Source organism: Nocardia sputorum, assembly GCF_027924405.1.
GTDB classification, from domain to species: Bacteria; Actinomycetota; Actinomycetes; order Mycobacteriales; family Mycobacteriaceae; genus Nocardia; species Nocardia sputorum.
The window spans coordinates 2,851,530-2,907,529 of record NZ_AP026978.1; the positions used below are offsets into that span (position 1 = coordinate 2,851,530).

The 56,000-nt window shown below is 69.0% G+C and carries 57 protein-coding genes (2 of these 57 cut by a window edge); 23 read left to right on the forward strand and 34 right to left on the reverse strand.

Annotation, left to right across the window (positions count from 1 at the left end):
• Positions 1-109, forward strand: the 3' end of a protein-coding gene (locus tag QMG86_RS13110; protein ID WP_281879783.1) for a TetR/AcrR family transcriptional regulator. It extends 584 nt beyond the left edge of the window; only the last 109 of its 693 coding nucleotides appear in the window; its start codon lies beyond the left edge, outside the window; its stop codon occupies positions 107-109.
• Positions 110-122: 13 nt separating this feature from the next.
• Here the strand turns inward: QMG86_RS13110 and QMG86_RS13115 are convergent, their stop codons facing one another.
• The 8 genes from QMG86_RS13115 to QMG86_RS13150 all read right to left on the reverse strand — a co-directional run bounded on the left by QMG86_RS13115 (position 123) and on the right by QMG86_RS13150 (position 7,632).
• Positions 123-278: a hypothetical protein gene (locus QMG86_RS13115; RefSeq protein WP_281879784.1), complete on the reverse strand. Its 156-nt coding sequence runs from the start codon at positions 276-278 to the stop codon at positions 123-125.
• Between the two features lie 25 nt (positions 279-303).
• Positions 304-1,203, reverse strand: a complete 900-nt coding sequence (locus tag QMG86_RS13120) for an AraC family transcriptional regulator (RefSeq protein WP_281879786.1) — start codon at positions 1,201-1,203, stop codon at positions 304-306.
• Between the two features lie 59 nt (positions 1,204-1,262).
• A complete protein-coding gene (locus QMG86_RS13125; protein WP_281879788.1) occupies positions 1,263-1,625 on the reverse strand; it encodes a hypothetical protein in 363 nt (120 codons plus the stop codon).
• 34 nt (positions 1,626-1,659) lie between these two features.
• A complete protein-coding gene (locus tag QMG86_RS13130) occupies positions 1,660-2,421 on the reverse strand; it encodes an SDR family NAD(P)-dependent oxidoreductase (protein WP_281879789.1) in 762 nt (253 codons plus the stop codon).
• Between the two features lie 381 nt (positions 2,422-2,802).
• On the reverse strand, positions 2,803-3,744 hold the full coding sequence (gene ligD, locus QMG86_RS13135) for a non-homologous end-joining DNA ligase (protein WP_281880938.1): 942 nt from the start codon (positions 3,742-3,744) through the stop codon (positions 2,803-2,805).
• A gap of 78 nt (positions 3,745-3,822) precedes the next feature.
• Positions 3,823-5,028 (reverse strand): site-specific integrase, encoded by a 1,206-nt coding sequence (locus QMG86_RS13140; RefSeq protein ID WP_281879790.1) that lies wholly within the window; start codon positions 5,026-5,028, stop codon positions 3,823-3,825.
• A 461-nt stretch (positions 5,029-5,489) separates the two neighbouring features.
• Positions 5,490-6,431, reverse strand: coding sequence for a sigma-70 family RNA polymerase sigma factor (locus tag QMG86_RS13145; RefSeq protein ID WP_281879791.1), 942 nt, complete (start codon positions 6,429-6,431; stop codon positions 5,490-5,492).
• Between the two features lie 10 nt (positions 6,432-6,441).
• The gene (locus tag QMG86_RS13150) at positions 6,442-7,632 is read right to left on the reverse strand and encodes an NAD(P)/FAD-dependent oxidoreductase (RefSeq protein ID WP_281879792.1); all 1,191 of its coding nucleotides are present in this window, start codon (positions 7,630-7,632) and stop codon (positions 6,442-6,444) included.
• Positions 7,633-8,239: 607 nt separating this feature from the next.
• Between QMG86_RS13150 and QMG86_RS13155 the strand changes: the two genes are divergently transcribed.
• From QMG86_RS13155 to QMG86_RS13170, 4 genes are all read left to right on the forward strand, one after another.
• A complete protein-coding gene (locus QMG86_RS13155; protein ID WP_281879793.1) occupies positions 8,240-9,175 on the forward strand; it encodes a hypothetical protein in 936 nt (311 codons plus the stop codon).
• 67 nt (positions 9,176-9,242) lie between these two features.
• Entirely contained in the window at positions 9,243-9,866 is a 624-nt protein-coding gene (locus tag QMG86_RS13160) for a maltokinase N-terminal cap-like domain-containing protein (protein ID WP_281879794.1), read from the forward strand.
• A gap of 103 nt (positions 9,867-9,969) precedes the next feature.
• Entirely contained in the window at positions 9,970-10,566 is a 597-nt protein-coding gene (locus QMG86_RS13165; RefSeq protein ID WP_281879795.1) for a DUF308 domain-containing protein, read from the forward strand.
• A gap of 54 nt (positions 10,567-10,620) precedes the next feature.
• Positions 10,621-12,051 carry a S8 family serine peptidase gene (locus QMG86_RS13170; RefSeq protein ID WP_281879797.1) on the forward strand — a complete coding sequence of 477 codons (1,431 nt, stop codon included), beginning with the start codon at positions 10,621-10,623 and terminating at the stop codon, positions 12,049-12,051.
• 265 nt (positions 12,052-12,316) lie between these two features.
• Here the strand turns inward: QMG86_RS13170 and QMG86_RS13175 are convergent, their stop codons facing one another.
• From QMG86_RS13175 to QMG86_RS13185, 3 genes are all read right to left on the reverse strand, one after another.
• Positions 12,317-13,153, reverse strand: a complete 837-nt coding sequence (locus QMG86_RS13175) for an alpha/beta fold hydrolase (RefSeq protein ID WP_281879799.1) — start codon at positions 13,151-13,153, stop codon at positions 12,317-12,319.
• The gene (locus tag QMG86_RS13180; protein ID WP_350356385.1) at positions 13,150-13,737 is read right to left on the reverse strand and encodes a TetR/AcrR family transcriptional regulator; all 588 of its coding nucleotides are present in this window, start codon (positions 13,735-13,737) and stop codon (positions 13,150-13,152) included. Before QMG86_RS13180 ends, QMG86_RS13175 begins: the two co-directional genes overlap by 4 nt.
• A 345-nt stretch (positions 13,738-14,082) precedes the next feature.
• Positions 14,083-14,322 carry a GntR family transcriptional regulator gene (locus QMG86_RS13185; protein WP_281879800.1) on the reverse strand — a complete coding sequence of 80 codons (240 nt, stop codon included), beginning with the start codon at positions 14,320-14,322 and terminating at the stop codon, positions 14,083-14,085.
• A 203-nt stretch (positions 14,323-14,525) separates the two neighbouring features.
• Between QMG86_RS13185 and QMG86_RS13190 the strand changes: the two genes are divergently transcribed.
• Genes QMG86_RS13190 through QMG86_RS13200 form a run of 3 tightly spaced genes read left to right on the forward strand, consistent with a single transcriptional unit; the run spans position 14,526 to position 16,191 of the window.
• The gene (locus QMG86_RS13190) at positions 14,526-14,810 is read left to right on the forward strand and encodes a hypothetical protein (RefSeq protein ID WP_159840714.1); all 285 of its coding nucleotides are present in this window, start codon (positions 14,526-14,528) and stop codon (positions 14,808-14,810) included.
• Positions 14,810-15,358: a DUF6879 family protein gene (locus tag QMG86_RS13195; protein WP_281879801.1), complete on the forward strand. Its 549-nt coding sequence runs from the start codon at positions 14,810-14,812 to the stop codon at positions 15,356-15,358. Before QMG86_RS13190 ends, QMG86_RS13195 begins: the two co-directional genes overlap by 1 nt.
• Before the next feature lie 5 nt (positions 15,359-15,363).
• Complete coding sequence (locus QMG86_RS13200; RefSeq protein ID WP_245663650.1) at positions 15,364-16,191, forward strand: helix-turn-helix domain-containing protein; 828 nt, start codon at positions 15,364-15,366, stop codon at positions 16,189-16,191.
• 65 nt (positions 16,192-16,256) lie between these two features.
• Here the strand turns inward: QMG86_RS13200 and nuoN are convergent, their stop codons facing one another.
• The 14 genes from nuoN to QMG86_RS13275 form a co-directional block, all read right to left on the reverse strand.
• Complete coding sequence (gene nuoN / locus QMG86_RS13205) at positions 16,257-17,882, reverse strand: NADH-quinone oxidoreductase subunit NuoN (protein WP_281879802.1); 1,626 nt, start codon at positions 17,880-17,882, stop codon at positions 16,257-16,259.
• Positions 17,879-19,504, reverse strand: a complete 1,626-nt coding sequence (locus QMG86_RS13210; protein ID WP_281879803.1) for an NADH-quinone oxidoreductase subunit M — start codon at positions 19,502-19,504, stop codon at positions 17,879-17,881. Before QMG86_RS13210 ends, nuoN begins: the two co-directional genes overlap by 4 nt.
• Complete coding sequence (gene nuoL / locus QMG86_RS13215; RefSeq protein WP_281879804.1) at positions 19,501-21,387, reverse strand: NADH-quinone oxidoreductase subunit L; 1,887 nt, start codon at positions 21,385-21,387, stop codon at positions 19,501-19,503. Before nuoL ends, QMG86_RS13210 begins: the two co-directional genes overlap by 4 nt.
• Position 21,388: 1 nt before the next feature.
• Positions 21,389-21,688 carry an NADH-quinone oxidoreductase subunit NuoK gene (nuoK, locus tag QMG86_RS13220; protein ID WP_159840702.1) on the reverse strand — a complete coding sequence of 100 codons (300 nt, stop codon included), beginning with the start codon at positions 21,686-21,688 and terminating at the stop codon, positions 21,389-21,391.
• Positions 21,685-22,515, reverse strand: a complete 831-nt coding sequence (locus QMG86_RS13225) for an NADH-quinone oxidoreductase subunit J (protein WP_195085403.1) — start codon at positions 22,513-22,515, stop codon at positions 21,685-21,687. The genes nuoK and QMG86_RS13225 overlap by 4 nt, the downstream gene beginning before the upstream one ends.
• Positions 22,512-24,410, reverse strand: a complete 1,899-nt coding sequence (nuoH, locus tag QMG86_RS13235) for an NADH-quinone oxidoreductase subunit NuoH (protein ID WP_434086176.1) — start codon at positions 24,408-24,410, stop codon at positions 22,512-22,514. Before nuoH ends, QMG86_RS13225 begins: the two co-directional genes overlap by 4 nt.
• On the reverse strand, positions 24,403-26,835 hold the full coding sequence (locus tag QMG86_RS13240) for an NADH-quinone oxidoreductase subunit G (RefSeq protein ID WP_281880942.1): 2,433 nt from the start codon (positions 26,833-26,835) through the stop codon (positions 24,403-24,405). The genes nuoH and QMG86_RS13240 overlap by 8 nt, the downstream gene beginning before the upstream one ends.
• A gap of 101 nt (positions 26,836-26,936) precedes the next feature.
• Positions 26,937-28,259 carry an NADH-quinone oxidoreductase subunit NuoF gene (gene nuoF, locus QMG86_RS13245; RefSeq protein ID WP_281879805.1) on the reverse strand — a complete coding sequence of 441 codons (1,323 nt, stop codon included), beginning with the start codon at positions 28,257-28,259 and terminating at the stop codon, positions 26,937-26,939.
• A complete protein-coding gene (nuoE, locus tag QMG86_RS13250; protein WP_281879807.1) occupies positions 28,256-29,026 on the reverse strand; it encodes an NADH-quinone oxidoreductase subunit NuoE in 771 nt (256 codons plus the stop codon). The genes nuoF and nuoE overlap by 4 nt, the downstream gene beginning before the upstream one ends.
• Positions 29,023-30,342: an NADH dehydrogenase (quinone) subunit D gene (gene nuoD / locus QMG86_RS13255; protein ID WP_281879809.1), complete on the reverse strand. Its 1,320-nt coding sequence runs from the start codon at positions 30,340-30,342 to the stop codon at positions 29,023-29,025. The genes nuoE and nuoD overlap by 4 nt, the downstream gene beginning before the upstream one ends.
• Complete coding sequence (locus QMG86_RS13260; RefSeq protein WP_281879810.1) at positions 30,342-31,118, reverse strand: NADH-quinone oxidoreductase subunit C; 777 nt, start codon at positions 31,116-31,118, stop codon at positions 30,342-30,344. Before QMG86_RS13260 ends, nuoD begins: the two co-directional genes overlap by 1 nt.
• On the reverse strand, positions 31,115-31,669 hold the full coding sequence (locus QMG86_RS13265; RefSeq protein WP_043691073.1) for a NuoB/complex I 20 kDa subunit family protein: 555 nt from the start codon (positions 31,667-31,669) through the stop codon (positions 31,115-31,117). Before QMG86_RS13265 ends, QMG86_RS13260 begins: the two co-directional genes overlap by 4 nt.
• 51 nt (positions 31,670-31,720) lie before the next feature.
• Entirely contained in the window at positions 31,721-32,101 is a 381-nt protein-coding gene (locus tag QMG86_RS13270) for an NADH-quinone oxidoreductase subunit A (protein ID WP_063020669.1), read from the reverse strand.
• A gap of 487 nt (positions 32,102-32,588) precedes the next feature.
• Entirely contained in the window at positions 32,589-33,008 is a 420-nt protein-coding gene (locus QMG86_RS13275; RefSeq protein WP_434085580.1) for an Rv3143 family two-component system response regulator, read from the reverse strand.
• 141 nt (positions 33,009-33,149) lie between these two features.
• Between QMG86_RS13275 and QMG86_RS13280 the strand changes: the two genes are divergently transcribed.
• From QMG86_RS13280 to QMG86_RS13290, 3 genes are read left to right on the forward strand one after another with little or no spacing between them, the layout of a single operon-like run.
• Positions 33,150-34,691 carry a hypothetical protein gene (locus QMG86_RS13280; RefSeq protein WP_281879811.1) on the forward strand — a complete coding sequence of 514 codons (1,542 nt, stop codon included), beginning with the start codon at positions 33,150-33,152 and terminating at the stop codon, positions 34,689-34,691.
• A 3-nt stretch (positions 34,692-34,694) separates the two neighbouring features.
• Positions 34,695-35,138: a hypothetical protein gene (locus QMG86_RS13285; RefSeq protein ID WP_281879813.1), complete on the forward strand. Its 444-nt coding sequence runs from the start codon at positions 34,695-34,697 to the stop codon at positions 35,136-35,138.
• On the forward strand, positions 35,135-36,703 hold the full coding sequence (locus QMG86_RS13290; protein WP_281879816.1) for an FHA domain-containing protein: 1,569 nt from the start codon (positions 35,135-35,137) through the stop codon (positions 36,701-36,703). The genes QMG86_RS13285 and QMG86_RS13290 overlap by 4 nt, the downstream gene beginning before the upstream one ends.
• Positions 36,704-36,894: 191 nt before the next feature.
• Here the strand turns inward: QMG86_RS13290 and QMG86_RS13295 are convergent, their stop codons facing one another.
• Together QMG86_RS13295 and QMG86_RS13300 are read right to left on the reverse strand one after the other, a co-directional pair.
• Positions 36,895-37,749 (reverse strand): class I SAM-dependent methyltransferase, encoded by an 855-nt coding sequence (locus QMG86_RS13295; RefSeq protein WP_281879817.1) that lies wholly within the window; start codon positions 37,747-37,749, stop codon positions 36,895-36,897.
• Between the two features lie 65 nt (positions 37,750-37,814).
• Positions 37,815-38,684, reverse strand: coding sequence for a LysR family transcriptional regulator (locus QMG86_RS13300; protein ID WP_281879818.1), 870 nt, complete (start codon positions 38,682-38,684; stop codon positions 37,815-37,817).
• 150 nt (positions 38,685-38,834) lie between these two features.
• Between QMG86_RS13300 and QMG86_RS13305 the strand changes: the two genes are divergently transcribed.
• The 5 genes from QMG86_RS13305 to QMG86_RS13325 are packed head-to-tail and all read left to right on the forward strand — an operon-like array spanning position 38,835 to position 43,697.
• Entirely contained in the window at positions 38,835-40,277 is a 1,443-nt protein-coding gene (locus tag QMG86_RS13305; RefSeq protein ID WP_281879819.1) for a form I ribulose bisphosphate carboxylase large subunit, read from the forward strand.
• A gap of 21 nt (positions 40,278-40,298) precedes the next feature.
• Positions 40,299-40,721, forward strand: coding sequence for a ribulose bisphosphate carboxylase small subunit (locus QMG86_RS13310; protein ID WP_281879820.1), 423 nt, complete (start codon positions 40,299-40,301; stop codon positions 40,719-40,721).
• Complete coding sequence (locus QMG86_RS13315) at positions 40,711-41,715, forward strand: AAA family ATPase (RefSeq protein ID WP_281879821.1); 1,005 nt, start codon at positions 40,711-40,713, stop codon at positions 41,713-41,715. The genes QMG86_RS13310 and QMG86_RS13315 overlap by 11 nt, the downstream gene beginning before the upstream one ends.
• Positions 41,716-41,730: 15 nt before the next feature.
• Positions 41,731-42,807 (forward strand): class 1 fructose-bisphosphatase, encoded by a 1,077-nt coding sequence (locus QMG86_RS13320; protein ID WP_281879822.1) that lies wholly within the window; start codon positions 41,731-41,733, stop codon positions 42,805-42,807.
• An 11-nt stretch (positions 42,808-42,818) separates the two neighbouring features.
• Positions 42,819-43,697 carry a phosphoribulokinase gene (locus tag QMG86_RS13325; protein WP_281879824.1) on the forward strand — a complete coding sequence of 293 codons (879 nt, stop codon included), beginning with the start codon at positions 42,819-42,821 and terminating at the stop codon, positions 43,695-43,697.
• Positions 43,698-43,738: 41 nt separating this feature from the next.
• Here QMG86_RS13325 and dinB read toward each other — a convergent pair whose 3' ends face one another.
• Positions 43,739-44,980 carry a DNA polymerase IV gene (gene dinB, locus QMG86_RS13330; protein WP_281879825.1) on the reverse strand — a complete coding sequence of 414 codons (1,242 nt, stop codon included), beginning with the start codon at positions 44,978-44,980 and terminating at the stop codon, positions 43,739-43,741.
• A 160-nt stretch (positions 44,981-45,140) separates the two neighbouring features.
• Here dinB and QMG86_RS13335 point away from each other — a divergent pair, with 160 nt between their 5' ends.
• The 3 genes from QMG86_RS13335 to QMG86_RS13345 are packed head-to-tail and all read left to right on the forward strand — an operon-like array spanning position 45,141 to position 47,563.
• A complete protein-coding gene (locus QMG86_RS13335) occupies positions 45,141-45,488 on the forward strand; it encodes a BlaI/MecI/CopY family transcriptional regulator (protein ID WP_051046519.1) in 348 nt (115 codons plus the stop codon).
• Positions 45,485-46,435 (forward strand): M56 family metallopeptidase, encoded by a 951-nt coding sequence (locus QMG86_RS13340; RefSeq protein ID WP_281879827.1) that lies wholly within the window; start codon positions 45,485-45,487, stop codon positions 46,433-46,435. The genes QMG86_RS13335 and QMG86_RS13340 overlap by 4 nt, the downstream gene beginning before the upstream one ends.
• An 18-nt stretch (positions 46,436-46,453) precedes the next feature.
• Positions 46,454-47,563, forward strand: coding sequence for a DNA glycosylase AlkZ-like family protein (locus QMG86_RS13345; protein WP_281879829.1), 1,110 nt, complete (start codon positions 46,454-46,456; stop codon positions 47,561-47,563).
• A gap of 199 nt (positions 47,564-47,762) precedes the next feature.
• On the opposite strand, the gene QMG86_RS13350 is transcribed toward QMG86_RS13345, so the two are convergent.
• Positions 47,763-49,193, reverse strand: a complete 1,431-nt coding sequence (locus QMG86_RS13350) for an MFS transporter (protein WP_281879831.1) — start codon at positions 49,191-49,193, stop codon at positions 47,763-47,765.
• A gap of 13 nt (positions 49,194-49,206) precedes the next feature.
• The gene (locus QMG86_RS13355; RefSeq protein WP_281879832.1) at positions 49,207-50,007 is read right to left on the reverse strand and encodes an acyl-CoA thioesterase; all 801 of its coding nucleotides are present in this window, start codon (positions 50,005-50,007) and stop codon (positions 49,207-49,209) included.
• A gap of 54 nt (positions 50,008-50,061) precedes the next feature.
• Here QMG86_RS13355 and QMG86_RS13360 point away from each other — a divergent pair, with 54 nt between their 5' ends.
• The 3 genes from QMG86_RS13360 to QMG86_RS13370 are packed head-to-tail and all read left to right on the forward strand — an operon-like array spanning position 50,062 to position 51,531.
• Positions 50,062-50,535 (forward strand): winged helix-turn-helix transcriptional regulator, encoded by a 474-nt coding sequence (locus QMG86_RS13360; RefSeq protein ID WP_281879833.1) that lies wholly within the window; start codon positions 50,062-50,064, stop codon positions 50,533-50,535.
• A gap of 52 nt (positions 50,536-50,587) precedes the next feature.
• Positions 50,588-51,001, forward strand: coding sequence for an NUDIX hydrolase (locus QMG86_RS13365; RefSeq protein ID WP_281879835.1), 414 nt, complete (start codon positions 50,588-50,590; stop codon positions 50,999-51,001).
• 32 nt (positions 51,002-51,033) lie between these two features.
• Positions 51,034-51,531 carry a hypothetical protein gene (locus tag QMG86_RS13370; RefSeq protein ID WP_281879836.1) on the forward strand — a complete coding sequence of 166 codons (498 nt, stop codon included), beginning with the start codon at positions 51,034-51,036 and terminating at the stop codon, positions 51,529-51,531.
• 41 nt (positions 51,532-51,572) lie between these two features.
• Here the strand turns inward: QMG86_RS13370 and QMG86_RS13375 are convergent, their stop codons facing one another.
• From QMG86_RS13375 to QMG86_RS13390, 4 genes are read right to left on the reverse strand one after another with little or no spacing between them, the layout of a single operon-like run.
• Complete coding sequence (locus tag QMG86_RS13375; protein WP_281880946.1) at positions 51,573-52,172, reverse strand: GTP-binding protein; 600 nt, start codon at positions 52,170-52,172, stop codon at positions 51,573-51,575.
• Positions 52,153-52,527, reverse strand: coding sequence for a DUF742 domain-containing protein (locus QMG86_RS13380; RefSeq protein WP_195085380.1), 375 nt, complete (start codon positions 52,525-52,527; stop codon positions 52,153-52,155). Before QMG86_RS13380 ends, QMG86_RS13375 begins: the two co-directional genes overlap by 20 nt.
• Positions 52,528-52,535: 8 nt before the next feature.
• Positions 52,536-52,949, reverse strand: a complete 414-nt coding sequence (locus QMG86_RS13385) for a roadblock/LC7 domain-containing protein (RefSeq protein WP_063018307.1) — start codon at positions 52,947-52,949, stop codon at positions 52,536-52,538.
• A gap of 2 nt (positions 52,950-52,951) precedes the next feature.
• Positions 52,952-55,300, reverse strand: coding sequence for a sensor histidine kinase (locus QMG86_RS13390; protein WP_281879837.1), 2,349 nt, complete (start codon positions 55,298-55,300; stop codon positions 52,952-52,954).
• A 275-nt stretch (positions 55,301-55,575) separates the two neighbouring features.
• Here QMG86_RS13390 and QMG86_RS13395 point away from each other — a divergent pair, with 275 nt between their 5' ends.
• Positions 55,576-56,000, forward strand: partial view of a succinic semialdehyde dehydrogenase gene (locus QMG86_RS13395; protein WP_281879838.1) — the 5' portion only. Its footprint extends 1,129 nt past the window's final position; 425 of the gene's 1,554 nt are visible here — the first part of the coding sequence; the start codon lies at positions 55,576-55,578; the stop codon falls past the right edge of the window.

Sequence of the window (56,000 nt, forward strand, 5' to 3'; positions counted from 1 at the left end):
TGCTCCGTACTTGGCCCGGTTCGACAGCCAGGCGGAATTCGACTACGCGATGGATCTGGCGCTCGATGCGATCGTCGCGCGTGTCAGCGGTTCGGCACGAAACGGCTGAGCCGCCGACGCACTCACGCGCGTGTGAGACCACACCCGACCCGGAACACCAAGCGCTGCTCGCCGACGCGGTGGGCCTGGCGCTGTTGCGCGCCGACGCCGGCGAAACGATGCGCGCCTTCCGCGGCGCCGCCGCCGTCGCCGGACGAGCCGAGACCTTTCCAGCGCATGGCGACCCTTTGCAATGTCGGTGGCCTATCCGGTGCGGTTTTCGTCGGTGACGCGTGTCGTGAAGGTGATGGCGTCCTGGCTGGGGGGTGCGCCGAAAAGGCGGCGATACTCACGGCTGAACTGGGACGGGCTGTCGTATCCGACGAGGTAGCCGATGTTGGCGACATCCCTGGGGTTCGCCGCGAGGAGAAGCCGGGCCTGGTTGAGTCTGATCTGCTTCTGGTATTGGATGGGGGTCGTGCGGGTCACGGCCTGAAAATGCCGATGGAACGCGGAGGTGCTCATGCCGGTGAGCCGGGCCAGGTCCGGCACTTGGAACGGCTCTCGATAGTTTTCCCGGATCCATTGCAGGGCTTCGGCGATCGGTGAGAGTCTGGGGTCGGTGAGACCGATCTGGCGGACGATCGCGCCGTGCTCGCTGGTGAGCAATCGCCATAGGATCTCCCGCTTGATCAGCGGTGTGAGCACATCCCGGTCACGCGGCTGGTCGAGTAGGCGAACCAGTCGCATGGCGGCGTCGAGCAGTTCCTTCGACGCCTCTGCGAAGCCGACGGCAGGTGGCGCGATCGTGTCGTCGGCGAAGGCGCCGCGACCTGCCTGCAGCAGCAGCTCAGCGACCTGCGAGGGCTGTAGCAACAGACACAGACCCAATACCGGTCGTTCCGGGGTGGCTTCGAGGAAACGGCATTTGAGCGGTACGGCGGTGGAGGCCACCAGGTAGTGCCCGGCACGGTGGTCGTATACCTGCTCGCCGTACGCGAGACGTTTCGCGCCCTGGGCGATCAGCGTCATGCGTGTACCGGCCATGGACGGTGGCGGGGGCAGGATCGACACCTCCCGGCCGACCAGCAGGTCCTGGATTGCCGTTGCCCCGTCGTCTCGCGCATGGCGGGCCAACAGCGTGCAGAGCTCATCGAGCGGCATGCACCGGAGTTTAGTGCTCCGGGATGAACAATCCGCAGGTAGACTGCGCTTTCTGGGGTTCATCCCAGCGCGTGTGCGATGACGATGACGCAGCCGAGGACGAATTCCAGGGCGGCGAAGGAAAGAAATTCCACCGGCCGGATCGGAAGACCCTTCAGGACGATGGACAGCATCCGCCCGGCGAACCCAAGGAAGATCGGCACGGCCAACAGGAACATCGGCGCCCAGCCGATGTATACCCCTGCCATGAAACGGTGGATGTGGTCTGCGGTCGCCTCACCCCCGCGGGCTCCCTGCACCAGTTGAAGACCGGCGCCCGCAACGATGACAGCCGCCGTCAGCAGCAGACAGGCCATGACTGTCATGTCGGCGCCGGTGAAGGAGCTGTGCGCGGCAGCCGGCAGCAATCCTTGGGTTTCCATAGTGATGTCGTGTTCCTCTGGTGGCAGTCGGCGGTCAGGCTTGTTGGGTGGGGCGTACGAGCAGTTCGGCGACGGCCACATGCCGGGGGCGGGTGACGATGTATCCGACCGCGTCGGCGATGTCGCGGCTTTGCAGTCGCTCGATGTCGCCGAGTGCGGCGGCGATCTGCTGCTGGACGACGGCGGGATTGTGATCGCGCAGTTCGGTGTCGACGCTGCCCGGCTCGACGACGGACACGCGGACGTGTTGGCGGGCGAGTTCCTGGCGCAGCGCCTCGCTGAAGGCGCCGACACCGAATTTGGTGGCGCAGTACACCGCGGACATGGCGAATGCGCTGCGGCCTGCGAGCGAGCCGATGTTGACGATGTCGGCGACCCGGCGCGGCTGCTGGCCGGCGGCCTCGACCAGATGGGGTATGGCGGCGTGGGTGCAGTACATCAGGCCCATGAGATTGACGTCGATCATGCGCCGCCAATCGTCGATATCCGCTCCTGGCGCGGGGCCGAGCAGCATGAGCCCCGCGTTGTTGACCACAGTGTCCAGGCGGCCCAGGCCCTCGACGGTCCGCTCGACCGCTTCCGCGGCAGCGACGGAGTCGGTGACGTCGGCGGGCACGACCAACGCCTGTCCGCCTGCGTCGGAGATTTCCGTGGCGAGGTCGGTGAGCCGATCTTCGCGCCGCCCGACCACGGCCACCGACGCGCCCTCACGGGCAAGCTCCAAGGCGGTGGCGCGGCCGATACCGCTGGAGGCTCCGGTGACCAGCGCGACGGTTCCCTCGAGAGAGTGAGTCATGGCTAGTGCCTTTCGATAAGCCCCTGGTGCGGGGATCGCGCGACACTGCGTTCAAGCCGGCAATCAGGGGGCATGGTCGGCCGGGCGTTCCGGTGCCGGACCTCGGGGCGGCGCCATTGCCGCCCGCGACGATCACGGGTTTTCCGGACGTGGCGGACAGGGACGACTGATTCAACCACTCTGACCTGCGGAAACCATAGAACGATCCTCGCCTGTGGTTGCACGATCCTCGCATGGACGTCCTGCAGAACCGGCAGCCAGAATTGCCCGACGTTCAATCCGGATGACCCATTCCAGCCGCGATCGTTTCTGGTAATCGCCCTCCAAAATGTCCTAGCGACGATATGGCGATCAACGCGCAATACAGTGTTGCATCCCATGCTATTCCGGCAATTTCACCTCGCGCGGCGTCTTGTCCGGACGCAAGCCGCGCCAGCTGGGGTGGCGCAGGCCCTCCGGGGTGGCTTCGCGATATTCGATGTCGGCGACCAAAACGGGCTCCACCCAATGCGCCGCGGCCGCGATCGCGCGCGGCGGCGGGACATCGAACGGAGTGTCCGGCCGGGACAGCTCGTTCAGGCGGGCTTGCAAGGAGCGGCGATCGGGCATCGTCCATCCGGTGCCGACATTGCCGATATGCACCAGCTGGTCACGGTCGTTGTAGGCGCCGAGCGCGAGCGAACCGAACGTCGCGGAGAACCGCCCCGTACCCGGCAGCCAGCCCGCGACGACGACCTCCGTGGTCTTACGCAGCGGCGTCTTGATCCATACCGGCGAGCGGCGACCGGGGTAGTACGCGGAATCGAGACGCTTGGCGACGATCCCTTCCAGACCGTGCTCGCGGGCGACATCCATCAGAACCATGGGGTCGATATCGGCGTAGTAGGGCGGGGTGCGGGCGAGAGGGCGATCGAGCGCGAGTTCCGCCAGGCGCTCACGTCGTTCGGTGTAGGGCAACGACAGGAGGGAGACTTCGCCGACGGTCAGCAAATCAAAGGCCAAGTATTGCGCGGGAAATGCGCGCAGCAATTCCGCACTCGGCGAGACCACGTGCATCCGCCGTTGCAGGCGGCCGAAAGACGGCGCCCCCGTCGCGGGATCGGGGGCGACGATCTCCCCGTCGAGAATCAGCCCGCCGCGCTCGCCCAGATCCGCGAGCACCGCGCTGAGCTCGGGAAACGAGCCGCTGAGATCGCGATTGTTGCGACTGTAGAGCCGGCACTCCCCGTCCCGGCACCGCGCGATGGCGCGAATGCCGTCCCACTTCATCTCGAAGGCCCACCGGCCATGGTCCCGCGGCGGCCGTCCGGAGACGGCCAGCATCGGCGCCGGCGCTGACAGCACACCATCAGCATATCTTCAGCAAACAAGCGCGCGGCATGCTCGGGCGTCGGCCCGGAGTCACAATCCGAGCTTGGTGACCGCGTTGTCTTCCAGGGGGTTGGCGGTGCGGATGTAGCCGTGGACGGTGCGCGGGTTGGTCCAGCGGCCCTGACGCATGATCTCCCGGTCGCTGGCGCCGCCGAGCGCGGCCTGGGTGGCGAACCCGGCGCGCAGCGAATGGCCGGAGAACAGGTCGGGGTCGAGTCCGGCCCGGGCGGCATAACGCTTGACCAGTTCGGCGACCGCGCGGCCGGACATGGCGTGGTCGCCGATCCCGCCGTGCCGGTTGATGGTGGGGAAGACCGGCAGATCCGCGTCGGTGAGGGTGGTGCCGGTGAAGCCGTGGCAACGGTGGATGTCGGCCGACCTCGCGGGACTGTCGGCGAGCCAGGCGCGCACGCCGGAAGTTCCTGCGGCGGCGTGTATTTCGCGCAGTCGCAGCCAATCGGCGAAGGCGCAGACCGGACAGGTCGCGGGGCGGCGGCCGCGGGGGAGGGCCACGCGTTGTTCGGCCGCACCGGTGGGGTCGGTCTTCGTCGCGGGCAGCCGGATCAGCAGGAGCGGTTCGCCGGTCGTGTGGTCGACTCCGACCTCGACGTCGCCGATACGCAGCCCGGCCAGTTCACTGCGGCGCAGGGCGCCCGCGAAACCGATGAGCAGCGCGAGCGCATCCCGCCGCCGGGCGGGTTCGGCGGGCCAGCCCGGTTCGGGCAGCCCGCCGAGCAGTTGGTCGAGAGTGTGCAGCAGGACAGGGCGTTTGCGTTTGGGTTTGGTCCGCCGGGTGCGGCGGATGCCGCGCAGGGTCAGCCGCACGACATCCGATCGAGTCGGTGACGGCAGGCCATTCGCCGCGTGCACCGCCGCGATGGCCGCCGACTTTCGCTCCAGAGTCGCGGGGCTGAAGGCCCATTCGCCGCCGGCGCGGCGCGCGTCGGCGGCCGCGGCGAGATAGACGGCCACGTCCAGCGCGTCGGCGGGCAAAGCCTGGCGCCCTTCGGTGGCGCACCACGCCGACCACGCCACCCAATCCGCCCGATAGGCGCGCAGTGTGTTCGCCGATTGCGACGCCTCGAGATACCGGCGCAGCGAACCGGCTTGATCGTCGTCGAAGCGGTCGCGCACCAACCGCAGTGCCGCTGCGTCGACCAGCACGCTGCGCACACCACGGCGTAACTCGGTGCGCACCGAGTCCGGGACCGCCACAACGCTGGATCGATCGTCCACGACTCGGCTCCCGCGTTCCTATCGGTGACTGACTTTCGCCCTTCGGCATTCGGCGCAGGAAGTCAGCCTACGGCACTGCGGTGCGGCCTCAGCGCGGATCCTCTCGGTGAGCGCCCCTTCGAAGCGTTTGGCACGGCTCCATGCTCGCCGACTCGCCAGAGCAGATGAGAACCGACAGCCGACTCGTGGCGAGGGGGTACCCAGTTTTTCACCCGTTTCGTTGATATTTCGTTTCGTCGCAACCAACGCTACTAAACGAAATAGAATCCGTGGCAGAAGAACGAATCGGGGAATCTGACCGCCGATAAGGTTCACTTATCGGAGGTCAGATCTAGCGGTCTCAGCCGACCGGAATTGCTGCCGTATCCACGCTCGGTGAAGTCCACAACGTCGACCACGGCCGAGCGGCGGTGTTCGACGGGTGCAATGGACGAACGTGAGATCGAATGCCGGACGGTCGATTACCACGATTCGATCAGCGGGACATCGTGCTCCTGCCGCTGCCATTGCGTGGTGAGGCGACGGAGTCGGTCCGGGGCGGCGATGCCGCGCACGCGTGCGATCTTGTCGTCACGGATCTCCAGGATCGTGACGCCCACGACCCGGTCGCCGAGTGTGGCGAGCATGGCCGGGCAGCCGTTGACCACGGCGGCATGGATCGAGGGCGAGCCACCGGCGAGTCTGCGCTTGGCCGGCGACGGTTTGAAACCGGCCCGCACCGCGCCGGCGATCCGCTCCGGCGTCGAGTACCGGATCAGTTTCTCGGCCGTCCCCAGCCCGGCGCCGTCGGAAATGCCGGTCGCGTCGTCGGTCAAAAGCGCCACCAGCCGTTCGGTCCGGCCCGAGGAAGCGGCATCGACAAAGGCTTCGACGATTCGGCGCGCGGCGGCGTGGTCGATGTCGGCGCCGTTGCGGGCGGCGGATATTCGACGCTTGGCTCGGTGGGCGTGTTGCTGGCTTGCGGACTCGGTGATGCCGAGAATGTCGGCTATCTCGGCGTGGCTGTACGCGAAAGCCTCGCGCAGCACGTAGACGGCCCGTTCGACCGGCGACAGACGCTCCATGAGCGTCAGCACCGCCAAGGTCACCGATTCGCGCTGCTCGACGGTGTCGGCCGGGCCCAGCATCGGGTCACCGTCCAGGAGCGGTTCGGGCATCCAGGCGCCGACCGCGCGTTCGCGCCGAACCTTCGCCGAACGGAGCCGGTCGAGCGCCAGGTTGGTGACGATCTTGGTCAGCCAGGCCTCGGGCACCTCGACGTGCTCCTGGTCGGCCGCCTGCCACCGCAGGAACGCGTCCTGCACCGTGTCCTCGGCGTCGGCGGCCGAGCCGAGCAGGCGGTAGGCGAGCGAGGCCAGCCGATTCCGGCTGGCCTCGAAACGCGCCACGGTGGCCGTGTCCATGAGCACGACTCTATGCGGCGACCACGTCGTGCGAGTGCTCTCGGGCGGGGGCCGAGCGGTACCGGTGACTCGGCATTCCGAAGGTCGGGTGACTCAGGGCCCAGGCGGCGGTGTCGAGGATCGCCGACTTGACGCGCGCGGCCGTCCGGCCACGAAGGGCCCACGACTTCGATCGCGCGGCACCGTCGACCGGCTGGTAGATCGCGTCTTTGCGGCCGAGGCTGATGTGGTTGCCGACATACGACATCGCGAACGTCGGGATATCGCGCCCGGTCCGGTCCCCGATGATCGCGGCCGTCGCCTGCTTGCTCGTGGGTCCCGCGGAAGCGCAGGACATCGGCAACGGCCGACCGTTGTCACCGATGACGAAGACGCTGTCACCGGCGACATAGATATCCGGGTGCGAGACCGACCGCATGTGCCGGTCGACGGTGATCTGGCCGTTGGGTTCCACCGCGAGGCCGCTGGCGGCGGCGATCGGGTGGACGGCGAAGCCTGCGGCCCACACGGTCGCGTCGGAGGCGAAAGCGGTGCCGTCGGCGGCGAGCGCCGCCGCCTGTTCGACGCGCACGATGCTGGTGTGCTCGTGGACGGTGATACCGAACCGGTCGAAGGAACGCAGCAGGTGACGACGGGCCTTCGTGCCCAGCCAGCCGCCCAGTTCGCCGCTGGTGGCGAGGCCGACCCGAAGTCCTGGACGGGATTCGGCGATCTCGGTGGCGGCCTCGATCGCGGTCAGGTTGCCGCCGACCACCAGCACCTTCCCGTCCGCGCCCAGCTCGTCCAGGCGTGCGCGCAGGCGCAGCGCGGCCGGTCGCGCAGCCACGTGGAAGGCATGGCCATCGACGCCGGGAACGCCGTGGTCGGCGGCGGTGCTGCCGAGCGTGTAGAGGAGGGTGTCGTATTCGAGCCGGTCGATGCCGTTGCCATCGGCGACGGTGACGGTCCGGTGCTCGGCGTCGATGGTGGTTACCCGCGCGACTCGTAGCCGGATACCGGTGCCCGCGAATATCTCCGCCAGCGGCCGGTGGCGGAGATCCTGGCCGGCGGCGAGCTGATGCAGGCGCAGCCGCTCGATGAAATCGGGTTCGGCGTTGACGACGGTGATCTCGAAGTCCTCGGGGTGAAGTCGGCGCGCCAGGTATCCGGCGGAGAAGGCTCCGGCGTATCCGGCCCCGAGGACGACGATGCGGTGCTTCATGGTTCGCTCCTGTCTGGGTTCGCGTGCTCCCTGAACGAGACAGCCCCCGAATTCCTGACAGCATCAACCGGTGACGTGGGTCACCGCTGAGGCTTCGGCAGACGAATGACGTCGGCCGAGGGATACGGCGCTGCGATGACGCCCTGATCCGGCGAGCCCGCGGATGCGCGCCTTCTATGGGTGCCGGCCACATCGAGATCGGCCGGGCATGGGAGTGTGGCCTGCCCGGTGGGCAACCCACGCGAGGACGTGCAGGCCGGAGTGCGCTCGAGCGCGTTCTGCGGTCGTAGTGAAAGCACCTGCTCACCGCGCCTGCCGCGCAGGGCAGCATCCTGGCAGCTGGACATTTCCGCTGCCGACCGCGATTCACCGAGCGGCCGAGCTCGGGCTCGGGCGGTGAGACAGACGCTACGATCTGGCCGTGTCGAAGGTGTGCAACTATCCGGGCTGCTCCCGTCCCATCACGAGTGCAGCGGGGCCCGGCCGTCCCTCCGAGTACTGTGATCGGCCGGATCACACGCGATGGCGCGCGTGGCGGGAACGGCAACGGCAGCAACAGGAATCCGAGGCGGCAGCTGCTCCCGTCACTGTGACGCAACCGGGGCCGGTGACTGTCGCGCGGTTGCGCGCCGATGAACTGCTCACCCAATTCCGCGGGCTCGCCGAGCAGTTGAACACCACGCTCAGCGCCGCCGTCGCAGAGTTGTCCACGCTCGCCGACCCGGCGATCGCCGAAGCCCAGGTGCAAGCAGTACAGGTCGACGCCGCACGGCGGATCGCCGAGGCGGAGGGCGCGGCCGTGGCGGCCGAGCAGGCCCGGCGGGAGGCGCACGAGGCCAGGGAACTCGCCGAGTCCGCCGCCGACGACGCGGCGAGCGCTGCCGAGCAGGCCGAAGCACGGATCGCGGAGGCCGATGCGGCGCGCGACGACGCGCTGCGCGAAGTCGAACGAGTCACCAAGCAGGCAGCAGACGAGGTGTTCGCGGCCCGCAGCGCCGCGGAAGCCGAGATACGCACCGTGCGCCGTGAGTCCGCCGAGCAGGCCGAACGCCTCGAACAGCAAGCCGCGGAAAAGGTTCAGCGAGCCGAACGCCGCGCCGAGGCCGACATCGCGCAGGCCCGGCGGGAAGCGGCGGCACAGATCGCGGCCGCCCACTCCGAACGCGATCTCGCCGCCCAGCGCGCAGCCGACGCCGAACGAGCGGCCGAGCGAGCCGAACGCACCGCCGCCGAACGTGCCGAAGCCGCCGACGAGGCACGAGCCGAATGGCGGCGAGTACGCGCTGAACTCGACGCCACCCGCAGCGAGCTCGCCGACACCCGTCGCGCCACGGCGGCCGAACTCGCCTCCGTCCGCGCCGAGGCCGCAGCCGCCGTCGAGAAGGTGCGTGTGGAAGCCGCGCAACGTCTGGAAGCGCTGGACGAAGCCCGCGCCCAGACCCTCGCGCGCGCCGAACGCGCCGAAGCCCAACTGGACGAACTCCTCGCCGAAACTCGCCGCAAGCCGCCCGCTACCGAACCGGAACGGCGCAGTGACGCGTGATCGGCCCGCTGCGGTGCCGACCACATTCTCGGTACAGCAGTGTGGCCTAGAGAAAGGATGATCCGGCATGTCCGTCGTTCACCGGACCACCATGGTCCCCACCAAGATGGAACTGCTTGCCTCGTGGTTGCCCAGTCGTGCCTGGTATCGCGGGGCGAACCAGGCGGATCTCCGGAAAGCCGGTGGATTCCGGCTCGACGACCCGGAGGGGGAAGTCGGGATCGAATTCCTGGCGGTCACAGATCACTCCGGAGCGCGGCCGTGCACCTATCACGTTCCGCTGACTTACCGGGGCTCGCCCCTACCGCAGGCCGCCGACGCGCTCGTGGGCACTTCCGAACACGGTGTGCTCGGCACCCGGTGGGTGTACGACGCCACCCGTGACCCGGTGGCGGTGGCCCAGATCGTCGCCTTGCTCACCGGAAAGGCGCGACCGCAGGCCCAGAACGAAAGCAACGCGCCGGATTCCTCGGTCACCGTCCGCAGTGACGACACGCTCTCGCTCACACAAGGATTCGGTGTCGCCCGAGACGAATCGGTGTGCACCGATATCCCGGTGGGCGAGCGGACCGTGCGAGTCCACCGCCTTCTGCAGGTAGCGGAACCGGCCGTCGCCGGTCATGTCATCGCCCCTTGGCTACTACATGACGGCACTACCGTCACCGGCGTATTCATCGAGCTGGCTGCGTAATTCGAGGATGTCCGGCAGACCTACCGGACACCCGCGCGTGGATGACGGTGCCGTGGTGAGGCAAACGAGCCGCTAACCGTAACTCCGGTCATATCATGTAGCTATGCCCGAAACCGAAGTTCGAGGGCGTACGGAACCACTGGCCGGCGCGGTCCGGCAGACGGTACTGGTGGCCGGTGCCTGCTCGATGATCATGGGTGTGGCTCTAGCGGTGTGGCCGCACAAGTCGCTGCCGGCAGCGGAACTGCTGTCCGGCTGCTATTTACTGCTCAACAGCGTCCTGCAATCGGTCGTGGCGGTCGGTGCCCGCTTCGCCACGCCGTTACGAGTGCTCGTGCTGGTCAGTGGCATAGTGTCGGCTCTGCTGGCGGCGTTGTGCTTCGCGGGCGGGAATTCCACTCCGCTGCTGTCGTTCTGGATCGGATTGGCCTGGGCGATCCGCGGGATCTGCCACGCCACGGTCGCGGTCTGGGTCGACGACCTGACCCGGCGCGGATGGCACGAGCTGTTCGGACTGGTCACGCTGGCGTTCGGCGTGCTGGTGAGCGCGGTGCTGTTCGAGTCGCCGGACGCGCTCGGCTGGGTGGCCGGGCCGTGCCTGGTCGCGATCGGGACGATGGAAGCTCTGTTCGCCACGGGTTCCCGGCGTGACGTGGTCACGATGCCGGGCGTGGTGCCGAGCTTGCGCCTGGATGGCTGAGCACGAGAACACATCCGGTGGCGAGCCGTGTCCTGTCCAGGTTGACTGGGCGTTATGGCATCCCAGCACTTCGCGCTCCGGTCACCCGCGGAGCTGATCGTGATCACCCACGGCGTCGACACCGCAATCACGCCGATCGCTCTGAACGACAGTCGCGGCGCGCAATCACGTCTGGCGGAACTGCTCCCGCCCGGTGGTGAACTCGTGCGGATCTTCGGACCGGCCAACCGTTTGGAGCGCAGACTCACCGGCACCCCGCACCTGGAGACGGGCGGGGCATACCTCAACTACTTCTTCGTCCGCGGTGTCACCGGCGAACTCGACGAGCTGGCCGCGCGCCTGCGAGCCGCCGACGAGGTGGCGGCGGCATATGTGAAGCCGCCCGCCGAACCGCCTCTCGCGCCGGAAGGCGCGCGAGCGATCACCGGCCGCTCCGCTGCCGAGGCGCCGCCGGTGACGCCGGATTTCGCGGTGCGGCAGGGGTACTTGGACGCGGCTCCGCAGGGCATCGATGCCCGGTGGGCCTGGACGGTACCCGGGGGCCGCGGGACCGGCGTTCGCGTGGTGGATATCGAGGGCGCGTGGCGGTTCACCCACGAGGACTTGCAGGTCAACCAAGGCGGGGTGATCGGCGGCAGTCCCTCACCGCAGCAGGGCTGGCGCGACCACGGCACCGCGGTCGCCGGGGTGATCAGCGGCGACGTGAATGCCTACGGGATCACCGGGATCGTTCCCGAGGCCTACATCCGTGCGGTGTCGATCTTCGGATCCGGTTCGGCCGCCGCGATCCGCTCCGCTGCGGATGCGCTGAACACCGGCGATGTGATGCTGCTCGAACTGCACCGTCCCGGCCCCCGATTCGCCTACGCCAACCGGCCGGATCAACGGGGCTACATCGCGATCGAATGGTGGCCCGACGACGCCGCGGCGATCCGCTACGCGGTCGGCAAAGGCGTCATCGTGGTGGAGGCGGGCGGTAACGGCGGCGAGGATCTCGACGACGCGATCTACGACACCCGCCCGGCGGAGTTCCCGGATACTTGGCGCAATCCGTTCCGCGGCGGCGCGGCCGACTCCGGCGCGATCGTCGTCGGAGCCGGTGCACCCCCACCCGGCTTCCACGGCCGCGACCACGGCCCGGCCCGATCCCGCCTCTCCTTCTCCAATTACGGGGAACGGGTCGACGTGCAAGGCTGGGGACTGGAAGTCACCACCACCGGGTACGGCGACCTGCAAGGCGGACCCGACGAGGACCTCTGGTACACCGACGTATTCGCCGGAACGTCGAGCGCGTCGCCGATCGTGGTCGGCGCGGTCACGAGCTTCCAGGGAATGAGCGCGGCCGCGGCCGGACGCAAGACGCCCGCGGAGGTGCGTGCGCGGCTGCGGGACACCGGCTCGCCGCAGACCGATGCGCCGGAACGTCCCGCGACCCAGCGCATCGGCAATCTGCCGGATCTGAAGTCGATGATCCTGCCGCGATAGGCCGTCGGGGGACCATCCCACCGGGGACGAAGTACTCGGACTCAGTCGAGTGACCAGTGCTGGTTCAGTCGATTACGCCAAGTGAAATCCGGTCGGTGATTAGTTGACAGGAATGGAATCCAGCTCAGGCAGCAGCTGATGGCCTACCGGCAGCGACTCACTCGGCAACGGTGCTCGATCGCGTCGGCGGGGAGGAGCTACAGCTCGGGCCCGGTCGGCACTTCAGCGATGGTCGACCGGGCCGTGCCCTGACCGGTCACGATGATCACTCCACGCGCGCGGCCAGCAGCAATTCGAGCAGCACCTGGGCGAATTCGGCGGGTGCGTCGGTGAATCCGCTGTGGCCGCCGGGAAACTCGGTGAGCGGAATGTTCAGCTGCGCGGCGAGTGTCTGCGCGGGACGGTAGGGGAGCTTGCCCTTGCTTTCCCGGCCCGCGCCCAGCACGAGGCGATCGATGACCGGCCTCAAGGCCGCCACATCGGGCAGATGCGAGGTGATCGTGCGCAATTCGTGTTCCATGTTGCGCGGTGCGTTGGCGTGCAGACGTTCGATCATCGCCGCGGCGCGCGGCGAGAGCTGGGCGGTGTCGGGCATGTTTACGCCTCCGCCGATGCCTTCGAGGAAGCGGGCGCCCGCCGCGGCGAGACCGTCGGTGACGAACAGTTCGTACACCTCGTCGACGAACGCCTTGTGTTCGGCGGCGTCGGGCAGCACGCCGAAAGACGGTGGCTCGTGTGCGATCACCAGCCGTAACCGCTGGGGATGGCGGGCGAGCAGATCGAGCGCGACCACCGCGCCGCCGCTGCCGCCGAACACGTAGGCGTCTTCACCCGCAGGCGTGAGGCGCTCCAGCAGGAGGTGGGCGTCCTCGCTCTGCACGTGGACCTCGATATCGGCCGGTGGGCCGGGGTCGAGCACGCTGCGGGAGTAGCCGCGCGGGTCGATGGTGACCACGGTGAAGTGTCGCGCGAGCGGTTCGAGGATGGGGTCGAAGACCGCCGCGTCGCCTCCGCTTCCCGGTAGCAACAGCAGCACCGGCCCGGCGCCGCTCACCTCGTAGTACAGCGTGGCTCCCGGTACGCGCAGAGTGCCGGATCTCATTGTTTCTCCTTGTTCTCGGCCGGCCACTGCTCGAGGGTGACGTGCAGGGCATCGATGATGCGTTCCCAGGAGTCGGCCGTGGAGCGCGTGTGTCCGAATCCGCCGGTCGCCTCGAGAACGCTGTAGCCGTGAAAGGTGCTGCGCAGCAATCGCACGGCGTCCGTCTGGTCGGGTTCGGCCAAACCGTAGGCGCGCAGCATGCTGTAGGTCAGTTCGACGGCGCGCAGCGCGCCGGTCGCGGTGCGCGCGACTTCCGGATCGAACGGGAGTTGCGTCGCGGCGTACCGGCCGGGGTAGCGCAGGGCGTAGTCCCGCCAAGCGTGGGCGTAAGCGGCGAGTGCGTGGCGTCCGGCGCGACCGGCCACCGCGGCCGCGATCAGCTCGGTCTTCTCCGTGGCCGCCAGCACGGCGACGCGCGCGCGGAGGTCGCGCAGATTCTTGACGTGGGAATACAGGCTCGCGTCCTGCACGCCGAACTTCTTGGCCACCGCCGACATGGTGACGTTGTCCAGTCCGATGTCGTCGGCGAGATCTGCCGCGGCGCGGGTGATTCGCTCCGCGGTCAGCCCGGCTCGAGCCATCATGCGCGCCTCCATTCCTAGTTCTACTAGTTTATAACCTAGGAGCCTTAGGTTTGCAAAGTCGAGGAGGTGCTTCGGCAGGCACACCGGTATTCGGGCTACGAACCGCTGCCTTGCCCAACGGACCTTTGGAAGCGTCCGTCGTCGAGGCGTGGCAAACCGATCAGCTGGCCCGGCGAACCGTCGCAGCTTGTTCCGGAAGTGGATTCGGCCTGACGTTGGCCACGGAGCGCCGCGACGATCGAACGTTCGCGAACCGCATGGCCGACCGATGTCACCGAGTCGGCATTCCGCCGGCAAGTCCATCCGGACAACCTCGGCGCCCCGACCGAAGCCGCACGAATCGGCTCACAAAGTGAATCGCCGTCCCTTCGCGGCCCATTCGCCCCGGCCCCGCGGGGTGATGGACCAGCGGCCGCGATGCTGACAATCCATGATCAGACCGCGCGACTGCAGGCGCAGCAATGCGCTGCGGACCGTCCATGAGGTCAGTCGCGCCTGCTGAGCCAGTTGCTCGACGGTGAGCAATCCTCCTGGCGCCAGCACACCCAGCACCGCGAAATCGGCGGCAGTCCTGGGTCGTCTCATCATATCGCAGCCCTTTCCCTCGGGGAGAAGGCAACCCAGGAATCGACTGAGGCTCGGCGGCCGGAGTTGCCGAATCGACGGTAGAAGCCACACCGACACCCTCGCCATGACTTTGCGCGACTTTGCGAATCGCGTTGACCGGCAGCGCCTCCGGTGGGGACGATTGCACGACATCGTCCGTCAGCTCTCGCAAAGGATCAGCTATGAACCTGCGACTTCTCGGATCCGGATCCGATCATGGAGCTTGTCCCGCCGTGTACGCCACCGACACCGGCGTGCTCGTGGTGCAGGGCGATGCCACCGACCGCACCGGGACGGTCCTCGTGCCGCACCAGTTGCTGGACTGGCTGGAACCGGGCATGTGGCTACGGGTGGAGGCGAGCGGAACGTGCGGTTCGGTGCTGGTAGCCGGTGAACCGGTCACCGATCCGGAACTGCTCGCCCAGCTGACCCTCGACTGTCACGAAACCGCCGTGGTGGTGCGCTGATGTTGCACGTCGTCGGCGACCGCTGTTTCGAGCCGCTCTTCCGGGCGGCTCGATTCCGTGCCTTCCATCTGGAGGTTCGAGACCACTACGTGATGGAGGACGAGCAGGAAGCCTTGCGCCGCTTCGATGCCGGAGTAGCGTACGAGCGAGAGGAACAGCCCGAGTCGTGGAAAGCCTGGGACGCTCTGATGGTCGAGTCAGCCACGCGCGGGGTCACGCTCGAGCGGCTGCGCGTCGTGACCGTCCCGCACACCGGCTACACCCGATGGCTGGTGTCGGCGACCGACGACAACATCGCCACCGGCGAGACCGTGCGCTGGCTGCCGCGGCATCTGATCGACCCACTCGATCTGCCCTCCGACGATTACTGGCTGTTCGACACGAACCTCCTCGCCTTCAACACCTTCGCGGAGAACGGGGCGTTCATGGGGCTGTCGATCACCACCGACCCGGCGCTGATCGCCCGCTACCTGCAGGTGCGGGAACGACTGTGGCCCAAGGGCATCGATCATCAACGATATTCCGAGAGTGAGCACGTACCCGAGTGAACGGTGTGTCGGACGCACGCGAGGTGCTGGGCGCGCGCCTGCGTGAACTACGTCGTGCCGCCCACCTGACCGGCCTGGAGCTGGCCGCGAGATGCGGCTGGCATTCCAGCAAGGTGTCGCGGATCGAGGGCGGCAAGCAGACGCCTTCGGAGGCGGATCTCGCCGCGTGGTGCGAGGCGTGCGGCAATACCGCCGTGCTGGACGATTTGGTCGCCAACGCGCGCAATCTGCAGTCTATGTACCTGGAATGGCAGCGCACCGTCGCCTCCGGGCACGCGCGCAGGCAACGGCAGTCGATCGATCTGGAGGCGCAGACCACGCAGATCCGCTGGTACGCCCCGGACACCTTGCCGGGACTGCTGCAAACCGAGGGCTACGCGCGCGCGATCCTGACCGCCTGCATCGCGGTCACCGGTGGACGCGACGACCTGGAGGACGCGGTGGCCGCGCGCATGGCCCGCAAGCAAGTGCTCTTCCGGGCCAAGCACCGGTTCCATTTCGTGGTCAACCAGGCCGCGCTGTGGCGCACGGTCGGCGACGCCGCCACCATGGCCGAACAACTCGCGCACCTGCTGGCCGTGATGGCCAACCCCAGGGTGCGGCTGGGCATCATCCCGATTTGCGCCGACTACCGCGCCCCCGCGACGAACTTCGTCATCTACGACCGCGCGCAGGTGCTCACCGAGACGGTCTCGGCCGAGCTCACCATCACGCGTCCGTCGGAAATCGCTCTGCACGAGCGGACCTTCGCGATCCTCGCCGACCAAGCCGAGTACGGCGATCGCGCCCGCGCGCTGATCGCTAAGGCGCTGGAACGCCGCCGCGGCAGCTGAGTGCACGCGACGGCGCGACGGCGATGCCGCCACTGTCGTCCAGCGGCGGCACCGCCGCCTCGGGGTCAGCGCACGAAGGTCGCCGCCTGGCCGGCGAGGTCGAGCAGCGGCTGTGGGAAGACGCCGAGCGCGAAGGTCACCGCCGCGGTGATCGCCACGATCGTTGTCGTCACCGGCGGGGACACCAGCACCGGAGCGTCGGCGGGCGGGTCGGTGAAGAACATCAGCACGATGACCCGCAGATAGAAGAACGCCGCGACGGCGCTGCAGATCACGCCGATGACGACCAGCGGTGCCGCACCGCCGGAGGCGGCGGCCTCGAAGACGGCGAACTTGCTGACGAAGCCGCTGGTGAGCGGCAGTCCGGCGAAAGAGAGCAGGAACAGCGCGAAAACCGTGGCCAGCCAAGGGGAGCGGCGGCCGAGCCCGGCCCATCGCGGCAGGCCGGTCGCTTCGTCGCCGTCCGGTTCGCGGACCAGGCTGACCACCGCGAACGCGCCGAGCGTGCCGATACCGTAGGCGGCCAGATAGAACAGCACCGCCGCGACACCGCGGTCGTTGGCCGCCACCGGACCGGTGAGCAGGAAACCGGCGTGCGCCACCGAGGAATACGCGAGCATTCGTTTGACGTCGGTCTGCGTGATCGCCATGACCGCGCCGACGGCCATGGTGGCGATCGCGACGGCCGCGAGGATGGGCCGCCAGTCGTCGCGCAGGCCGGGCACCGCGACCTGGAGCACGCGCACCAGCGCGCCGACCGCCGCGATCTTGGTGGCTGCTGCCATAAAAGCGGTGATCGCGGTCGGAGCGCCCTGGTAAACGTCGGGCACCCAGGACTGGAACGGCACCGCGCCGATCTTGAACAGCAGGCCGACCGCGAGCATCGCGATCCCGAGCACCGCCAGCGTCGCGTTGTCCGGATGCTGCGCGATCGCGTCGGCGATGCCGCCGAGCCGCACCGTACCCGCCTGGCCGTACAGCAGCGCGACGCCGTAGAGGAAGAACGCCGAGGAGAACGCGCCGAGCAGGAAGTATTTCAGCGCCGCTTCCTGGGACAGCAACCGCTTGCGCCGGGCCAGTCCGCACAGCAGGTACAGCGGAAGCGACAGCACTTCGAGGGCGACGAACATGGTCAGCAGGTCGTTGGACGCCGGGAACAGCAGCAGGCCGCCGACGGCGAGCAGCGTCAGCGGGAACACCTCGGTGGTCGCCACGCCCGCGCGCAGCGCCGCCGCTTCGGCCGCGCTGCCTGGTACCGCCGATGCCTGCGGCGTGAACGCGTCCACGCCCCGTTCCCGAACAGCGGCGGCGCGGCTCCAGGTTCCCGGACCCGACCGCGCCTGCGTACGGGGCTCGGCTCCGCGCTCGGCGATGAACAACACTCCCAGGATCGATACGACAAGGATGGTGCCTTGCAGGAACAGCGTCACACCGTCGATCGCGACCGCACCGGCGACGGCGGCGGTCTCGGTGCCCGCCAACGCCACCACGGCGATCAACGCCGCCGCCAGCCCGGCCACGCTCAGCACCAAGTGGGTGGCATAGCGGTAGCGCCGGGCGACGAACGCTTCGGCCAGGACGCCGAGGACGGCGGCGCCGAACACGATGAGCATCGGGGACAGGGCGCCGTATTCGATGCTCGGCGCGGGGACGCTCGCGGCGAGCGTCGTAGCGGAGGCCGGGACGTTCACTTGTGGGCACCTCCGGACTGGTGGGCCGATCCCGCTTCCGGCAGTGGTGGTGTCGAGGGCGCGGGATCGTTGCGGCCGATGGTGGTGAGCGTCTGGCTCACCGCGGGATTGATGAAGTCGGTCAGGACCTTCGGATAGATGCCGAGGAACAGCAGCGCGACGATCAGCGGCACCACCACGGCGACTTCGCGCGGCGCGAGATCATAGATGCGCTCGTTGCCCTTCTTCACCGGCCCGGTCATCATCTGCTGGTAGAGCCACAGAATGTAGAGAGCCGCGAGCACCAGCGCGCTGGCGGCGACCACGGCAGCGAACTGGTAGCGGGTGAATGTCCCGATCAGCACCAGGAATTCACTGACGAAGGGGGCGAGCCCCGGCAGCGACAGCGTCGCCAGACCGGCGATGAAGAAGGTGCCTGCCAGCACGGGAGCCACCTTCTGCACGCCACCGTACTCGGCGATGAGCCGGGTACCGCGCCGCGAGACCAGGAATCCGGCCACCAGGAACAGCGCGGCGGTGGAGATGCCGTGGTTGACCATGTACAGCGTCGCGCCGGTTTGGCCCTGGCTGGTCATGGCGAAGACGCCGAGGATGATGAAGCCGAAGTGGGAGATCGAGGTGTAGGCGATCAGGCGCATCACGTCGGTCTGCCCGATGGCCAGCAGGGCGCCGTACACGATGCCGATCACCGCGAGCGTGATCACCAGCGGCGCATAGGTGTCCGACGCGCCGGGGAAAAGGAGCAGGCAGTAGCGCAGCATGCCGAAGGTGCCCACTTTGTCGACCACCGCCATCATCAGCACGGCGCTGGACGGCGTCGCCGCGACGGCGGCGTCGGGCAGCCAGGTGTGCAGCGGCCACAGCGGGGCCTTGACCGCGAAGGCGAACATGAAGCCGAGGAACAGGGCATTGAGCACCGCGGGCCCGGCGCCGAGCTGCCCGGTGTTGGCGGCGGCGACCACCGTGCGGAAATCGAACGTGCCCGCGGATCCCTCGCCCAGCCCTTCGCGCGCGGTGAGGACGTACAACCCGATCACCGCCGCCAGCATGATCAACCCGCCGAACAAGTTGTAGAGCAGGAATTTCACCGCCGCACGGGAACGCTGCCTGCGCAGCAGGGCATCCCCGGTGCGCGGCCCGAACCCGCCGATGAGGAAGTACATCGGGATGAGCATCGCCTCGAAGAACACGTAGAACAGCAAGATGTCCAGGGCGACGAAGGAGACCAGCACCATCGCCTCGACGAGCAGAGTGAGCGCGACGTAGGTGTGGGCCACCCGTTTGCCGCTGCCGACTTCGCGTTCGTCGTGCCAGCCCGCCAGGATCAGCAGGGGCACCAGCGCCGCGGTCAGCAGCACCAGGACCAGCGCGATGCCGTCGAGGCCGAGGGTGTAGCCGGCGCCGAACGCCGGAATCCATTGGTGGGATTCGACGAACTGGTATTGGCCTCCGGCGGTATCGAACCGCACGGCCAGCCCGATGCCGATACCCAGGACGAGCACCGAGAAGCCCAGTGCCACGGCTCGAGCGAGGGTGCGCTGCGCGGCAGGCAGTACCAGTACGATCGCCGCACCGACGACCGGGGCCAGCCACAGCGTCGTCAACCAGGGGAACTCGTTCACCACAACCTCACCGCCAGCAGGGCGGCAGCCACCAGGGCCGCGCCGGTGAACATGGACAGGGCGTAGGAGCGCACGAATCCGGACTGCACGCGCCGGGCCCGTGCGGACAACCCGCCGATCAGTGCCGCGGTGCCGTTGACGACGCCGTCGATGCCGCGGTTGTCGAGGAAGACCAGCGCCCGGGTCAGATGCCGGCCGGGCCGCATGAACGCGGCTTCGTTGACCGCGTCGCCGTAGAGGTCGCGGCGCGCGGCCACGGTCAGCGCGGACACGGTTTCGGGCGCGGTCTCGGGGATGTCGCGTTGTGCGTACTGCGAGTAGGCGACCGCGACGCCGACGGCGACCACGCCGAGCGCGAGTACTGTGACCAGCGCCGCGGGGACGGTCTCGGTGCCGTGGTGGGCGCCGACGACCGGTTCGAGCCAATTCTGCAGCGAGGAGCCGAACACGAACACCGCTCCGGCCCCGACCGAGCCGAGGGCGAGCAGGATCATCGGGCCGGTCATCACCGCGGGAGACTCGTGCGGGTGGGTGTCCGGTTTCCAGCGGCGCTCGCCGAAGAACGTCATCAGCATCACCCGCGTCATGTAGAACGCGGTCAGGCCCGCGCCGAGCAACGCCGCCGAGCCGAGCGCGATCCCGTTCACCCCGCCTTGGTTGAACGCCGCTTCGATGATCCGGTCCTTGGAGAAGAATCCGGCGAACGGCGGCACCCCGATGATGGCCAGGTAGCCGAGACCGAAGGTGACGTAGGTGATCGGCAGCAGGGTGCGCAGTCCGCCGTAGCGGCGCATGTCGGTTTCGTCGTCCATCGCGTGCATGACCGAACCGGCGCCGAGGAACAGCCCGGCCTTGAAGAACCCGTGGGTGAGCAGGTGCATGATGGCGACGGCGTATCCGGCGGGGCCGAGTCCGGCGGCCAGCACCATGTAGCCGATCTGGCTCATCGTGGAGGCGGCCAGCGCCTTCTTGATGTCGTCCTTGGCGCAGCCGATGATCGCGCCGAACAGCAGGGTGACCGCGCCTACCAGCACCACGCCGAGGCGCGCGTTCGGCGCGAGGTCGAAGATCGCGTGGGAGCGCGCGATCAGGTACACGCCCGCGGTGACCATGGTGGCCGCGTGGATGAGCGCCGACACGGGGGTGGGGCCCTCCATCGCGTCACCGAGCCAGGACTGCAGCGGGACCTGGGCGGACTTGCCACAGGCGGCCAGCAGCAGCAACAGGCCGATCGCGGTGAGCGTGCCCTCGCTCGCGGCGGGCGCGGCGCCGAACACGACGCCGAAGTCGATCGACCCGAACGTCGCGAACATCACCATCATCGCGATGGCCAAGCCCATGTCACCGACCCGGTTGACCACGAACGCCTTCTTCGCCGCCGTTGCCGCCGAGGGCTTCTCGTGCCAGAACCCGATGAGCAGGTAGGAGGCGAGGCCGACGCCCTCCCAGCCGAGGTAGAGCACGAGGTAGTTGTTCGCCAGGACCAGCAGCAGCATCGCCGCGAGGAAGAGATTCAGGTAGGCGAAGAACCTTCGTCGCGCCGGATCGTGGCTCATGTAGCCGATCGAGTAGACGTGGATGAGCGAACCCACGCCGGTGATCAGCAGCGCGAAGCACATCGACAGCTGGTCCACTTGCAGCGAGAAGTCGACCTGCAGGCCGGCCACCGGGACCCAGCTGAACAGGTTCTGGTGCATCGCGCGGTCGGCGGTGTCGCGGCCGAGCATGTCGGCGAACCCGAGCACGGCGACCGCGAACGAGGCCAGCGCGATCGCGGTGCCGAGCAGATGACCCCACTTGTCGGCGTAGCGTCCGGTCAGCAGCAGGACGACAGCGCCCGCCAGGGGGAGGGCGGGCAGCAGCCACAGCGTTGCGGTGTCCACGTCAGAACTTCAGCAGGTTGGCGTCGTCGACCGAGGTCGAGCGGCGGGCGCGGAAGATGGTCATGATGATGGCCAGGCCGACGACCACCTCGGCCGCGGCGACCACCATCGTGAAGAACGCGAACACCTGCCCGTCGAGGTCGTCGTGCATCCGGGCGAAGGTGACGAACGCGAGGTTCACCGCGTTGAGCATCAGCTCGATGCACATGAACACCACGATGGCGTTGCGCCGCAGCAGCACTCCGGCCGCGCCGATGGTGAACAGCAGGGCGGACAGGAACAGGTAGTTCTCGGGATTCACCGGTTGCCTTCCTCGTCGCTGGGGTTGTCGGTCCCGTCCGATGCGGGCGTGGTGCCGACCGAGATCACGGCCGCTTCGGTGAGCGCCCTGGTGCGGCGGTGCCGCAGGATGGTGCTGACCGACAGTTCCTCGAACGACCCGTCGGGCAGCCGCGCGGGGATGTCCACCGCGTTGTGCCTGGCGTAGACGCCGGGGGTGGGCAGGGGAGTCGCGCGGTGTCCCTTCTCGCGGAACCGGCGGCGCGACAGTTCGCGCTGATCGGTGCGTGGTCCGAAGTGCTCGCGGTGGGCCAGCACCATGGCGCCGATGGTGGCGGTGATCAGCAGGGCGCCGGTGAGTTCGAAGGCCCACACGTAGCGCAGGAAGATCAGCTCGGCCAGTTCGGCGATCACGTCGCGACCGGGGAACCCGGTGGCGGGGAACGTGATCGCGGACTCCCGCACGCCGTGGGCGATGCCGCCGCTGAGCAGCAGCCCGAAGCCGAGGCCCACCGCGGCCGCGGCGAGCCGCTGGCCGCGGATGGTCTCCTTCAGCGATTCGGCGGAGTCGACACCGACGAGCATCAGCACGAACAGGAACAGCATCATCACCGCGCCGGTGTAGACCACGATCTGCACCACGCCGAGGAACAGCGCGTCCTGGGCGATGTAGAACGCGGCCAGCGCGATCATCGTGGCGGCCAGGCACAGCGCGGAATGCACCGCCTTGGGGGCGAACACCATGCCGAGCGCGCCGAGCACGGCCAGCGGGGCGAGGATCCAGAATTGGACGGTCTCGCCGGTGGAGGCGCGGGTCAACGGCTCCGCGGCCAGGATCAGTTCGGTCACCGTGTCGCTCCTTCCACGCCTGTGGTGGCGGGTCGCCGGGGCGCATCGGTCGCCGTGGCTCCGTTGGTGGCCGGCGCGGCGCCGGGCACCCGGCCGAGGTAGTAGTCCGCCTCGTCGGCGCCGGGGTGCATGGCGTGCGGCGGCGCGGTCATCCCGGGCTGCAGCGGGGCGAGCAACCGGTCCTTCTCGTAGATGAGATCGGCTCGGTTGTCGTCGGTCATCTCGTAGTCGTTGGTCATCGTCAGCGCCCGGGTGGGGCAGGCCTCGATGCACAAGCCGCAGCCGATGCAGCGCAGGTAGTTGATCTGATAGACCCGCCCGTATCGCTCACCGGGGGAGAACCGTTCGGTCTCGGTGTTGTCGGCGCCTTCGACGTAGATCGCGTCCGCCGGGCAGGCCCACGCGCACAGTTCGCAGCCGATGCACTTCTCCAGGCCGTCGGGATGGCGGTTGAGCTGGTGCCTGCCGTGGTAGCGCGGCGCGGTCGGCGTCTTCTGTTCGGGATAGAACTCGGTGTTGGGCTTCTTGAACATGGTCGCGGCGGTGACCGCGAACCCGGACAGCGGCTCGAACAGGCCCGCTTTGGCGCGGGTGGCGTCGCGCGCGTGCGCGTCGGCGGGCAGCGGCGGCACCGGGAAACCGAGGAAGACCGTCGAATCGGTGGCATCCGCGGCGGCGGGTTCCTCGACCGGTGGCGGGGTCGCCCCGGCCCGGCCTGCCCGCAGGAACTGCAACACCAGCAGGCCGGTGACCAGCACGCCGCCGATCACGAGGATCGGGGTCTGCACCGGATAGCCCTCAGCTTGCAGCACCCGCGCGGTGGCCACCACCATGACCCATGCCAGCGAGGTCGGGATCAGCAGTTTCCAGCCCAGGTTCATGAATTGGTCGTAGCGCAGCCGGGGCAGGGTGCCGCGCAGCCAGATGAACACGAACAGGAACGTCCAGACTTTGGCGGTGAACCACAGCACCGGCCACCACCCGGAGTTCGCGCCGTCCCACATGTTCAGCGGCCACGGCGCCCGCCAGCCACCCAGGAACAAGGTGGTGGCCAGCGCGGACACGGTGCCCATGTTGACGTATTCGGCCAGCATGAACATGGCGAACTTGAGCGAGGAGTACTCGGTGTGGAAGCCGCCGACCAGCTCGCCCTCGGCCTCGGGCAGATCGAACGGCGCCCGGTTGGTCTCGCCGACCATCGAGACGCAGTAGATCAGGAACGACGGCAGCAGCAGGAACACATACCAGGTGCCTTCCTGCGCGGACACGATGCCGGAGGTGGCCATGGTGCCCCCGAGCAGGAACACCGTCGCGAAGCACAGCGCCATGGCGATCTCGTAGGAGATGACCTGCGCGGTGGAGCGCAACCCGCCCAGCAGCGGATAGGTGGATCCCGACGACCAGCCGGCCAGCACGATGCCGTAGACGCCGATGGAGGTGATCGCGAGGATGTACAGCACCGCCACCGGCAGATCGGTGAGCTGCAGCGGGGTGGTGACGCCGAAGACCGACACCTGCGGCCCGAGCGGGATCACCGCGAACGCCATGAAGGCGGGCACCACCGAGATGACCGGCGCCAAGATGTAGATCGGCTTGTCCACGATCGCCGGGACGATGTCCTCCTTGAGGGCCATCTTCACGCCGTCGGCGATGCTCTGCAGGGAGCCGAACGGCCCGGTCCGGTTCGGGCCGATCCGCATCTGCATGCGCGCCACGATCTTTCGTTCCGCGAGCACGGCGATCAGCGGAATCAGCATCAGATAGATGAAGACGGCCACGGCTTTGGCGATCACGAGCCACAGCGGGTCGTGTCCGAAGCCCGCGGGAGTGTACGGATCCGAGGCCGCGGCGTGCGCCACCGCGGACGAAGCGACGAGTGTGGCGAGATCACTCATGACGGTGCTCCTTCATCCTCTCGTCGGCGTGCCGCAGATGCACGATCGCGCCGGGCTGGACGGCGAGCTGCTCGGCGATGGAGCAGCCGGGCGAGTGCTGCGGCAGCCACACCACCCGATCGGGGAGGTCGCTGATCATCAGCGGGAGCGTGACCGCGCCGCGGCCGGTGGCGACGGTGACCGGATCGTCGGGTTGCGCGCCGAGTTCGGCGGCGGTGGCGGCCGACAGGCGTACTACCGGGGGCCGGGCGATGCCGGCGAGATTCGGTTCGCCGTCCTGCATGCGTCCCTCGTCCAGCAGCATCCGCCAACTGGCGAGCACCGCGGTGCCGGGTTGGGGCTGCGGCAGCGGATGCGGCGGGTGGGTGGGCGCGGAGACGGGCGCGCCGTCCCACGCGCCGAGTTCGGCGAGTTCGGCGCGGGCGGACTCGATGTCGGGCAAGCCCAGGCGCACCGACATCTCCTCGGCGATGGCGTGCAGCACCCGCTGATCCGACAGCGGCGCGCTCTGGCGGCGCACCATGTCGTCGCCGAGCGCGGCGGCGAACGGGCGCGGCCTGCCCTCCCAGGTGCGGAAGGTTCCGGCCTTCTCCATGGCCGCGGCCACCGGGAACACCACGTCGGCGCGTTCGGTGACCGGACTGCGGCGCAGTTCCAGGCTCACCACGAACCTGGCCGCGTCGATGGCGGCCAGCGCGGCGGCCGGGTCGGGCAGGTCGGCGACGTCGACGCCGCCGATGACGAGAGCACCGAGACCGGACGCGGCCTCCAGGATGGCCGTCGTGTCCCGGCCCGCGCCGACGGGCAGCTCGGGCACGTTCCAGACCGCCCGGACCTGTTGGCGGGCACGCGGATCGGCGACCGGCCGTCCGCCGGGCAGCAGGCCGGGCAGCGCGCCCGCTTCGACCGCGCCGCGTTCGCCGGCCCGGCGCGGCACCCACGCGAGGGCTGCTCCGGTTTCCTCGGCCAGGCGCACGGCGGCCGACAGCGCACCCGCGACGCCGGCCGTCCGCTCACCGACCATGATCACCGCGCCGGGTTCGCGCAGCAGCCGGGCCAGATCGGCCAGCTGGGCGGGATCCGCTCCGGGGGTGGTGATCTCGCCGGTGCGGATGGCGTCGAGCAGATGCGGTTCGGCGCCCGGCACGGTGCGCATCAGCCGTCCGGACATGCGGTCGAGTCCGCGTGAGGAGTACGGCGCGAGCGAGTAGATCGGCAGCCGGTGCTTGCGTGCGGCCTTGCGCAGCCGCAGGTAGACGATCGGCGACTCTTCTTCGGGTTCGAATCCGACGAGCAGGACGACCGGCGCGGCCTCCATGCTGTCGTAGGTCACCGTGCCGTCCTGGCCGGCGACGCGGGCGGCGAGGAAATCGGCCTCCTCCGCCGAATGCGCGCGGGCGCGGAAGTCGATGTCGTTGGTGCCGAGGGCGACTCGGGCGAATTTGGCGTAGGCGTAGGCGTCCTCCTCGGTGACCCGGCCGCCGACCAGCACGCCCGCGTTGCCGAACGACGCGGCCAGTCCCTCCGCGGCCGCGGCCAGCGCCTCCGACCAGGAGGCGGGGGCCAGCTCGCCGTCCCACCCGCGCACCAGGGGCGTGGTGAGCCGGTCGGGTTCGCTGGCGTAGGTGAACGCCCACCGGCCCTTGTCGCAGTTCCACTCTTCGTTGACCTGCGGGTCGTCCCCGGCCAGCCGGCGCAGGACCTTGCCGCGCCGGTGATCGGTGCGCTGTGCGCAGCCGGAGGCGCAGTGCTCGCAGACGTTCGGGCTGGAAACCAGGTCGAACGGACGCGCGCGGAACCGGTAGGCGGTGCCGGTGAGCGCGCCGACCGGGCAGATCTGCACGGTGTTGCCGGAGAAGTAGGAATCCAGCGGCTCGGCCTGCGCGGTGCCGACCTGTTGCAGCGCACCGCGATCCATCAGTTCGATGAACGGATCGCCCGCGATCTGCTGGGAGAACCGGGTGCAGCGGGCGCAGAGCACGCAGCGTTCCCGGTCCAGCAGCACGGCCGTGGACAGCGGAATCGGTTTGGGATAGGTGCGTTTGCGTCCGTCGAACCGGGATTCGGCGCGGCCGGTGGACATCGCCTGGTTCTGCAGCGGGCACTCGCCGCCCTTGTCGCACACCGGGCAGTCGAGCGGATGGTTGATCAGCAGCAGTTCCATCACGCCCTCCTGCGCCTTGTCGGCGGCGGGCGAGGTGAGCTGGGTGCGGACCACCATGCCGTCGGTGACGGCCATGGTGCAGGAGGCGACGGGCTTGCGCTGTCCCTCGACCTCCACCAGGCATTGGCGGCAGGCGCCGACCGGGTCGAGCAGCGGATGGTCGCAGAAGCGGGGTACCTGGATGCCGATCAGTTCGGCGGCACGGATCAGCAGCGTGCCGGGCGGCACGCTGACCTCCGTGTCATCGATGGTCAGCGTCACCAGGTCGGCGGGAGCGGGTCCGCCCGTGTGGTTCCGCACGACGGCGGGCCCACCCGTCGTCCGGCCGCCACCTCGGATCGAGTCGCTGCGCGATACCGGTTTCATCGGACCTCTCCTCCTGACTCGGCCCATGCGGTGGAGCGCGCCGGGTCGAATGGGCATCCGCCGAGCCGCAGGTGCTCGGCGTATTCCTCGCGGAAGTACTTCAGCGAGGAGATGATCGGACTGGCCGCGCCGTCGCCGAGGGCGCAGAACGACTTGCCGTTGATGGTGTCGCTGATGTCGAGCAGTTTGTCCAGGTCGGACGCAACGCCGGTGCCCGCTTCGATCCGTTCCAGCAGCTGCACCAGCCAGTAGGTGCCCTCCCGGCACGGGGTGCACTTGCCGCAGGACTCGTGGGCGTAGAACTGGGTCCAGCGCAGCACGGCCCGCACCACGCAGGTGGTGTCGTCGAAGATCTGCAACGCCTTGGTGCCGAGCATGGATCCCGCGCCCGAGACGCCTTCGTAGTCGAGCGGCACGTCGAGGTGTTCTTCGGTGAACAGCGGCGTGGAGGAGCCGCCCGGCGTCCAGAACTTCACCCGGTGCCCGGCGCGCACGCCGCCCGCGTAGCCGAGCAGCTCGCGCAGCGTGACGCCCAGCGGCGCCTCGTACTGTCCCGGCCGGGTCACGTGACCGGACAGCGAGTAGAGGGTGAATCCGGGTGACCTCTCACTGCCCATCGAGCGGAACCAGGCGATGCCGTTGCGGATGATCGGCGGCACGCTGGCGATCGATTCCACGTTGTTCACCACGGTCGGGCAGGCATACAGACCGGCGACGGCGGGGAACGGCGGACGCAGGCGCGGCTGGCCGCGGCGGCCTTCCAGCGAGTCCAGCAGCGCCGTCTCCTCACCGCAGATGTAGGCGCCCGCGCCCGCGTGCACGATCAGCTCGAGGTCGTAGCCGGAGCCGAGGATGTCATGACCGAGGAAGCCCGCCGCGTAGGCCTGGGCCACCGCGGCGTGCAGCCGCCGCAGCACCGGAACCACCTCGCCGCGCACGTAGATGAACGCGTGCGCCGCGCGAATGGCGTAGGCGGCGATGATGACGCCTTCGATCAGCGCGTGCGGCGCGGCGAGCATCAGCGGAATGTCCTTGCAGGTGCCTGGTTCCGACTCGTCGGCGTTCACCACCAGGTAGTGCGGTTTGGTGACGCCGTCGGGTCCGGGGCCCTGCGGGATGAAGCTCCACTTCATGCCGGTGGGGAAGCCTGCGCCGCCGCGGCCGCGCAGGCCCGCGTCCTTGACGGTCTGGATGATCTGGTCGGGTTCCATCCGCAGGGCGGTGCGCAGCGCCTGGTAGCCGTCGTGCCGCAGGTAGGTGTCCATCGTCCAGGACTGCGGATCATCCCAGTAGGTGCTCAGCACCGGAGTGAGCGTCATCGCGGGCCCTCCGGATCCTCGTGCGGCGCAGGGGCTCGCATGCCCTGTTCGCGGGCGACGCGCAGACCGGCGAGCGTCGCGTCACCGGCGGCGCCGTCGAGCACGCCGGGACGCTCGTCGGGGAAGCCGGCGAGGATGCGGGCGGTCTGCTTGAACGTGCACAGCGGCGCGCCCCGGGTGGGGGTGACTTGCTGTCCGGCCCGCAGCGCGTCCACCAGGGCTTGCGCGGATTCGGGGGTCTGGTTGTCGAAGAACTCCCAGTTGACCATGACCACCGGCGCGAAGTCGCAGGCCGCGTTGCACTCGACGTGCTCGAGGGTGATCGATCCGTCCGCTGTGGTCTCGCCGTGCCCGATGCCGAGGTGGTGCTCGAGCGCGGCGAGGATGGCGTCGCCGCCCATGACCGCGCAGAGCGTGTTGGTGCAGACTCCGACGTGGTAGTCGCCGGTGGGGGTGCGCCGGAACATCGAGTAGAAAGTGGCCACCGCGGTGACTTCGGCGCCGGTCAAACCCAGTTGCTCGGCGCAGAATTCGATGCCGGTGCCGGTGACGTAGCCTTCCTCGGACTGCACCAGGTGCAGGAGCGGCAGCAGCGCCGAGCGCGGATGCGGATAGCGCGCGATGATCTCCTTGGCGTCGGTTTCCAGCCGTTCTCGCACGAAAGGCTGATAGGGCTCGGGCCGGGTGCTGAGCTTCAGCAGGACTTGCGTCCCGCCGGTCCAGTAGCCACCGCCGTTCGGGCTGTCACCGTGCGTTGTCTGGTTCATCGGTCCACTCCGCCCATGACCGGGTCGATGCTGGCGACCGAGGCGATGACGTCGGCGACCATGCCGCCCTCGCACATCGCCGCGACCGCTTGCAGATTGGTGAACGAGGGGTCGCGATAGTGCACCCGGTAGGGCCGGGTGCCGCCGTCGCTGACCATGTGCACGCCCAGTTCGCCGCGGGGCGACTCCACCGCCGCGTACACCTGGCCCGCGGGGACGCGGATGCCTTCGGTGACCAGCTTGAAGTGGTGGATCAGCCCCTCCATGGAGGTGCCCATGATCTTGCCGATGTGCTTGGGGGAGTTGCCGAGTCCGTCCGCGCCGACCTGTAGGTCGGCCGGCCAGGCGATCTTCTTGTCGTCGATCATGACCGGGCCGGGCCGCAACCGGTCCAGGCACTGCTCGACGATCTTCAGCGACTCCTTCATCTCCTCCACCCGGATGACGTAGCGGCCGTAGCAGTCGCATCCGGTGGTGGTGGGGATGTCGAATTCGTAGTTCTCGTAGCCGCAGTAAGGCTGTGCTTTGCGCAGGTCGTGCGGCAGGCCGGTGGCCCGGAGCACGGGGCCGGTGATGCCGAGGGCCATGCAGCCCTGCAGGTCGAGGTAGCCGATGTTCTGGGTGCGGGCCTTCCAGATCGGGTTGGCGGTGAGCAGGTGTTCCATGTCGCGCAGCCGTTTGGGCAGCAGCGCGAGCAGTTCGCGCACCTTGGTGACCCCGTTGTCGGGCAGGTCCTGGGCCAGGCCGCCGGGGCGGATGTAGGCGTGGTTCATCCGCAGTCCGGTGATCGTCTCGAACACGTCGAGGATCAGCTCGCGCTCGCGGAACCCGAACAGCATCGGCGTCAGCGCGCCCAGTTCCATGCCGCCGGTGGCCAGGGCGACCAGGTGCGAGGAGATCCGGTTGAGCTCCATCAGCAGCACGCGCACGATCGTGGCGCGCTCCGGGATCTGTTCGGTGATGTCGAGCAGTTTCTCCACGCCCAGGCAGTACGCCGTCTCGTTGAAGAACGGCGACAGATAGTCCATGCGGGTGACGAAGGTGACGCCCTGGGTCCAGTTGCGGAATTCGAGGTTCTTCTCGATCCCGGTGTGCAGGTAGCCGATGCCGCAGCGGGCCTCGGTGACCGTCTCGCCTTCGATCTCCAGGATCAGCCGCAGCACGCCGTGCGTGGACGGGTGCTGCGGACCCATGTTGACGACGATGCGTTCCTCGCCCGCGCCGGACAGCGTCTCGGCCACCTGGTCCCAGTCCTGTCCCGCGACGGTGACCGTGGCGGGCTCGGGGGCGGTGACGTCGGTGTCGGTGTCGGTCATCAGCTGTATGCCCTCCGCTCGTCGGGCGGCGGGATGCGCGCGCCCTTGTATTCGACCGGGATCCCGCCGAGCGGGTAGTCCTTGCGCTGGGGGTGGCCGCGCCAGTCGTCCGGCATGGTGATCCGGGTCAGCGAGGGGTGCCCGTCGAACCGGATGCCGAAGAAGTCGTAGGTCTCGCGTTCGTGCCAGTCGGTGGTCGGATAGACCTCGTAGAGCGACGGAATATGCGGGTCCGCGTCCGGCGCGGCGACCTCCACCCGCAGGCGGCGGTTGTGCGTGATCGACATGAGGTGATAGACGGCGTGCAGTTCGCGGCCGGAATCCTCCGGATAGTGCACGCCGTCGACGCCGAGGCAGAGCTCGAAACGCAATGCGGAGTCGTCGCGCAACGCGCGAGCCACCGGCAGCAACTGCTCGCGGCGCACGTGCAGGGTGAGCTCGCCGCGGAAGACGATCACTTTCTCCAGCGCCGCGTCCAGGCGGACACCCGTGGCGGTGAGCGCGGTGCGCAGCGCGTCGACCACCTCGTCGAAGTAGCCGCCGTACGGGGCGGGCGTGCTGCCTGGGAGCGTGACCGGCCGGACCAGCCGGCCGTAACCGGAGGTGTCACCGGTGCCGGTGACGCCGAACATGCCGCGGCGCACGCCGATCACCTCGGCGCCGGCCTGTCCGGCATCCTCCTCCGGCAGGGTGCCTTCGGGGCCCGCGGTGGCCGCGGCGTCGATCGCGTCGTGCGCGGGCGGGGCGTCGGTGTCGTCGGGGGTGTCGAAGGTCATCGCAGCAGACCCTCCATCCGGATGGTCGGCGTCGAGGCGAGCGCGGCCTGTTCGGCGGCGCGGATGGCCTCCTCGCGGTTGACGCCGAGCGGCATCTGTTGAATTTTCGCGTGCAGTGCCAGGATCGCGTTCAGCAGCATCTCCGGCCGGGGCGGGCACCCTGGCAGGTAGATGTCGACCGGCACCACGTGATCGACGCCCTGCACGATGGCGTAGTTGTTGAACATCCCGCCCGACGACGCGCAGACGCCCATCGCCAGCACCCATTTCGGCTCGGTCATCTGGTCGTAGACCTGGCGCAGCACCGGGGCCATCTTCTGGCTCACCCGGCCGGCGACGATCATCAGATCGGCCTGCCGAGGCGAGGCGCGGAATGCTTCCATACCGAAACGGGCGATGTCGAACCGGCCTCCGCCGGTGGCCATCATCTCGATGGCGCAGCAGGCCAGCCCGAAGGTGGCAGGCCATAGGGAGCCTTTGCGCAGGAATCCGGCGAAATCCTCGACCGTGCTCAGCAGGAAGCCGCTGGGCAGTTTCTCCTCGAGACCCATGTTCTACTGACTCGCTTCCACTCGTCGGCTACGAATTCGATTGCGCGGCATTCAGTCCCAGCTGAGACCGCCGCGCTTCCACTCGTAGGCGTAGGCCACCGAGACGTTGACGATGAACAACGCCATCGCGGCCAGACCGAAGAGACCGAGCGCATCGAAGTGGACTGCCCACGGGTAGAGGAACACGATCTCGATGTCGAAGATGATGAACAACATCGCGGTGAGGTAGTACTTCACCGGAAAGCGTTGTCCGGTAACATTTCCCGGCCCGCCGGCCACGGCATGCGGGGTGGGTTCGATCCCGCATTCGTAGGGTTCCAGCTTCGCCCGGTTGCGCCGTTTCGGGCCGACCAGGGCCGAGAGGACGATGGAGAACAGCGCGAACGCCGCCGCGATCGCGCCGAGTACGAGCGTCGGCACCTCGATATTCACGACTGCACTTCCCCTCCTTGCGAGCTGCAGCTGACAACAGCGTCCGAGGCGGGCTGACGTCGTTGTCCGCCTCGGCCAGACTCGCCCTCGGCTCCACCCGGAACCGGTCATTCCCTGATCCGCTTCCTTGTGAGGTACGGCACAGCCTACAACCGAAAGAGTGCTCCGCAGCGGGTTTGGTGCCGCCGTTTGATCGAATTCAGTACAAGCATTTATGACCGAAACGGGGGTAATCCGACGCGGGCGCCCGGGACGTTGGGTGAACGGTCAGTTGGCGGCGTCGGTGTGTCGCGTAGTGCGACGTCAAATGTGGTCCCGACCGGGTTCGGAGTCGGGGACGGCGACAGCTCGGCGGTGACCGTGAGCGTCGGAAAAAGGGGGTTGGAAGCGTCTTGTCGTGGTGCTGGAGCGCGACAACGCACGCGATGGAACTAATTCATGATCGCTATGAATTCCCGTGGTTGTCCGGGGCGGGCGCGACTCCGGATCAGGCCGCGGAGCGACTGCGCAACAGTGCGACGACGGCCTCGGTGAGCCGGAGCGGATCGATCGGATGCGCCACCGCGGCCTCCGCACGCGACCAACTGGCCAGCCAGGCGTCGTCGGGGCGGCCGGTGAGCACGAGCAGGGGCGGGCACGGATCGACTTCGTCCTTCAACTGCTTGGCGATGCCCAGTCCGCCGGCCGGGCTCGCCTCGCCGTCGAGCACGGCCAAGTCGATGCCTCCGGCGTCCATCTGCGCGATCACCACGGGGGCGGTGGCGACCTCGAGGTACTCGAACTCCGGCAACTCCGGGCTCGGACGCTTGCCCAAGGCCTGCATCACCTGGCGCCTGGTGTCGGCGTCATTGCTGTACACGAGAACCCGCAGCGGGGTGGAACGAGGAGAATCGGCCACGAACGGCATGGTACGTCCGCGAGGGCGGACCGCGTGGCAGGTTCGGCGCAGATCGTCCGCGCGCGTCGTGCACCGCGCGTCACCGGCGGAGTCGTCCGGCGAAAGCCGATGGCAAGCAGTTGATAAGAATCTGCCGGTAAAGTCCGGCCAATGCGGGGAGATATCACGCAGGCCCTCGTCGACACCGACGTGTGGACCGATGAAATGCTGGGCAGCGCAGGGATTCCGGTGGTCGACGTACCGTTCGTGACCATCGGCAGCGGAATCGGGTCGTTCGTCACCTACGACACCCTCCGGATTTTCGGCGTGCCCGCCGAGTCGATGGCGGTGCTCGGTCCACAGGAGCACCCTTGGGCGTCCTACGAATACCTGACCAGGGTCTCGCAGATTCCCCGCGGCGAGCGCCTGCGCAGCGACTCGGCCTCGACGCCGGACAACATCTGGGGCTTCCCGTCCTACGCGGTACGGGAGGCCATCGCGGACCGCTCGCTCGAGCCGCTGTGGAACGTCTTCGCCGAACCGATCTTCGCGAACTACTACACCCCGCGCGCGGGTCAGGCGTTCGCCGCCATGGAGCGGGAGTTCCACCGCATCGGTTACGCCCGCTCCCTGCACCGCGGCCACGTGCGGATGGTCCGCAAGCGCCACGGTGGTGGATACTTCACCGTCCTCACCCCGCCCGCGGGTTCGACGCCGACCAAACGGGTGGCTTTCCGCAGCACGTATGTGCACGTCGCGGTGGGTTATCCGGGTCTGAAACTGCTGCCGGACCTGCAGGAGTACCGCGAGACCCATCGTGATCCGACGCGCGTGGTCAACGCCTACGAGCCGCACGAGCACGTCTACCAGGCGCTGCAGCGTCGTCCCGGCACCGTGCTCATCCGCGGCAGCGGGATCGTGGCCAGCCGCGTCCTGCAGCGGCTCATCGACGATCGGGACGCCCACCGGCTCGACACCAGGATCCTGCACTTGTTCCGTACCTATATCGCCGGCCCGCACGGCAAGAACATCTTCAGCCGGCGCAAGGGCGGCGACGGGTGGGCCTACCAGGGCTTCAACTATCCGAAGTCGGTGTGGGGCGGTCAGCTCAAGCAGAAGGTGCGGCGACTGCAAGGCGAGGAACGGGCGCGGGCGTACAAGGAGATCTCGGGCACCAATACCCCGATCCGAGACAACTGGCAGGAACAACTGCGCCGCGGCCGCCGAGAAGGCTGGTACCAGGTGATGGCGGGCACGATGCGGGCTCCGCGTCCCGCTGGGGGCCGCCAAGGGGTGGTCGCGACGATTCTCCCGGACACCTCCGCGCCGCTGCCGTTTCCGCCGCCGACGCAACCGTTCGACACCACCGTCGACTACATCATCGACTGCACGGGGTTGGAAGCCGATATCCGCGAGCACCGGCTGCTGGCCGACCTGCTGGACCATGCGGGCGCCGGGCGCAATCCGCTCGGCAGGCTGGACGTGGAGACAACCTTCGAGCTGATCGGCACCCGGAGCGGCACGGGCCGGATGTACGCCTCCGGAAGCGCGACGCTCGGCGGGCCGTTCGTCGGCGTGGACACCTTCCTCGGCCTGCAGATCGCCGCGCAGGAGATCGCCGACGATCTGGCCGCGGTCGGGTTCTGCCGCAGGATGGGTCCGCTGCGCTCCACGCGGCAATGGTGGCTGTGGGTTACGAACGAGAAGATCTGAGCGATGCTTCCTACCTTGAACGGGCGAATCCAGACCCGTCTCCTCGCGCTGAGCGTGATCGGCTTCGTCGTCGCGCTGGTCATCACCCCGTTTCTGCCGACCGGTTCGTTGAGCGTCGGCCAGGCGTACCGGGTGACGTTGTCGGTTCTGCTGGGCACCGTTCTGGTCGGTGTGCTGTGGGAATTGCTCTACCATTTCCTGCAGCAGTTCCGCTGGGAAAAGGACTGGCCGACCCTGTTCGGTTTCGTCACCATCGTCAACGAGGGGGCGCTGATGTGGGTCCTCGTGCGCTACACCACGGTGGTACTGCCCGGACATCTGCGTCCGTCGCTCGTGGCGTTCGGAATCCAGTTCGTCATCACGTGGATCGTCTTCTGGCTCATCGTCAATGGCCCGATGCGGGTGGTGTTCCACCGGTGGCGCTTCCAAGGCGGCCGGTTCCTGTGAACGCGCAGATCGAGGTGTTGCCCGGCGCCCACCTGGTGGCGAGCGCGAGCGGTGCCGTTGTGGTGGTCGCGCACCGCGGCGACGGCGTCGTCACGGCGGACACGGTGGCGGCCCGGACGATGGGTGCGCTGCTGGACATCGTGCGCGAGGCCGTCGCGCGGGACCGGAGTCGCAGTGGGCGCGCGGTGGCGCGGCTGGCCACGACCTGGCTGATGGGGCTGGCCCACGGCGAGGAGGACGAGGTCGAATTCGGCGTGATCACACCGGCGGACAACGGTCTCGCGGTTTTCCTGCACGGTGGCGTCACCGCTGTCCTCGCCGGCGCGGGCCACACGGAGGTGCTGCGCGGCCGGGACGCCGGATTCACCGTCGACCGCATGGTGACGCCCGCACCCGGCATCGGCGCGGGGTTGTTCGTTGACGAGGCGGGATGGACCGCGGAGTCGCTACCGGGGCGCGGTATCTTCGCGCTCGGCGAGGGAACCGCACCGGGGTCGGGCGCGGTGCTGTGGTCCGGGACGTCGCTGGAAGCGAACCTCGGCGAACCGGAGACCCACGGCGTCGGCGAACCCGGGCGGCGACCTCAGGCGGGAGCCGCGTGGCAAGCCCCGCCCGCGCCCCGGCCGGTTCCGGCACCCGAACCGCCGCGGATCGAGGAGCCGCAGCACGTCGAGCCGCCGGCGGTGTCGACACCGCATTCGGTCCCTGCTCCGCTGATACAAGACCCCGCGGCGGCCGCGGGATCCGCCGCACCTCAGGCGCCGCCATCGCACCGTCCCGAAGCGGAGCAGGCGTCAGGAGCGCAGCCGCGGCCGGCGCCGAGCCTGCGCAAAGGCGAGGATTCCGTCGACGCCGCAACGGAAGTCGATCTTCGGGCAGCGGCGCCCGGGGCCACGCCGGGCCCGGGCGTGACACCCCCGGTGGCGCAGCCGATACCGCCGCGACCGGACCAGGGACCGGCGCGGCCCGCGCACCGCACCGACCGGGACCACGCGATCGCCAACGACGCGAATCTCGCCGAGACGGTGGTGCCCTCGGCCGAGGTCGTCGCGGCCGCGCTCGGGTCGACCGGTTCGAACACGCTGGGACATCGGGTGATCGTGCACGGCTTCCAGTGCGCCCGCGGTCATCACAACGATCCGCGGGTGTCCTTCTGCGCGGTGTGCGGCATCCGGATGGATCAGCTCACCTGCGTGCTGAGCGAGGGGGTGCGTCCCCCGCTGGGCGTGCTGCTCCTGGACGACGGCACGTCGTTCGTGCTGGACAGCGACTGCGTGCTCGGACGCGAGCCGGAGTATGCCGAGGCCGTCGCGCGTGGCGCTCGCCCGCTGCGGCTGGAGGACAGCTCGGGTGGAATGTCCCGGGCCCACGCGGAGATCCGTCTCGTCGACTGGGACGTCACCGTCGTGGACGGCGGCTCCACCAACGGCACCCACATCCGTCATCCCGGACGGCAGGATTGGGTGCGTGCGGTCCCCGGCCGGCCGGTCACCCTCGCGCCCGGCGCCCAGATCCAACTGGGCGGACGCGTCCTGACCTTCGACTCCCCACACGGCCAGCTGTAGCTGCGGATCGGCACGTCGAGCGGTCGCTCACCGTGTCGGTCATTCCGCCACACGACAGGGCTCGCGTTTGCTGTCGTTGGTTGACCAGTGCGAATCTCGCCTCCGATGGGAGGCCCGACATAGCGAGCCTCCCGGCCTACTTCGGCACCACAAGCTGAGGAGAAGCGACCACCGCTGCTCGATCGTCCCGCTCAGGTGTGGCGGAAACGGATGATGCCCGACCACGGGTTGCGCATGGGTTTGCGTGGGTCGGGCTGCGGCAGATAGGTGAACGGGCGCAGGTACCAGGGTGCGCGGTGGAATTTGCGGGCGTGCAGCAGCAGGCTTTCCAGTTCGATCGGCTGCCAGCCGAGGTCTTCGAAGAAGCGGACGCCGTTGGGGGGCTCGAATTTCATCGGCGCGTTGGCGAAGGTGTCGCCGGAACGCATCTTCTTCATGCCCAGGCTCAGGTCGAGCAACCACCAGGCGATCTCCGGGCGGGCCAGGGCGTTCGCCAGATCGGTGACCGTCGGAGGGTCGAGGTACATCAGCAGGCCCTCGGTGAGCACCAAGGCCTTCGACGCGGGGGCGGTGGCCGGGCCGATCGCGCCGAGCGCCTCGTCGAGGAACTTCGCGCGGGCATCGGGGTCGGCGAGATCGACCGCTCGGCGGATGAGCACGCAGTGCGGCGTCTGATCGGCGAGCGCGTCGTCCTTCTCCGCGACGATTCCCGGCAGATCCGCCTCGATCCAGAGCAGCTCGGGCGGTAGATCCAGCCGATAGGGGCGGGTGTCCAGACCGGCCGCGAGGTTGAGGACCCGGTCGCAGCCCTCGGCGACCGCTTTCGTGACGAGATCGTCGATCAGCTTGGTGCGGGTGACGATCGGCCACCCGCCCCGCATCATTCGGGGTGCGCTGTCGGCGATGGCATGGCCGCGTTCTCCGGCCAGCAGGTCGGCGAGCGGATCGTGGAACAGTGCGTCCGGGCGTGTCGTCTCGCGCGCCCGGTAGGCCGCGACCCAGCGCGCGGTGTCCGACACGTTGGACGGTATGTCCCCTCGGGTCATGCGGGCCAGTCTGTCACATCTGTCCAGCGGAACCCCGCACCGGTCGTTCGGCGCCGGGGAGCCGATCAATGGGAATGAAAGGCGTCGGAGCCGACCTCGGCGGGGTCGAGCAGATGGGCGAGGAACAGGCGGGTGGTCGGCGTCGGAGTGCGGGTGGTGATGGCATGCCAGGGACGGTCCAGCGGGGTGCCTTCGACCGGGAGGACGCGCAGCACGCCGTTCTCCAGGTCCTGGGAGATGGCATCGCTGTGGATCAGTGTGACGCCCAATCCTTCTCGCGCGGCGGCCAGGACCGCGCCGTGGGATCCGAGGGTGAGCGTGGGCGGTTCGATCCGGAGTTGCTCCAGTAGGCCGAGGGTGGCCTCCCGGGTACCGGAGCCGCGCCCGCGCAGCAGCCATGTGGTGTGCAGTGGGTCGAGTTCCGGCAGTCCGACCACGACCAGGCGGCTCGGCCGCCGAGCGCGCACCACCAGCCCGGTGTCCCGAGGCGGGCGGCCCGCGATGACGAGATCCGTTTCGTGATGTTGCAATTCGAGGAACAGCGCGTCGCGCGGGTGCACCGACAGGCTCAGCTCGATGTCGGGGAACCGGCGGCGGAACGAGGCGAGCGGCCGCAGCAGGACGTATTCGCCCGCGGTGGCGACCACGCCGATCCGCAGGCGCCCGGTCTCGGCGCGGCGCACCGCGGCCTGCGCCTCCTTCATCAACCCGAGGATGCCGCGGCAGTACTCGGCGTAGACGCGACCGGACTCGGTGAGCATGATGCCGCGCCCGGCCTTGGCGACGAGCTCGGCGCCGAGCTGTTTCTCGATGTGCGCGACGGCCGCGGAGACGGCGGCCTCGGTGATGTGCAGTTGGGCCGCGGCGCGGCGAATGCTGCCGTGGCGGGCGACGGCCAGGAAGGTTTCCATCCGAGCCGCGCTCACCATACCCATCGAACGACGGTAACAAACTCAACGAAAATGTTGAGTATCGCGAGGAACAATCAAATTGTTTGTCGGTATCCGGCCCGTCATCCTGGAAATCCCAAGGCACGCCCGTTCGCCCGGGTGCGGGTGTCCCGCAGTGGCACAGCAGGAGGAACGATGGCCGAAGAAATCGAACGCGACCGCTGGGATCCGGGTGTCCAATCCTATGCCTCGATGGGGTATTACGCGCCGGACTATCAGCCGTCGGAAACCGACGTGCTCGCCGTGTTCCGGGTGACCCCGCAGCGCGGCGTCGACCCGATCGAGGCCGCCGCCGCGGTGGCGGGCGAGTCCTCCACGGCGACGTGGACGGTGGTGTGGACCGACCGGCTCACCGCGCACTCGCGTTATCAGGCGAAGTGCTACCGCATCGATGAGGTCCCCGGACGGCCGGGGGAGTACTTCGCCTATGTCGCTTACGATCTCGACCTGTTCGAGGAGGGATCGATCACCAACCTGACCTCCTCGATCATCGGCAACGTGTTCGGGTTCAAGCCGTTGCTGGCGCTGCGGCTGGAGGACATGCGCATTCCGGTGGCCTACGTGAAGACGTTCCAGGGGCCGCCGCACGGCACGGTGATGGAACGCGAATATCTCAACAAATACGGCAGGCCGCTGCTGGGCGCGACGGTGAAACCGAAACTCGGGCTATCGGCCCGCAATTACGGGCGGGTGATCTACGAGGCGTGCAAAGGCGGCCTGGATTTCACCAAGGACGACGAGAACATCAACTCGCAGCCGTTCATGCGCTGGCGCGACCGCTACCTGTTCGCGATGGAGGGCGTCAACCGCGCGATGGCCGAAACCGGCGAGATCAAAGGTCACTACCTGAATGTGACCGCCGCGTCGATGGAGGAGATGTACGAGCGGGCGGAATTCGCCAAAGAACTCGGCAGCGTCGTGATCATGATGGATCTCACCGTCGGGTTCACCGCGATGCAGTCGATGTCGCACTGGGCGCGCCGCAACGGCGTGCTGCTGCACCTGCACCGCGCGGGGCATTCCACCTACACGCGGCAGAAGACGCACGGCGTCAGCTTCCGGGTGCTGGCCAAGTGGTGCAGGCTGATCGGCGTCGACCATCTGCACGCGGGCACCGTGGTGGGAAAACTGGAGGGCGATCCTGCGACGACCAAAGGGTTCTACGACACCTTGCGGGAGAACCACATCCGGACCGAGCCGGCCAACGGGATCTTCTTCGACCAGTATTGGGCGAGCCTGCCCGGCGTGATGCCGGTGGCCTCCGGCGGCATCCATGCCGGGCAGATGCATCAGCTGCTCGACCTCTTCGGTGACGACGTGGTGCTGCAGTTCGGCGGCGGCACCATCGGGCACCCGCTCGGCATCGCCGCGGGGGCGGAGGCGAACCGGGTCGCCCTGGAGGCGGTCGTGCAGGCCCGCAACGAAGGGCGCGACCTGCTGAAGGAGGGGCCCGAGGTGTTGCGCAAGGCGGCCGAGATCTGCCGTCCGCTCGATGTAGCCCTGGCGACCTGGGGCGACGTCACCTTCGACTACACCTCCACCGACGCGCCGGACGCCGTGCCGACGGCCAGCCGCTGACCATCCCGGAAGGACTCACCGATGTATCTCAGGCACGGAACGTTCTGCTACCTGCCGCCGCTGACCGACGAGCAGATCGCCGCCCAGGTGCGCTACGCGCTGCTGAACAACTGGCCGGTGTCCATCGAGTACACCGACGATCCGCATCCGCGCAACGCCTACTGGGAGATGTGGGGATTGCCGTTGTTCGATCTCGATGAGCCCGACGGCGTGCTGGCCGAGATCAACGCCTGCCGGGCCACCTTTCCGCGCCATTACGTGCGGGTGCTGGCCTATGACGCCCGCTACACCAGGCAGACGACGGCGCTGAGTTTCCTGGTACAGCGGCCGCCCGACGAGCCCGGCTTCGTGCTGACTCGCACCGAAGGGCCGGACCGCAGGCAGAAGTACGGTCTGCACTCGTATGCGACGACCGTCCGCCCGGGAGACCGGTATGGCGGCTGAGCGCAACGGCTCCGGATTCCGTCTGCACCGCCCGGGGGCCGACGTCCCCGGCGCGGTGCGGACGGCGCCCGCCGAACCGGAGGAGCCGGAGATTCTGGGCGAGGACGCGGTGCTGGATCTGTCCGCCGACATCGCGGGCCACGATGTCGAGGAGACGCTGCGCAGACTGGACGCGGAACTGATCGGGCTGGCCCCGGTGAAGCGGCGGGTCCGCGAGATCGCGGCGCTGCTGCTGATCGACCGCGCGCGGCAGCGTTTCGGGCTGACCTCGTCGCGGCCAACCATGCACATGAGCTTCACCGGCGGGCCGGGGACCGGCAAGACGACGGTGGCGCTGCGGATGGCGCAAATGCTGCACGCACTCGGCTACATCCGCAAACCGAAGGTGCACACCGTCACGCGAGACGATCTGGTGGGCCAGTTCATCGGGCACACCGCACCGAAGACCAAGGAGGCGCTGGCCAAAGCGGCGGGCGGTGTGCTGTTCATCGACGAGGCCTACTACCTGTTCCGGCCGGAGAACGAACGCGACTACGGGCAGGAGGTGATCGAGATCCTGTTGCAGGAGATGGAGAACGAGCGCGCCAGCCTGGTGGTGATCTTCGCGGGATATCCCGACCGGATGGACCGCTTCTTCTCCGCCAATCCGGGCCTGTCCTCGCGGGTCGCCCATCACCTGGAGTTCGCCGACTACACCCAGGCGGAACTGCTGGCCATCGCCGAACTCATGGTGGCCGCGGAGAACTTCCATTTCGAGGACGCGGCGCGGACCGCGTTCGGGGAGTACCTGGAACGCCGGATGGCTCGTCCGCGCTTCTCCAACGCGCGCAGCGTGCGCAATGCGCTGGACCGCTGCCGGTTGCGGCAGGCCAAGCGTCTCGTCGAACTGCGCAGGCCGTTGACCAAGACCGATCTGATCACGCTGACCGACCGCGATGTCTACGGCAGCAGCGTGTTCACCGACCCCGAGCCGACCGCGCGAGCCCGCCGGTGACGAGATCGAGCCGCCATGCCAGAAGGATTGAAGACCCTCACCCGCTACACCATCGAGCAGGAGCATCGGCATCCCGGCTCGTCCGGCGAGTTCTCCGGGCTGGTGAACGTCATCGCGACCGCGACGAAGATCGTCGCCAATCAGGTCACCCGCGGCGCGATCGTCGGATCGTTGGGCGCCTCGGAGCCGGACAACCTGCCGCCGACGGTGCATCGCAAACTGGACGCGATCGCCAACGACATCATGGTCGCCGAAACGCAGTGGACGGGGCATCTGTCGGCGTTGCTCTCCGAACAGATCAGTGAGATCCATCCGGTGCCCGCGACGCATCGGCGCGGGAAGTATCTGCTGGCGTTCGATCCGTTGGACGGTTCGTCGAACATCGACGTGAACCTTCCGGTGGGCACCATCTTCAGCGTGCTGCGTATGCCCGCGCCCGGCAGCGGCCCGGCCGCGGACGACTTCCTGCAACCAGGGGTCGAGCAGGTATGCGCGGGCTTCACCCTGTACGGCCCGGCGACCATGCTGGTGTTGACGACCGGCAGCGGGGTGGACGGGTTCACGCTGGACCGGGAGATCGGCGCCTTCGTGCTGACCCACCCGCGGATGCGCATCCCGGAGGACACGTCCGGTTTCGCGATCAACGCGGCCAACGAGCGATTCTGGGAGCGCCCGGTGCGCCGCTACGTGCAGGAATGCCTGGACGGCGTGGACGGTCCGCGGGAGCGGGACTTCAATATGCGCTGGGTGGCCTCGCTGGTCGCGGACACCTTCCACATCCTCACCCGCGGTGGGGTCTACCTGTATCCGCGTGATACCCGCCCGCCCGCGCGTCCGGGGCGGGTGGCGTTGCTCTACGGCGCCAATCCGATCGCGTTCATCGTCGAACAGGCCGGCGGCGCGGCGACCACCGGAAGCGAACGGGTGCTGGAAGTGCTGCCCGGCGACGTCCACCAACGGGTGCCGCTGATCTTCGGCTCCCGCAACGAAGTCGAGCGCATCGAGCGGTATCACCGCGAGCCGGATGAGGGACCCAGCTTCGACAGCTCGCTGTTCGGCAGGCGGTCGCTGTTTCGTCCGGCCCAGCGCTGAAGAGGAGAACCATGTCGGCCAAGCACCCGGTCGTCGCCATCACCGGGTCCTCCGGGGCGGGGACTTCCAGCGTGACCCGGACGTTTCAGGAGATCTTCCGCCGCGAAGGAATCGACGCGGCGATCGTCGAGGGCGACGCGTTCCACCGTTACGACCGCAATGAGATGAAACTGGCCATGGCCGAGGCCGAGCAGAACCGCAATGTGCGGTTCTCGCACTTCGGCGAGGAAGCCAACCTACTGAAGGAATTGGAGACGCTGTTCCGCGACTACGGCGAGACCGGCGTCGGGACCGTGCGCCGGTACCTGCACGACGAGGCCGAGGCCAAACCATACGGTCAGCAGCCGGGCACCTTCACGCCGTGGGAGGAGTTGACGCCCGGCAGCGACCTGCTGTTCTACGAGGGCCTGCACGGCGCGGCGGTCACCGCCACCGTGGACGTGGCCCGCTACACCGATCTGCTGGTCGGCGTCGTGCCGATCATCAACCTGGAGTGGATCCAGAAGGTGATCCGGGACAAGACCGAGCGCGGCTACTCCAGCGAGGCCGTGATCGACACGATCCTGCGCCGCATGCCGGACTACGTGACCTACATCTGCCCGCAGTTCTCCCGCACCTACGTCAACTTCCAGCGGGTACCGACCGTGGACACGTCCAATCCGTTCATCGCGCGCAGCATTCCGACGGCGGACGAGAGCTTCGTGGTGATCCGCTTCGCCGACCCGAAGGTGATCGACTTCCCCTATCTGCTGTCGATGCTGCACGACTCGTTCATGTCGCGGACGAACTGCATCGTGGTGCCCGGCGGGAAGATGGAGCTGGCGATGCAGCTCATCTTCACGCCGCTGATCCTGCGGTTGATGGACAAGCGGCCGAAACGGGCGTATTGAGCGGTCGCGGGTGGCGAACGGGTAGGAGGAGGGCCACAGGACTAGTCGGGCAGGAGCGGGACCGACATGCCTTCGCCGCGATGCAGGAGGGCGGCGCGGGTGACGGCGGCGGAGCCGAAGCGGCGGCGCAGGTCGTCGAGGGTCGCGTCGAGGGTGTTGGCGGCGCGGGCCTCGAAAGGCAGGGTGAGCTGCACGGCGTCGGCATCGTCGAGGTTGGTCAGCGCCAGGCCGATCAGGGTGAGGCCGCGTTCCTGGATGAGCGGCATCGCGCCGGTGAGCAGGCTGCGGGCAGCGGGCAGAATCGTCTCGGTGTGATCGGTGGCTTCGGCCAAGGTATGTGAGCGGGTGGCCCGGGCGAAATCATCGAAACGCAGACGCAGCACCACGGTTCGGCAGACCCGCTCGGCGGCGCGCAGCCGCCTGCCCAGCCGATCGGTGAGCCCGTGCAGGTAGGCCTCGATCTCGTCCGGGGGACGATGCTTGCGGCCGAGGGCGCGCTGGGCGCCGATCGAGCGCCGCCGCCTGCCGGTCTCGACGCGGCGCGGGTCACGCGCCCAGGACAGGGCGTAGAGATGGCGGGCCGCGGCGGGCCCGAGGATCGCCCGCAGCGGGCGCTCACCCAGCTCCGCCACCTGACCGACCCGGGTGATGCCGTGCTCGTGCAACGTCCGCGCGGTGACATCGCCTACGCCCCAGAGCCTTTCGACCGGGAGCGGGTGCAGGAAGTCCAGTTCCCGGTCCGGCGGCACCAGCCGCAAGCCATCGGGCTTGGCGACGGCGCCGGCCACCTTGGCGAGGAATTTGGTGCGGGCGATCCCCACGGAGATGGGCAAGCCGACCCGGTCGCGGACTTCCGCGCGCAGCCGCGTCGCGATGGCCACCGGTTCGCCCGCGATCCGGCGCAGCCCGCCGACGTCGAGAAACGCCTCATCGATGGAAATGCCTTCCACGACCGGCGTGGTGTCGCGAAAGATCTCGAAGACGGCTTTGCTCGCCTCCGCGTAGGCGGACATGCGCGGCGGCACCACGATCGCGTGCGGGCACAACCGGCGCGCCTGCCCACCGTTCATCGGAGTGCGCACGCCGAACGCCTTCGCCTCGTAACTGGCGGCCAGGACCACGCCGCCGCCGACGATCACCGGTTTGCCGCGCAGCCTCTGGTCGTCGCGCTGCTCGACCGAGGCATAGAACGAGTCGAGATCGGCATGCAGGATCGATGCCTCCGGGCGCGCGAGTATCCGGGGTCGACCGGGTCGGGAGACGGGCGCATCGGACACGAACATATGTTCGCACGGCGGTCCGACAGTCCGGGTGGCCTGCGCGGATCTACTGGTTGCCTCCGTAGTAACTCATCCCAGCCGGTAACCTGTTCCCACGACGGGGCACAGCGCGGATGAGGGAGTCGGTACGGTGCGTGGATTCGGGGATTTGGAGGCGGTGATCATGGACCGCATCTGGGATCAGGACGCAGAGGACACAACGGTGCGCGAGATCTTCGACGAACTGTCGGCTCAGCGCGACATCGCTTATACGACGGTGATGTCGACCATGGACAATCTGCATCGGAAAGGCTGGCTGGCGCGCGAACGCGCCGGTAAGGCCTATCGATATTGGCCGACCCTCACCAGGGAAGAGCACAGCGCCCGGCTCATGCTGGAAGCGCTCGGTTCCGGCGGACGATCGGACCTGGTGCTCAGTCATTTCGTCGACCGGATCAGCGCCGAGGAATCGGCCGGGTTGCGTGCCGCGCTACGCAGACTGGCGGCGCGCAAGTCACCAGAAGTGCCGTGAGCCTGGCCATCGCGCTGACGCTGTACGGCGGCGTCGTGGCGACCTTCGGTCCGCCCGTCCTGCGCAGTCTGACCCACCGCGGCATCGCGCCGCGGCTGGGTGTGACCGCCTGGGTGGTCGCGATCATCGGTGCGCTCAGCGCCTGGGGAATCGCGGCGGCGGTCGTGACGGTCGAGTTCGCGACCTACTGGGGACACCCGAAGGACGCGCTGAGCGCGTGCGCCTCGTTCCTGTGGTCTCCCATGCACGTGCACGGTGCCGCGGCCGGTCGGGCGGCGACGTTCGCGGTGGCGGCGCTGGTGGCCGCGGGCACGTTCGCGTTGGTGGCGCGCGCGGTGGGTGTCGTCGTGGACATGCGCAGGCGTACCAGCGTCCATGCGCGGGCAGTCCGCCTGGTCGGCAGGCCGGTGCCGGGTATCGGCGCGGTCGTGCTGGAGTCGCCGGAACGGCAGGTGTACTGCGTGCCGGGAAAGCCCGACACCATCGTCGTCACGACGGCCGCGCTGGAAGCGCTGGAGGGCGACCAACTCGCCGCGGTGCTCGCGCACGAACGCGCGCACCTGTCCGGCCGGCACGCGGCGTTGACGGCGGTGCTGCGCGCGGTGGCCACCACGCTGCCGGGCTTGCGGTTGTTCACCGTCGGCGCGGCCGAGATCGCCCGGCTGCTGGAGATGTGCGCCGACGACAAGGCCGCCGACGAGCACGGTTCGCTGCCGCTGCTGGGCGGACTGCTGGCGATCGTGGGCATCGTCGAGCCCGCGCCCCCGGGAGCGCTGGCGGCGGCGGGCACGGCGGTACTGGCCCGCGCCGAGCGGCTGGCCGACCCGGTCGGCGCGATCCGGCGAGCCACCACCCGCACCGCCTTGCTCGGCGTGATCGCGATGACGGTCGCCGGGTCGGCACTGGCCGCCGCGACGGTGGCCGCCGCCGGTGCGCTGCTGAGCTGAGTACGAGAAGGAGCGCGCGTGCGAGCCACCTGGGATCAGGTCTTCGCCTGGCGGCTGCGACGTCAGCACGTCGGGTTCCGCACCGACGAGGGGGCCGAAGCGATCGCCGAGCGCTTGTGCGGCGTACAAGCCCAGGTCACCTCCGCGGCGGAACTGGCTGTCGCCCTGCGCAGCACGAAACCCGAATCCGGCGCGCTGGTCCGCGCGCTCGACGACGGCAGTCTGATGAAGACCTGGGCGATGCGCGGCACGCTGCACGCCCTGACCCCCGACCTGGCCGCGGCCGCTCTCGCGCTCATCGGCTCCGCGCGCACCTGGGAGAAGCCGTCCTGGCAGAGGACTTTCGGCGCCTCGCCCGCGGAGGTCTCGGCGTTGACCGAGGCGGTCGCCGAGGTGCTCGCCGCCGCGGTGCTCACCCGGGAGGAATTGGTCGAAGCCCTGATGTCCGCGCCGGAGTTCCACCGCCTCGGTGAAGAGTTGCGCTCCGGGTGGGGTGCGCTGCTCAAACCGTTGGCCTGGCAGGGGGCGCTCTGCCACGGCCCGGCGCGGGGCAGCAAGGTGACGTTCACCAGTCCGGCGCGTTTGATCCGCGACTGGCCCGGGCTGCCCGAGCCGGATGCGGCGGCGCGGGCGGCGATCCTCGCCTATCTCAGCGCCTACGGCCCGGCGACGCCGGAGACCTTCGACGCCTGGCTCAGCCGCAACAGCTTGCGCAAGACCACGGTGCGGCGCTGGTTCGCCGAACTGGGTGACCTGCTCACCGAGGTGGACGTGGAGGGCCGCCGCGCCTTCCTGCCGACCGAGCGGGTCGACGAATTGGCCGCCGCCGCGCCGAGCGCGACGGTGCACCTGCTCGGCGCCTTCGACCAGTACGTGCTCGCGCCGGGCACCGGTGACACCGCCCTGGTCCCTGCCGCCCACCGCGCGAAAGTGAGCCGCGCCGCGGGCTGGATCTCACCGATCGTCGTGGTGGGTGGACGTATCGCGGGCGTGTGGGAGCTCGCCGACGACGCTGTCGAGATCACCATGTTCGACGGTGCGCCGTTACCCAGGCGGGGGTTGGACGAGGCCCTCGCGCACGTGGCGCTGGCGGCCGGGCGCGAGAACCTCACGGTCCGAACGGCGTAGCGGCACCGGTGCCAGGCCCTCGAGGGTGCGCTGAGCGCCGAAGGAGCCGGAACCGAGCCGAACGCGTCGTCGATCAGCGTGGCCATGGCCCGGTCCGGCATCGGCACCCGCGCCCACCGGAATCCCACGTCGGCCAGGCCGGCGCCCCGTTCGGTCTCTTGCGCGTGCGGTTGCACGCCAGCGCTGGGTGTGGAGAGGATCAGGCCACGGTCGACTGGGTGACCGGATCCGGATGCGCCGCGGCAGGTTTCGGCATGCGCGCGGCTGCGCCGACCAGGCCCGCGAGGACGGCGACCGCGGCCGTCACCGACCACCCGCGCCGGAACGCGTCGAGGGCCGCCTCCGGGCCCGCGGGTGTGCCGAGCACCGCGACCAGGATCGCGACGCCGATCGCGAGACCGATCTGGCGCGCCATGCTCAGCACGGCCGACCCGGTGGCGAACCGGTGCGGCGGCAGCCCGCTGGTGCCCGCCGCGAAGGCGGTCGGCAGGGTGAGGCCGACGCCGATGCCGCTGACCACCATGCCGCCGAGCAGGCCGCCGACGTAGTCGGGTGTGAGGGTGATCGCGCGCACCCACCACAGCATGCCCGCGCCGAACACGACCCCGCCCGCGGCGATGACCGGACCGGCGCCGATCCGGCCGATCAGCCGTCCAGCCAGGACGGCGACCACCGGGACCATCAGCGGCCCCGGCGCGATGGCCAGGCCGGTGCGCAATGCCGACCAGCCCCACACGTCCTGCGCCCACAGCACCGCCGACAGCAGCATCGCGCCGAAGGCGACGTTGAACAAGACCGCGTTGCCGGTCATCCAGGCGAAGTTGGGCGCGCGCAGCAGGGCCGGATCCACCACCGGACTGTGGTGCCGGGCGGAGGAGACGACGAACGCCACCGTCAGGACGGCCGCCACCGCGAACGCCGTCAGCACCCGCGCCGACGACCACCCCCAGTCCTCGCCCTTGACCAGCCCGAGCACCAGCCCGGCGATCGCGCCGACCAGCAGCGCCGCACCAAGCAGGTCGGGCAGCCGCCCACCGTCGCCCGGCGGATCGGGCAACGTCCGCATCCCGACCACCACAGCGACCAGACCGATCGGCACGTTCACCAAAAAAACCCAGCGCCAGCCGAATTCCACCAGAACGCCGCCCAGCACCGGACCGAGGGCCGCGCCGAGCCCTCCGAAGGCGACCCACAGGCGTACCGCCGCGGCGCGGCGCTGCGGCGGGCTGGCCGCGAGTACCAAGCCGAGCGAAGCGGGCGTCAGCAGCGCGCCGCCGACGGCCTGCAGGACACGGAACAGCACCAGTGACCCGACGTCCCAGGCGGTCGCGCACAGTGCCGACCCGGCGACGAACACCAGCAGTCCCAGAAGGAAGGTGGTCCGGATGCTGCGGCGGTCACCGAGTCGTCCCGCCGGGACCAGCAGTGCGGCGAACACGATGGCGTAGGCGTTGAGCACCCAGGAAAGCCCCGAGATCCGGGCTCCGCCGAAATCGGCGGCCAGGTCCGGCAGAGCGACGTTGACGATGAACAGATCCAGGCTCGACAGCAGGACGCCGATCGAGACGACGGCGAGCACGACCCGGAAGTCGTCGGCGGCCCGCGTCGGGGCCGTGGCGGGGGGATTCACGATCGTCTCCGTTTCAGCCGAGCACGCGGCGGGTCTGGCGGGCCGAGGCGAGCAGCCGGCCGTCGCGGTCCCAGATCAGGGTGTCGTCCACCGACCATCCGCCGCCGGTGGAAGCGTTCGCCGTGCGCACCAGCACCGGCAAGTCGCCGGTCGGCACGTGGTGCAGGTGCATCGACAGCGTGACGGTGGGGATCGCGACGGGCCCGCGCAGCGTGGGAAAGACGGCGGGCGGCAACGCGTCGGCGAGGATCGCGAGGGTGGCCGCGTTCGCGGGCAGCTCGGGGACGAGGCCGATCCACGCGCACATCATCGGTTCGTCCGCCGCGGTGAGCGGCAGCGGTCCCGCGGCGGGACGGATGGTGAAATGCGCGCTTGCCGGGACGATTTCAGGCGGGAGGGCGAAGGGTGCGCAGGAGTCGGGGTCGGGCACGCGCGGTGCGGGCGCGCCCGCGTAGTCCGCGACGTCCGATGCCACGGTGCGACCGAGTGTGACGGACGCTCCGGCGACCGGGTTGCCGCCCTGGTCGGCGTAAACCTCCAGGACGACGGTGCTACGCCCGACGGCGTGCTCGGTCACCCGGAAGGTGAGCAGGTCCTCTGTGGGGCGGCCCAGGAACCGGAGATCCACAGCGCGCACGGGCAGCGGTTCGGCGGCCGCCGCCCGAGCCACCTCGATGAGCAGAGCCGCGATCACGCCGCCGTGCGGTCCGGTCCAACCGCGCCAGGACCGCTCGACACGCGCCTGCCATCCACCGGCGCCCGTCTCGGTGAGCGCGAACTCCTCGGCGATGGACCGCCTAGTTAGTTGCTTCATAAAACTCACCATAAATTGGTGAGTTCTTTGAAGCAACCGACTATTCTGGTGGCTATGCGCAGGACGAGCTTCGAGGAGATGAACTGCTCGCTGGCCCAGTGCCTCGAGGTGGTCGGGGAGTGGTGGACGCTGCTGATCGTGCGCGACGCCCTGTTCGGCGTGACGCGCTTCGACGACTTCCGCGCCCGCCTCGGGATCGCCCGCAATGTGCTCACTCAGCGCCTCGAGCATCTGGTCGAGCACGGGGTGCTGAGCCGGGAGCCCTACCAGGACAAACCGGTTCGCTACGACTACCGGCTCACCCCGAAAGGTCGTTCGCTGTGGTTGGTCGTCACCGCGATGCGTCAGTGGGGCGACGAATGGTCCGCGCCGGACGGCCCTCCAGTGCAGACCTTGCACGCCACGTGCGGAAACCTGGCGACCGTCGAGCCGGTGTGCTCCGAATGCGGGGAACGCGTCGCGCCGCGCGACCTGCGTCCCGTACTCGGTCCCGGCGCCAAGGACCCATCCCTCCTGCCCTCGAGCTGAACGGGTTGCGGCCGGTTCCGCGTTCGCCGCCGCGCGGCGATAGGCTGCGGCGGTGGCGGACGGGCGAGTGCGGCAACTGATCGACACGGTGGCATGGGTGCGCATCGAGGACGGACGAATCCTCTGCGCCAGACCGCGCGGCAAGGACATCTTCTACATCCCGGGCGGCAAGCGCGAGGGCGGCGAAACCGATCTGCAGACTCTGCTGCGCGAGATCGAGGAAGAGCTGACCGTCGCGCTGTTGCCGGAGACCGCCGCGCACGTGGGCACCTACGAGGCGTCGCACGGCCCGGTGGACGGGGCGGTGGTGCGAATGAGCTGCTACACCGCGGATTACCGTGGAACGCTGGCCGCGAGCAGCGAAATCGAGGAGGTCGCGTGGTTCTCCTACGCCGACCGCGTTCTCGTCCCCCCGGTCGATCAGTTGCTGTTCGACGATCTGGTGCACGCGGGCTTGCTACGGTGAATCGCGGACCGGACAGCGCTACCGTCGGCGGTATGTCGTGGCTTCGGACACTCCTGCGCTATGCCGCCTACGCCCTGCGGGCGCTACCGCTGGCGGCGCGGCGGATTCCGACCCGGCTACGCGTGCCGCGGCGAATGCTCGGCGAATCCGTTCTGCCGCGTAAATTCTCCGCGCTGCGCTCGGTGTCGCACTCGGTGCTCAGCGGCGGGGTGGGCCTGCTGGCCTGGTTCCTGGCATTCCTCGCGGTCGTGGCCGCGTTCCGCGGCGTCTGCTTCCCGCTCGTCGCCGGTGACGACCTGCACGGGTCCTGGGGCGGGCCCACCTTGGCGGGCGCTTGGGCGGTGCACGCGGTGCTGGGCGTCGGTCTGCTGCCGGTGTGGCTGCTGATTCTGTCCGGTCTGGGCGCGTTCCAGTTGCGGCTCACCCGCGGGCTGCTCGGCCGGAACGGGCCGCGGTGGCCCGCTCCGGTCGCGGTCGCGCTCGTCGCGGGCGGCGTGCTGCTTTTCGTGGCCTGGCTACGGCAGGTGTGAGGCCCGCCGAAGCCTAGGGGGCGCCCTCGCCGCGGGGGCGCTCAGGTGGTGGCGTGTGCGCGCTGCGCCCGCTGGATCAGGTGCTCCACGAGGGTGAGCAGCACGTCTTTGCAGGAGCTGCGGTCGCGCGCGTCGCAGAGCATGACGGGGGTGACCGAGTCGAGGTCGAGGGCGTCACGCACTTCGTCGATGGTGTAGCGCGGCGCGCCGTCGAAGCAGTTGACGCCCACCATGAACGGCAGGCGGCGCCGCTCGAAGAAGTCCACGGCCGCGAAGGAGTTGCCCAGCCTGCGAGTGTCGGCCAGCACGACAGCGCCGAGCGCGCCGCGCGCCAGTTCGTCCCAGAGGAACCAGAACCGGTCCTGCCCGGGTGTGCCGAACAGGTACAGCACCAGGTCACGGTCGATGGTGAGCCTGCCGAAGTCCAGGGCGACGGTGGTCGTGGACTTCTGCTCGACGCCCGACAGATCGTCGATGCCGGTGCTCACCTCGGTGATCAGCTCCTCGGTGCGCAAGGGCGCGACCTCGCTGATGGCCGAGACCATCGTGGTCTTGCCGACGCCGAACCCGCCGGCGACGAGGATCTTGACCGACGCGGCCAGCTGCGGTGTGCCGCTCGGGTCAAAGTTTTCGGATTCCATCCAGTACCGCTCGCAATATGTTGAGGTCATCGGGTCCGGCCTCCGTCGGAACGGGAGCACGGAAAATCAGTTGCCCGTCGCCGATCAGGTCACCGACGAGGATCTTCGTCACCGCCAGCGGCAAACGCAACTGTGCGGAGAGTTCGGCGACGGTCTGCGAAACCCGGCACAGCCGAAGGATATCGGCGTACTCGGGTTCACTGCGTCGCAACGTGGGCGCGGAGGTGTCCGCGATCACGGTGGTGAGCATATCCAGTTCGGGTCCGGCGCCCGCGGTGCGCCCGCGGGTGAGCGCGTAGGGACGCACCAGCGGTCCGGCCGCCTCATCGAACCAGGGCTCACGCGGATGGGTCATGGCAGGACTTACTCGACATGTCCGACGAGGTCTTGACGGGCAGTCGTGGACAGGTAGTTGCCGACCCGCTGCACGGTCAGGTTCATCTCGTAGGCCACCATGCCGAGGTTGGCCGATTCGGCGGCTTGCAGTGCCAGGCAGGCGTTGTCGCCCGCGGAGGTCACGAACAGCACCGCGCGGTCGAGTTCGATGACCGCCTGCCGGACGCCACCGCCGTCGAATCGGTTGCCCGCGCTGCGCGCCAGCCCGTAGAGCGCCGAGGACATCGCGCCGAAATGTTCGGCGTCCTCGCGGCTCATACCGCTGGAGCGGCCCAGTAGTAGCCCGTCGGTGGACAGCACCACCGCGTGGCGCACGCCGGCCAGCCGGTCGACGAGATCGTCGAGCAGCCAATTCAGATCACCTGCGGGAGAAGCGGACACCCCTAGCCTTCCTGTTCGTCGGAGATGACGGCGCGACGGCCCTGCCTGGTCCCGTTCTCGATGGCGGACATCAGATCGCGGGCCTGCTCGGCGGAGCGTGGCGGCTGCACGGAGGCGGCCTGCTCCTGGACCGGCTGCGCCAATTGCGGTGCGAGGTTGGTCTGTCGGGTGCGCCGGGGAAGCGCCGGGCGGCCGTCGGGGCCCGGTTGCATCGGCGCCTCGGTATACGGGCGGGGTCCGTAGCGCGGGAGCGCGGCGGCTTCGACCGGCAGGGTCGCGACGGACGACGGCGCGGTCTGCACTGCGGTCTCCGTCTCCGCCGCGACCGACGGGCCGTCGAAGAGCCTGCCGCGGCGGCCGGGATCGGTGAGCTCCGCCGGTGTCTGCGGCGCACCGGAATCGGTCGCGATGAGGGCGGACGGAACCAGCACGATGGCCTTGATGCCGCCGTAGTCGGAGTCCGAGAGCCGCACCGCGATGCCGTGGCGCGCGGCCAGCTGCGCGACCACGAACAACCCCAGCCGCGAGTCCGCCGACAGCGCAGCCACCCCGAAATCCGGTGGATCGCATAGCATCTCGTTCATCGTGGCCCGGTCTTCTTCGGACATGCCCATGCCCTGGTCGGCGATCTCGACCACGATGCCCTTGCCGACCACGTTGCCGGAGACCTCGACCCGCGACTGCGGTGGCGAGAAGGAGGTCGCGTTGTCCACCAGTTCGGCGAGCAGGTGGATGAGGTCGGCGACCACGGTGCCGAGCACGCGGACCTCGGGCAGCCGGGCCACCCGGACCCGGGCGTAGTCGAGCGTCTCGCCGACGGCGCTGCGCACCAAATCGACCAGCGGGACCGGGTTGCGCCACTGCCTGCCCGGTTTGCCGCCGCCGAGGATGGTGAGGTTCTCGGCGTTGCGCCGCTCGCGCGTCGCGAGGTGGTCGAGCCGGAACAACGTGTCGAGCAGGACCGGATCCTCCTGCCGCTGCTCGGCTTCGTCCAGAATCTCCAGCTGCCGGTGCACTACGATCTGGCTGCGGTGCGCGATGTTCAGGAAGACCGCCTTCACGCCTTCCCGGGTGCGGGCCTCGGCCACCGCCGCGGCGACGGCGGCGGAATGCGCGTGCTGGAACGCCTTGGCCACCTGGCCGATCTCGTCGCTGCCGTAGTCGAGAACGGAGGATTCGGCCGCGGGGTCGACGGTTTCGCCGTCGCGCAGTCTGCGCATCATGTCCGGCAACCGTTCGTCGGCCAAGGCCAGCGTCTGCCCGCGCAGCCGCTTCAATCGGCGGATCACGCGGTTGGCGATGATCACCGCGATGAGGAACGCCAGCACGCTGACCACCAGCACGCCGCCGCCCGCGAACGCGGATCTGGTCGCGGCCGCGGCGGCCTTGTCCTCCGCGAGTTTCTGCGAGGCCCGGTTGTGCGTGGTCCAGGCGTCGATCAGGCCGCGGTTGACCTCGGCGGCCGCGCTGTGCCATTCCTGCGTGCTCAGCGGTAGCGGTGGCGGGCTCGACGCTCGCGCACCGCTGCCGGATGTGCTCGATCCGGTCGAGGGCGGCTGAGCGGATGCCATGGCGCGCTGGACGACGGCGTTCTCCATGGTGGTGAGCTGCTGCCAGGCCGGACTGGCGATGAGCGTCTGCAGATGACGCTGTTCCGCGCCTTCCAACTCGGCGCCGAGCGCGGCGATCTCGCTGTGGTAGAAGCCGATCTGGCGGATGTACTCCTCGGCGGGGATGGCCGGGGGTGTGGGGCCGTCGATGTACAGGCCGCCCAGCGCGTTGCTGCGCGCCATCGCCTCGGTGGCGTTGAACAGCCGCATGCCGGTGGCGATCCGGACGCCGATCTCGGTGTACGGCGCGGTCTGCTCGGCGACCTTGGTGCCCACGGAGATGACGTCGAGCAGGCGGTTGTAGAACATGTACGCGTCCGCGGGCGGCAGCGCGGCGGCGTCGACGCCGCCGCGCACGGCGCTCATGTTCTGCGTGAGGGTGGTGAAGTTGGCCACGTTGTCGCCGAGCTTGGAGTCGTCGACGTCGCGGATACCTTCGGAGGCCTGGATCAGGCCGCGCAGCGCCCCGTCCAGACGCATGCGCGCGGCGCCCAGCGCGGTCGCCGCGGTGCCGTCGCCGGACAGGTGCGCGAGTGTCAGGTGGCGTTCCTGCTGGACCGCCTCCATCATCTCCCTGGTCGAGGGGATGGCTTTCTGGTTCTCGGCCGCCCAGTCCTTGGCTTTGGTTCCCTCCGCGACCAGATAGCTCGTAGCACCCACACCGACGACAAGCAGAGTCAGGCTCGGGATGAGCGCGATCGCCAGAATCCGGGTGCGGACCCCGAGCCTCGCTCTGAACATCGGCACAACGTAATCCACGAACCGGGCGATCCGGCCGCTCTGTCCCGGTGAGCGGGACTCGATTTGACTCGGCAGTTGCTCTTGTGCGCTGTCGGCGTTGCGCCGAAATTAATTGCCGCCGTGCATAACTCTAACTCGCCCGTGCGGGTGCGACCGACCTGTGCGGGCACGCAGCGACTCGCGGCGCGGGAAATCCTCCCGTGGCCGGTTCAGAGCCCGCCGCGCGCGGCGTAGATTGTGTGTATCCCTCGGTTACTCACAAGTAGGAGGCAACGATGCCCGCGCCGGAAGCCGATGTATTCGACCGCCTGAGCGCGCTGGCCGCGATCGAGGCGCCCGCAGACCGTCAGCGCAGGAAGATCACCGAGACGTTCACCGGGAACCCGCTGGGCAGCGTGCCGGTCGGCACTGCGGCCGACGTCGCCGCCGCCTTCGGCAAGGCCAGAACCGCGCAGGAGCGCTGGGCGGCCCGGCCGGTGGCCGAACGCGCCGCTGTGCTGAATCGGTACCGCGCGCTGGTGGTCGAGCATCGCGAGTTCCTGATGGACGTGGTGCAGGCCGAGACCGGCAAGGCGCGCTGGGCGGCCCAGGAAGAAATCATGGGGCTGATGTTCGCGGCCCGGTATTTCGCCAGGATCGCACCGAGTCTGCTGGACGCTCATCGCGTACCGGGCGCGTTCCCCGTGCTCAACCGCGCCTC

Excerpts from the sequence above, each read along its gene's own strand:
- QMG86_RS13125 (WP_281879788.1), bottom strand. The coding sequence starts at position 1,625 with ATGGAAACCCAAGGATTGCTGCCGGCTGCCGCGCACAGCTCCTTCACC.
- QMG86_RS13310 (WP_281879820.1), top strand. The coding sequence starts at position 40,299 with ATGTATCTCAGGCACGGAACGTTCTGCTACCTGCCGCCGCTGACCGAC.
- QMG86_RS13260 (WP_281879810.1), bottom strand. The coding sequence starts at position 31,118 with ATGACCTTCGACACCCCCGACGACACCGACGCCCCGCCCGCGCACGAC.
- QMG86_RS13355 (WP_281879832.1), bottom strand. The coding sequence starts at position 50,007 with ATGAAGCAACTAACTAGGCGGTCCATCGCCGAGGAGTTCGCGCTCACC.
- dinB (WP_281879825.1), bottom strand. The coding sequence starts at position 44,980 with ATGTTCGTGTCCGATGCGCCCGTCTCCCGACCCGGTCGACCCCGGATA.
- QMG86_RS13115 (WP_281879784.1), bottom strand. The coding sequence starts at position 278 with ATGCGCTGGAAAGGTCTCGGCTCGTCCGGCGACGGCGGCGGCGCCGCG.
- QMG86_RS13160 (WP_281879794.1), top strand. The coding sequence starts at position 9,243 with ATGTCCGTCGTTCACCGGACCACCATGGTCCCCACCAAGATGGAACTG.
- QMG86_RS13315 (WP_281879821.1), top strand. The coding sequence starts at position 40,711 with ATGGCGGCTGAGCGCAACGGCTCCGGATTCCGTCTGCACCGCCCGGGG.
- QMG86_RS13265 (WP_043691073.1), bottom strand. The coding sequence starts at position 31,669 with ATGGGTCTCGAGGAGAAACTGCCCAGCGGCTTCCTGCTGAGCACGGTC.
- QMG86_RS13150 (WP_281879792.1), bottom strand. The coding sequence starts at position 7,632 with ATGAAGCACCGCATCGTCGTCCTCGGGGCCGGATACGCCGGAGCCTTC.
- QMG86_RS13370 (WP_281879836.1), top strand. The coding sequence starts at position 51,034 with ATGTCGTGGCTTCGGACACTCCTGCGCTATGCCGCCTACGCCCTGCGG.
- QMG86_RS13120 (WP_281879786.1), bottom strand. The coding sequence starts at position 1,203 with ATGCCGCTCGATGAGCTCTGCACGCTGTTGGCCCGCCATGCGCGAGAC.
- QMG86_RS13335 (WP_051046519.1), top strand. The coding sequence starts at position 45,141 with ATGGACCGCATCTGGGATCAGGACGCAGAGGACACAACGGTGCGCGAG.
- QMG86_RS13165 (WP_281879795.1), top strand. The coding sequence starts at position 9,970 with ATGCCCGAAACCGAAGTTCGAGGGCGTACGGAACCACTGGCCGGCGCG.
- QMG86_RS13130 (WP_281879789.1), bottom strand. The coding sequence starts at position 2,421 with ATGACTCACTCTCTCGAGGGAACCGTCGCGCTGGTCACCGGAGCCTCC.
- nuoF (WP_281879805.1), bottom strand. The coding sequence starts at position 28,259 with ATGACGCTCACTCCGGTGCTGAGCACCTACTGGGATGATCCGCAGTCC.
- QMG86_RS13175 (WP_281879799.1), bottom strand. The coding sequence starts at position 13,153 with ATGAGATCCGGCACTCTGCGCGTACCGGGAGCCACGCTGTACTACGAG.
- QMG86_RS13360 (WP_281879833.1), top strand. The coding sequence starts at position 50,062 with ATGCGCAGGACGAGCTTCGAGGAGATGAACTGCTCGCTGGCCCAGTGC.
- QMG86_RS13195 (WP_281879801.1), top strand. The coding sequence starts at position 14,810 with ATGTTGCACGTCGTCGGCGACCGCTGTTTCGAGCCGCTCTTCCGGGCG.
- QMG86_RS13280 (WP_281879811.1), top strand. The coding sequence starts at position 33,150 with ATGCGGGGAGATATCACGCAGGCCCTCGTCGACACCGACGTGTGGACC.
- QMG86_RS13375 (WP_281880946.1), bottom strand. The coding sequence starts at position 52,172 with ATGGAATCCGAAAACTTTGACCCGAGCGGCACACCGCAGCTGGCCGCG.
- QMG86_RS13180 (WP_350356385.1), bottom strand. The coding sequence starts at position 13,737 with ATGATGGCTCGAGCCGGGCTGACCGCGGAGCGAATCACCCGCGCCGCG.
- QMG86_RS13320 (WP_281879822.1), top strand. The coding sequence starts at position 41,731 with ATGCCAGAAGGATTGAAGACCCTCACCCGCTACACCATCGAGCAGGAG.
- ligD (WP_281880938.1), bottom strand. The coding sequence starts at position 3,744 with ATGCTGGCCGTCTCCGGACGGCCGCCGCGGGACCATGGCCGGTGGGCC.
- QMG86_RS13305 (WP_281879819.1), top strand. The coding sequence starts at position 38,835 with ATGGCCGAAGAAATCGAACGCGACCGCTGGGATCCGGGTGTCCAATCC.
- QMG86_RS13295 (WP_281879817.1), bottom strand. The coding sequence starts at position 37,749 with ATGACCCGAGGGGACATACCGTCCAACGTGTCGGACACCGCGCGCTGG.
- QMG86_RS13285 (WP_281879813.1), top strand. The coding sequence starts at position 34,695 with ATGCTTCCTACCTTGAACGGGCGAATCCAGACCCGTCTCCTCGCGCTG.
- QMG86_RS13325 (WP_281879824.1), top strand. The coding sequence starts at position 42,819 with ATGTCGGCCAAGCACCCGGTCGTCGCCATCACCGGGTCCTCCGGGGCG.
- nuoD (WP_281879809.1), bottom strand. The coding sequence starts at position 30,342 with ATGACCGACACCGACACCGACGTCACCGCCCCCGAGCCCGCCACGGTC.
- QMG86_RS13185 (WP_281879800.1), bottom strand. The coding sequence starts at position 14,322 with ATGAGACGACCCAGGACTGCCGCCGATTTCGCGGTGCTGGGTGTGCTG.
- QMG86_RS13190 (WP_159840714.1), top strand. The coding sequence starts at position 14,526 with ATGAACCTGCGACTTCTCGGATCCGGATCCGATCATGGAGCTTGTCCC.
- nuoE (WP_281879807.1), bottom strand. The coding sequence starts at position 29,026 with ATGAACCAGACAACGCACGGTGACAGCCCGAACGGCGGTGGCTACTGG.
- QMG86_RS13380 (WP_195085380.1), bottom strand. The coding sequence starts at position 52,527 with ATGACCCATCCGCGTGAGCCCTGGTTCGATGAGGCGGCCGGACCGCTG.
- nuoH (WP_434086176.1), bottom strand. The coding sequence starts at position 24,410 with ATGAGTGATCTCGCCACACTCGTCGCTTCGTCCGCGGTGGCGCACGCC.
- QMG86_RS13275 (WP_434085580.1), bottom strand. The coding sequence starts at position 33,008 with ATGCCGTTCGTGGCCGATTCTCCTCGTTCCACCCCGCTGCGGGTTCTC.
- QMG86_RS13170 (WP_281879797.1), top strand. The coding sequence starts at position 10,621 with ATGGCATCCCAGCACTTCGCGCTCCGGTCACCCGCGGAGCTGATCGTG.
- QMG86_RS13300 (WP_281879818.1), bottom strand. The coding sequence starts at position 38,684 with ATGGGTATGGTGAGCGCGGCTCGGATGGAAACCTTCCTGGCCGTCGCC.
- QMG86_RS13390 (WP_281879837.1), bottom strand. The coding sequence starts at position 55,300 with ATGTTCAGAGCGAGGCTCGGGGTCCGCACCCGGATTCTGGCGATCGCG.
- QMG86_RS13145 (WP_281879791.1), bottom strand. The coding sequence starts at position 6,431 with ATGGACACGGCCACCGTGGCGCGTTTCGAGGCCAGCCGGAATCGGCTG.